50 protein-coding genes and 1 pseudogene (1 of these 51 only partly in view) are annotated in these 57,482 nt (G+C 60.2%); 21 read left to right on the top strand and 30 right to left on the bottom strand.

Annotated features, from left to right (window positions below; all coding sequences use genetic code 11):
• Nucleotides 1–330, top strand: partial view of a lipocalin family protein gene (locus tag IEY47_RS13270; protein ID WP_188983722.1) — the 3' portion only. Its footprint begins 228 nt before the window's first position; 330 of the gene's 558 nt are visible here — the last part of the coding sequence; its start codon lies beyond the left edge, outside the window; its stop codon occupies nt 328–330.
• Between the two features lie 109 nt (nt 331–439).
• Here IEY47_RS13270 and IEY47_RS13265 read toward each other — a convergent pair whose 3' ends face one another.
• The 3 genes from IEY47_RS13265 to IEY47_RS13255 are packed head-to-tail and all read right to left on the bottom strand — an operon-like array spanning nt 440 to nt 2,986.
• Nucleotides 440–889, bottom strand: a complete 450-nt coding sequence (locus IEY47_RS13265) for a DUF2141 domain-containing protein (RefSeq protein WP_188983721.1) — start codon at nt 887–889, stop codon at nt 440–442.
• A gap of 31 nt (nt 890–920) precedes the next feature.
• Nucleotides 921–2,105, bottom strand: coding sequence for an ABC transporter permease (locus IEY47_RS13260; protein WP_229779420.1), 1,185 nt, complete (start codon nt 2,103–2,105; stop codon nt 921–923).
• Nucleotides 2,102–2,986 carry an ABC transporter ATP-binding protein gene (locus IEY47_RS13255; protein WP_188983720.1) on the bottom strand — a complete coding sequence of 295 codons (885 nt, stop codon included), beginning with the start codon at nt 2,984–2,986 and terminating at the stop codon, nt 2,102–2,104. The genes IEY47_RS13260 and IEY47_RS13255 overlap by 4 nt, the downstream gene beginning before the upstream one ends.
• 379 nt (nt 2,987–3,365) lie before the next feature.
• On the opposite strand from IEY47_RS13255, the gene pip reads away from it, so the two are divergent.
• From pip to mdoH, 4 genes and pseudogenes are all read left to right on the top strand, one after another.
• Nucleotides 3,366–4,331: a prolyl aminopeptidase gene (pip, locus tag IEY47_RS13250; protein WP_188983719.1), complete on the top strand. Its 966-nt coding sequence runs from the start codon at nt 3,366–3,368 to the stop codon at nt 4,329–4,331.
• Nucleotides 4,328–4,765, top strand: a complete 438-nt coding sequence (gene dtd, locus IEY47_RS13245; protein WP_188983718.1) for a D-aminoacyl-tRNA deacylase — start codon at nt 4,328–4,330, stop codon at nt 4,763–4,765. Before pip ends, dtd begins: the two co-directional genes overlap by 4 nt.
• A gap of 224 nt (nt 4,766–4,989) precedes the next feature.
• Nucleotides 4,990–6,498 carry a glucan biosynthesis protein G gene (locus IEY47_RS13240; RefSeq protein ID WP_188983751.1) on the top strand — a complete coding sequence of 503 codons (1,509 nt, stop codon included), beginning with the start codon at nt 4,990–4,992 and terminating at the stop codon, nt 6,496–6,498.
• Nucleotides 6,449–8,962 (top strand): annotated as a pseudogene (gene mdoH / locus IEY47_RS13235) (glucans biosynthesis glucosyltransferase MdoH); the annotation flags it as partial. The gene IEY47_RS13240 and the pseudogene mdoH, both read left to right, overlap by 50 nt.
• 451 nt (nt 8,963–9,413) lie before the next feature.
• Here mdoH and IEY47_RS13230 read toward each other — a convergent pair.
• The 9 genes from IEY47_RS13230 to ubiE all read right to left on the bottom strand — a co-directional run bounded on the left by IEY47_RS13230 (nt 9,414) and on the right by ubiE (nt 15,398).
• Nucleotides 9,414–10,121, bottom strand: a complete 708-nt coding sequence (locus tag IEY47_RS13230) for a 16S rRNA (uracil(1498)-N(3))-methyltransferase (protein ID WP_188983716.1) — start codon at nt 10,119–10,121, stop codon at nt 9,414–9,416.
• Nucleotides 10,118–10,906 carry a twin-arginine translocase subunit TatC gene (tatC, locus tag IEY47_RS13225; protein ID WP_188983715.1) on the bottom strand — a complete coding sequence of 263 codons (789 nt, stop codon included), beginning with the start codon at nt 10,904–10,906 and terminating at the stop codon, nt 10,118–10,120. The genes IEY47_RS13230 and tatC overlap by 4 nt, the downstream gene beginning before the upstream one ends.
• The gene (gene tatB / locus IEY47_RS13220) at nt 10,903–11,301 is read right to left on the bottom strand and encodes a Sec-independent protein translocase protein TatB (RefSeq protein ID WP_188983714.1); all 399 of its coding nucleotides are present in this window, start codon (nt 11,299–11,301) and stop codon (nt 10,903–10,905) included. The genes tatC and tatB overlap by 4 nt, the downstream gene beginning before the upstream one ends.
• Before the next feature lie 4 nt (nt 11,302–11,305).
• Entirely contained in the window at nt 11,306–11,557 is a 252-nt protein-coding gene (locus IEY47_RS13215; protein WP_188983713.1) for a twin-arginine translocase TatA/TatE family subunit, read from the bottom strand.
• A gap of 34 nt (nt 11,558–11,591) precedes the next feature.
• Nucleotides 11,592–11,918 carry a phosphoribosyl-ATP diphosphatase gene (locus tag IEY47_RS13210; RefSeq protein WP_188983712.1) on the bottom strand — a complete coding sequence of 109 codons (327 nt, stop codon included), beginning with the start codon at nt 11,916–11,918 and terminating at the stop codon, nt 11,592–11,594.
• Nucleotides 11,911–12,312 carry a phosphoribosyl-AMP cyclohydrolase gene (gene hisI, locus IEY47_RS13205; protein ID WP_188983711.1) on the bottom strand — a complete coding sequence of 134 codons (402 nt, stop codon included), beginning with the start codon at nt 12,310–12,312 and terminating at the stop codon, nt 11,911–11,913. Before hisI ends, IEY47_RS13210 begins: the two co-directional genes overlap by 8 nt.
• A gap of 73 nt (nt 12,313–12,385) precedes the next feature.
• Complete coding sequence (ubiB, locus tag IEY47_RS13200; protein ID WP_188983710.1) at nt 12,386–13,993, bottom strand: ubiquinone biosynthesis regulatory protein kinase UbiB; 1,608 nt, start codon at nt 13,991–13,993, stop codon at nt 12,386–12,388.
• Nucleotides 13,990–14,628 carry a ubiquinone biosynthesis accessory factor UbiJ gene (locus IEY47_RS13195; RefSeq protein ID WP_229779418.1) on the bottom strand — a complete coding sequence of 213 codons (639 nt, stop codon included), beginning with the start codon at nt 14,626–14,628 and terminating at the stop codon, nt 13,990–13,992. The genes ubiB and IEY47_RS13195 overlap by 4 nt, the downstream gene beginning before the upstream one ends.
• Nucleotides 14,628–15,398 carry a bifunctional demethylmenaquinone methyltransferase/2-methoxy-6-polyprenyl-1,4-benzoquinol methylase UbiE gene (gene ubiE / locus IEY47_RS13190; protein WP_188983709.1) on the bottom strand — a complete coding sequence of 257 codons (771 nt, stop codon included), beginning with the start codon at nt 15,396–15,398 and terminating at the stop codon, nt 14,628–14,630. The genes IEY47_RS13195 and ubiE overlap by 1 nt, the downstream gene beginning before the upstream one ends.
• 346 nt (nt 15,399–15,744) lie before the next feature.
• Between ubiE and IEY47_RS13185 the strand changes: the two genes are divergently transcribed.
• Nucleotides 15,745–16,254 carry a phasin family protein gene (locus IEY47_RS13185; RefSeq protein ID WP_188983708.1) on the top strand — a complete coding sequence of 170 codons (510 nt, stop codon included), beginning with the start codon at nt 15,745–15,747 and terminating at the stop codon, nt 16,252–16,254.
• A 24-nt stretch (nt 16,255–16,278) separates the two neighbouring features.
• On the opposite strand, the gene IEY47_RS13180 is transcribed toward IEY47_RS13185, so the two are convergent.
• The 6 genes from IEY47_RS13180 to IEY47_RS13155 form a co-directional block, all read right to left on the bottom strand.
• Complete coding sequence (locus tag IEY47_RS13180) at nt 16,279–16,647, bottom strand: gamma-butyrobetaine hydroxylase family protein (RefSeq protein WP_188983707.1); 369 nt, start codon at nt 16,645–16,647, stop codon at nt 16,279–16,281.
• A gap of 57 nt (nt 16,648–16,704) precedes the next feature.
• Entirely contained in the window at nt 16,705–18,045 is a 1,341-nt protein-coding gene (gene hslU, locus IEY47_RS13175) for an ATP-dependent protease ATPase subunit HslU (protein WP_188983706.1), read from the bottom strand.
• Between the two features lie 26 nt (nt 18,046–18,071).
• Nucleotides 18,072–18,605: an ATP-dependent protease subunit HslV gene (gene hslV, locus IEY47_RS13170; RefSeq protein WP_188983705.1), complete on the bottom strand. Its 534-nt coding sequence runs from the start codon at nt 18,603–18,605 to the stop codon at nt 18,072–18,074.
• 262 nt (nt 18,606–18,867) lie between these two features.
• Complete coding sequence (locus IEY47_RS13165) at nt 18,868–19,527, bottom strand: SPOR domain-containing protein (protein WP_188983704.1); 660 nt, start codon at nt 19,525–19,527, stop codon at nt 18,868–18,870.
• A 12-nt stretch (nt 19,528–19,539) separates the two neighbouring features.
• Nucleotides 19,540–21,279, bottom strand: a complete 1,740-nt coding sequence (gene argS / locus IEY47_RS13160; RefSeq protein ID WP_188983703.1) for an arginine--tRNA ligase — start codon at nt 21,277–21,279, stop codon at nt 19,540–19,542.
• A gap of 75 nt (nt 21,280–21,354) precedes the next feature.
• Nucleotides 21,355–23,589, bottom strand: coding sequence for a primosomal protein N' (locus IEY47_RS13155; protein WP_188983702.1), 2,235 nt, complete (start codon nt 23,587–23,589; stop codon nt 21,355–21,357).
• 220 nt (nt 23,590–23,809) lie between these two features.
• Here IEY47_RS13155 and rpmE point away from each other — a divergent pair, with 220 nt between their 5' ends.
• The 3 genes from rpmE to IEY47_RS13140 all read left to right on the top strand — a co-directional run bounded on the left by rpmE (nt 23,810) and on the right by IEY47_RS13140 (nt 26,390).
• Entirely contained in the window at nt 23,810–24,022 is a 213-nt protein-coding gene (gene rpmE, locus IEY47_RS13150) for a 50S ribosomal protein L31 (protein WP_188983701.1), read from the top strand.
• A 73-nt stretch (nt 24,023–24,095) separates the two neighbouring features.
• Nucleotides 24,096–24,842, top strand: coding sequence for a thermonuclease family protein (locus IEY47_RS13145; RefSeq protein WP_229779416.1), 747 nt, complete (start codon nt 24,096–24,098; stop codon nt 24,840–24,842).
• A gap of 279 nt (nt 24,843–25,121) precedes the next feature.
• Nucleotides 25,122–26,390 (top strand): malic enzyme-like NAD(P)-binding protein, encoded by a 1,269-nt coding sequence (locus IEY47_RS13140; protein ID WP_188983699.1) that lies wholly within the window; start codon nt 25,122–25,124, stop codon nt 26,388–26,390.
• A 590-nt stretch (nt 26,391–26,980) separates the two neighbouring features.
• Here IEY47_RS13140 and IEY47_RS13135 read toward each other — a convergent pair.
• The gene (locus IEY47_RS13135; protein ID WP_188983698.1) at nt 26,981–29,431 is read right to left on the bottom strand and encodes a penicillin-binding protein 1A; all 2,451 of its coding nucleotides are present in this window, start codon (nt 29,429–29,431) and stop codon (nt 26,981–26,983) included.
• Nucleotides 29,432–29,610: 179 nt separating this feature from the next.
• Between IEY47_RS13135 and IEY47_RS13130 the strand changes: the two genes are divergently transcribed.
• The 11 genes from IEY47_RS13130 to hemE all read left to right on the top strand — a co-directional run bounded on the left by IEY47_RS13130 (nt 29,611) and on the right by hemE (nt 45,257).
• On the top strand, nt 29,611–30,675 hold the full coding sequence (locus tag IEY47_RS13130; RefSeq protein WP_188983697.1) for a pilus assembly protein PilM: 1,065 nt from the start codon (nt 29,611–29,613) through the stop codon (nt 30,673–30,675).
• Nucleotides 30,675–31,244: a type 4a pilus biogenesis protein PilN gene (pilN, locus tag IEY47_RS13125; RefSeq protein WP_188983696.1), complete on the top strand. Its 570-nt coding sequence runs from the start codon at nt 30,675–30,677 to the stop codon at nt 31,242–31,244. The genes IEY47_RS13130 and pilN overlap by 1 nt, the downstream gene beginning before the upstream one ends.
• Complete coding sequence (gene pilO, locus IEY47_RS13120) at nt 31,241–31,864, top strand: type 4a pilus biogenesis protein PilO (RefSeq protein ID WP_188983695.1); 624 nt, start codon at nt 31,241–31,243, stop codon at nt 31,862–31,864. The genes pilN and pilO overlap by 4 nt, the downstream gene beginning before the upstream one ends.
• Nucleotides 31,861–32,385 (top strand): type 4a pilus biogenesis lipoprotein PilP, encoded by a 525-nt coding sequence (gene pilP / locus IEY47_RS13115; protein ID WP_188983694.1) that lies wholly within the window; start codon nt 31,861–31,863, stop codon nt 32,383–32,385. The genes pilO and pilP overlap by 4 nt, the downstream gene beginning before the upstream one ends.
• 52 nt (nt 32,386–32,437) lie before the next feature.
• Entirely contained in the window at nt 32,438–34,561 is a 2,124-nt protein-coding gene (locus tag IEY47_RS13110) for a type IV pilus secretin PilQ (protein WP_188983693.1), read from the top strand.
• Between the two features lie 3 nt (nt 34,562–34,564).
• A complete protein-coding gene (gene aroK / locus IEY47_RS13105) occupies nt 34,565–35,083 on the top strand; it encodes a shikimate kinase AroK (RefSeq protein ID WP_188983692.1) in 519 nt (172 codons plus the stop codon).
• A 48-nt stretch (nt 35,084–35,131) separates the two neighbouring features.
• On the top strand, nt 35,132–36,250 hold the full coding sequence (gene aroB, locus IEY47_RS13100) for a 3-dehydroquinate synthase (RefSeq protein ID WP_188983691.1): 1,119 nt from the start codon (nt 35,132–35,134) through the stop codon (nt 36,248–36,250).
• Nucleotides 36,247–37,836: an AAA family ATPase gene (locus IEY47_RS13095; RefSeq protein ID WP_188983690.1), complete on the top strand. Its 1,590-nt coding sequence runs from the start codon at nt 36,247–36,249 to the stop codon at nt 37,834–37,836. Before aroB ends, IEY47_RS13095 begins: the two co-directional genes overlap by 4 nt.
• Before the next feature lie 203 nt (nt 37,837–38,039).
• Entirely contained in the window at nt 38,040–42,488 is a 4,449-nt protein-coding gene (gltB, locus tag IEY47_RS13090) for a glutamate synthase large subunit (RefSeq protein WP_188983689.1), read from the top strand.
• A 108-nt stretch (nt 42,489–42,596) separates the two neighbouring features.
• Nucleotides 42,597–44,015, top strand: coding sequence for a glutamate synthase small subunit GltD family protein (locus tag IEY47_RS13085; protein ID WP_188983688.1), 1,419 nt, complete (start codon nt 42,597–42,599; stop codon nt 44,013–44,015).
• Nucleotides 44,016–44,186: 171 nt separating this feature from the next.
• Entirely contained in the window at nt 44,187–45,257 is a 1,071-nt protein-coding gene (gene hemE / locus IEY47_RS13080) for a uroporphyrinogen decarboxylase (RefSeq protein WP_188983687.1), read from the top strand.
• Between the two features lie 137 nt (nt 45,258–45,394).
• Here the strand turns inward: hemE and IEY47_RS13075 are convergent, their stop codons facing one another.
• A complete protein-coding gene (locus IEY47_RS13075) occupies nt 45,395–46,708 on the bottom strand; it encodes an MFS transporter (protein ID WP_188983686.1) in 1,314 nt (437 codons plus the stop codon).
• A 163-nt stretch (nt 46,709–46,871) separates the two neighbouring features.
• On the opposite strand from IEY47_RS13075, the gene IEY47_RS13070 reads away from it, so the two are divergent.
• A complete protein-coding gene (locus tag IEY47_RS13070) occupies nt 46,872–47,774 on the top strand; it encodes a LysR substrate-binding domain-containing protein (protein WP_188983685.1) in 903 nt (300 codons plus the stop codon).
• Nucleotides 47,775–48,079: 305 nt separating this feature from the next.
• On the opposite strand, the gene IEY47_RS13065 is transcribed toward IEY47_RS13070, so the two are convergent.
• From IEY47_RS13065 to IEY47_RS13020, 10 genes are all read right to left on the bottom strand, one after another.
• Nucleotides 48,080–48,517 (bottom strand): excinuclease, encoded by a 438-nt coding sequence (locus IEY47_RS13065; protein ID WP_188983684.1) that lies wholly within the window; start codon nt 48,515–48,517, stop codon nt 48,080–48,082.
• A gap of 35 nt (nt 48,518–48,552) precedes the next feature.
• A complete protein-coding gene (locus IEY47_RS13060; protein ID WP_188983683.1) occupies nt 48,553–49,785 on the bottom strand; it encodes a beta-ketoacyl-ACP synthase in 1,233 nt (410 codons plus the stop codon).
• On the bottom strand, nt 49,785–50,513 hold the full coding sequence (gene fabG, locus IEY47_RS13055) for a 3-oxoacyl-ACP reductase FabG (protein WP_188983682.1): 729 nt from the start codon (nt 50,511–50,513) through the stop codon (nt 49,785–49,787). The genes IEY47_RS13060 and fabG overlap by 1 nt, the downstream gene beginning before the upstream one ends.
• A 2-nt stretch (nt 50,514–50,515) precedes the next feature.
• Entirely contained in the window at nt 50,516–50,959 is a 444-nt protein-coding gene (locus IEY47_RS13050) for a hotdog family protein (RefSeq protein ID WP_188983681.1), read from the bottom strand.
• Nucleotides 50,956–52,170: a beta-ketoacyl-[acyl-carrier-protein] synthase family protein gene (locus tag IEY47_RS13045; protein ID WP_188983680.1), complete on the bottom strand. Its 1,215-nt coding sequence runs from the start codon at nt 52,168–52,170 to the stop codon at nt 50,956–50,958. Before IEY47_RS13045 ends, IEY47_RS13050 begins: the two co-directional genes overlap by 4 nt.
• Nucleotides 52,167–52,697 carry a DUF3261 domain-containing protein gene (locus tag IEY47_RS13040; RefSeq protein WP_188983679.1) on the bottom strand — a complete coding sequence of 177 codons (531 nt, stop codon included), beginning with the start codon at nt 52,695–52,697 and terminating at the stop codon, nt 52,167–52,169. The genes IEY47_RS13045 and IEY47_RS13040 overlap by 4 nt, the downstream gene beginning before the upstream one ends.
• A gap of 44 nt (nt 52,698–52,741) precedes the next feature.
• Complete coding sequence (locus IEY47_RS13035; RefSeq protein WP_188983678.1) at nt 52,742–53,989, bottom strand: NAD(P)/FAD-dependent oxidoreductase; 1,248 nt, start codon at nt 53,987–53,989, stop codon at nt 52,742–52,744.
• Between the two features lie 81 nt (nt 53,990–54,070).
• Complete coding sequence (locus tag IEY47_RS13030; protein WP_188983677.1) at nt 54,071–56,401, bottom strand: MMPL family transporter; 2,331 nt, start codon at nt 56,399–56,401, stop codon at nt 54,071–54,073.
• Nucleotides 56,385–56,984, bottom strand: a complete 600-nt coding sequence (locus IEY47_RS13025; protein WP_188983676.1) for an outer membrane lipoprotein carrier protein LolA — start codon at nt 56,982–56,984, stop codon at nt 56,385–56,387. Before IEY47_RS13025 ends, IEY47_RS13030 begins: the two co-directional genes overlap by 17 nt.
• The gene (locus IEY47_RS13020; protein ID WP_188983675.1) at nt 56,975–57,406 is read right to left on the bottom strand and encodes an acyl-CoA thioesterase; all 432 of its coding nucleotides are present in this window, start codon (nt 57,404–57,406) and stop codon (nt 56,975–56,977) included. Before IEY47_RS13020 ends, IEY47_RS13025 begins: the two co-directional genes overlap by 10 nt.
• Nucleotides 57,407–57,482: the final 76 nt, after the last annotated feature.

Here is a 57,482-nt window from a genome sequence, read left to right as displayed (position 1 = left end):
CTGGACAAGAAAGGTGAATGGCAGGAAGTCCACGGTACGGCCACGCCGCAGGTCAAAGGCAGCACGGACAAACTCACCGTCACGTTTACCGAAAGCAAATTGCTGAGTGCCCTGGCGCGTGGCGAGTACTGGATCATTTATCTCGACGACGACTATGAAAACGCCGTCGTTGGGGACTCCAGCCTAAGCTACCTGTGGTTGCTGTCCAGGGAGCCGAATGTCGATCAGGATGCGCTCAACAAGATGCTCCTTGCTGCGCGCAAACAAGGCTATGACACGGAAAAGCTGATCTGGCGTACGCCGGACGAGGCGATGCCGAACGCGCGATGATTTATATGGCGGACGATTCGCTGCACGGTCGCCGGTCGCAGGTCGCCGGAGCCCTGCAGTGAGTCGAGCGCGCCGCACGTAAGCGGGGCTGTTTTCCCAGGCAATTAGCTCACTTCGCGGTGACTGGATTTCGCGGTTGGTACAACCGCACGCGTAGCTCCACGTTGCGATCACCGAGTTCGAATGCACAGTCATTGGGATCAGGTTGTCCTCTGAGCAAGGAGGGATTTTGCGAGAACCCTACCGGTTCGCGGGGAAATCCCCGCGGCGAGGTGTCCAGCGAACCGTTGCCATTGAGATCGATGAATAGCTGAACCGCGTAGCGTCCAGGCGCGAGTCCCTCGAACATGGGGTCAGCTTCATCGCTTTCGAGGGTGCGCAGAGGTGTGTTCCAGTCTGGGGCGTCGGCTGCATGAATGGATGCGTAAAGCGTGCCCTTATCGAAGGGCGGATCGGTGGCGATCCGTATGTTGGCCGCCTGCGCGATATTCGACCCGAGCAGCACGGAGAGCAGGCATGCTGCGCGGGTTCGTGTCGTATCCCGTTTCCTGTCTGCCATCACCGAATCCTTCTCAAGACGTTCTCGCGTTTCAGACCTGTGCCACCCACTGCATATCCCGTAGTCGTCGCCGAAACAGCACGATCGCAAAAATGCCAACGATGCAGGCGAACAGCAGTAAGCGCCCGCAGAACGGCGCCACGCTGGTCAGGTCGCCATGGCCGACCAGCAAGGCCCGAAAGGCGTCCAGCGCCCAGCTCATGGGTGAAAGTTCGGCCACATGACGCATGGCGTCCGGCATGACGCTTTTGGGAACCATGATGCCGCCAATGGCGGCCAGGATGATGTTGATGCCCGCGCTCAACAACAACGCTTGCTCGGCGTTCCGGGCCAAAGTTGCGATGGCCAACCCAAGCGTACAGGCCGCCAGCGCAAGCGATATGGCCAGTGCCGCATAGGCGAGAGGGGCGCCCGCCATGCTCAGTCCAGGCAACCCCAGTAGTGGCAGCCCCCAAGTGCCAAGCGCCAGAAACCCTACGAACTGCAGCACGTTAAGACCAAGGTAGGGCGCGAGTTTGCTGAACGCCATGGTGAAGGTATCCAGATCCAAGCAGCGCAGCCGCATCAAGGCGCCGCTTTGCCGTTCGTGCTGAAAGCTGTGGGCCATCGGCAGCATGACGAAGAACATGCCGAAGATGAGCCAGGCGGGAACGCTGTGCTGACTGGCATTGGCCGGCTCGGTAGGCGTGCCGCTGTTGGACAGTTCGCGCTCATCGAGCAGGGTTTGTGTGCGTTGGGCGACATCGTCCAAGCGTTCGGCCAGCGGCTGTTCGGCGGAAAGATCGCCGGTCTCGAGCAGGAAGGCATGCAGGCGCGATTGGGCCAGCCCAGTCTGAATGATGGCGCGAACCCGCTGGCGCGTTACCGTGTCGACAGAGGGCGGGTAGGTCACCTGCACCGTACGGGCGTCCGTGTCCAAAAGCGACTCGCTGAAGTCTGCTGCAAGGTGAACCTGCGTCTTGTCCGGGGTGGCATCTCGTAGGTGCCCTTCGCCCAGTTGCTTGGCGAGCGCCTGTTTGAAAAACGCGGTATCCGTATTAGTTGCTGCGCTGGTAAACGATACGTCGATGGGAGGCAGTTTTTCCTGATTCACCGCCGACAGGGCGAACGCCATCAACACGATGAACAGGGTCGGCATCAATAACAGCGCGCCCAGCGCATGGGGGTCGCGGGACAGCAGCAATACTTCCTTGCGGACCAAGGCCGCGAGGATCACAGCGCACCTCCGCAGAGGTGTAGGTACAACTGCTCCAGGGACGGCTGTCCGAAACGCAGCAGGCTAGGCGGCTCCTGTTGAAGCGCAAGGAAGGCGCAAATTTCCGTCAGTTGCGCGATATCAAGACGTGCGATGCGAACGCCGTGGGGAAGCGGGTCGGCGCTGAGTCCAAGGCGTGCGAGCAATGCCTCCAGGCCGGGCGGCACCGTGTGTGGCCATTCGAGCAGCAGGCTTGGCGTGCCGTCTAGCAGCTGCCGCTTGTTGAGGTCCAGACGAACTTGACCGCTGTCCAGCAGTACGATGCGTTGAGCGACACGCTCGATTTCCTCGAGATAGTGACTGGTGTAGAGCACCGCACAGCCTTCCTTCGGCAATTGCGCAACCGTGTCCAGCAGCCGCTGGCGGGCTTGGGCATCAACGCCGACGGTTGCCTCGTCGAACAAGTAGACCTTGGCAGGTTGAAGCAGGCCAATGGCGAAGTTCAGGCGACGCTGTTGACCACCCGATAACCCGTGTGCCCGGCTGTTCAATAGGGTTCCGAGGGTTGCGGCTTCCAGGCATCGCTCCATGCGCTCACGTCGTTCCTTGCCTTGCAGCCGATACAAGTCCGCAAACAACTCCAGATTTTCCCTGACGCTCAATTGGCCGTAGTAGGCCGGCTGCTGGGGAATGAGACCGGGCCGGCCCTCGATCTGCCAGCGAATATGCCCGACCTGAGGCTGTCGCAGTCCTGCTAACAGAGAAAACAGCGTTGTCTTGCCTGCACCGTTGCTACCTAATAGGCCCAGGCACTCACCGGCACCAATATCGAGATTCACGCCCTCCAGTGCGGGGCGCTCGGCGCCGGGATAGCTGAACGAGACATTACGTAACTCAAGCATCGCGAGACGCCTGGCGCGGCTGGGGATCGCATGTCCGCCTTCTTTGAGCAACGGATGGCAGAAGACAGTTCGGTCGTTGGCAGCGCAATCTGTTCCGGATCATTGGATAGGTGGGCCGATGAAGGTCCGGCAGTGTAGCAGGGCACTACACATATAGAGCGCCCCTAGTATGGTCAGCGCTCCATGGGAGGCGCGACTCTCAGCAATTCGGACTTATCCTGACCCTCGTCAACCAGATCGGGTTCGACGGGCAATCCGGCAGCAGTATGATTTACGACCGGTGGGCTTCTCGGCGCGCGCGCTGTCCAGTACAAAGGTCGTTATGATGCGGCGTAGCAGGCGTGGCGCCTTGCGTACTAATAAGACAGGGGAGCGTTTCATGCTGACCGTTTTTCCGGAGATCAAGCCTTACGCACGGCACGAGCTGGCAGTCGATGAGCCGCACGTGCTTTATGTCGATGAAAGCGGTACGCGGGACGGTCTTCCCGTGCTGTTCGTGCACGGTGGTCCCGGTGGTGGCTGCGACTCGCTGTCACGGCGCTTCTTCGATCCCGCGCTCTACCGGATCGTCACCTTCGACCAGCGTGGCTGCGGACGCTCGCTCCCGCACGCGAGCCTGGAGAAAAACACTACCTGGGACCTGGTCGCCGACATGGAACGCATCCGCGAACATCTGGGCATCGAAAAGTGGGTGCTGTTCGGCGGTTCCTGGGGCTCGACGCTTTCCCTGGCTTACGCACAGACCTATCCCGAGCGTGTTCACGCGCTCATCCTGCGTGGCATCTTTCTTTGTCGACCGCAGGAGTTCCACTGGTTCTACCAGGAAGGGGCGAGCCGTCTGTTTCCTGATTATTGGCAGGATTACGTTGCACCTATCCCCGTGGAAGAGCGGGGCAATCTGATGCAGGCGTTCTACAAACGTCTTACCGGAAGCGATCAGATCGCGCAGATGCATGCCGCGAAAGCATGGTCATGCTGGGAAGGGCGCACGCTTACCCTGCGTCCATCGCCGGAAGTCGTCGAGCGCTTCCACGAGCGCGCGCTCGCTATTGCGCGGATCGAATGCCATTACTTCGTCAATGATGCCTTCCTCGAGCCCGATCAATTACTGCGGGACATGCACAAGATCCAGCATATCCCCGGTGTCATCGTGCACGGTCGCTACGATGTGGTTACCCCCGTGGATAACGCCTGGGCATTGCACAAGGCATGGCCGAATAGCGAGCTGCAGATCATTCGCGAGGCCGGGCACGCGGCATCGGAGCCCTGCATAACCGATGCGTTGGTCCGGGCGACTAGCCAGGTTGCAACCCGTCTATTGGACCTGCCGCCGGAAGAAGCATGAAGGCATTGATCCAGCGGGTGCGGCACGCGCGAGTCGAGGTCGACGGAGAAGTAGTTGGCGCTATCGACGCTGGCTTGTTGGCGTTCATTGGCGTGGAGCGGGAGGACGACCCAAGCCGGGCGGCACGGCTATTGGAACGACTGCTCGGCTATCGGGTGTTCGCTGATGAGAATGGCCGAATGAATCGGTCACTCGCCGATGTCGAGGGCGGCTTGTTATTAGTGTCCCAGTTCACACTTGTGGCTGATACCCAAAGCGGGATGCGGCCCAGCTTCTCGTCGGCGGCCCCTCCTGAGAAGGGCCGCGAGCTGTTCGAACTGATGCTGACGCTCGCGCGGGAACGCCATTCGAATGTTGGCTGTGGGCGGTTTGGCGCGGATATGCAGGTGTCTTTGCTCAACGACGGCCCCGTCACGTTTCTACTCGAGAGCTAGCGTTAAAACTCTACTAGCCAGGCATTAGCGGCTCCGTCTAGCATGTGCGCGCCGGCTTGGATGAGGACCATCAGGGAATCATCGAACCCTTTTTGGGTCGGAACAGGATGCCGGGCTGTGCCCGGCCCTTTTCGATTCGAGTATTTGGGGGAGTTGTGACCTGCAATAGTACTTCGAGACCTGCACCAGGTAAGGCCTCACGCGGCCTTCTGCTGTTCGGCGCAATGGCCGCAGCGTTTCTGGTGTCCGGGCCTTCGGCTGCTTTCAGCCTGGATGACGTAGATGCCAAGGCCAAAGAGCTGTCGGCGAAGGCTTATTCCGCGCCTACTAGTAATCTCCCGACCGCACTGCGGCAAATGAAGTTCGTCGATTACCAGAAAATCCGCTTTCGGGACGACAAAGCGGAATGGATGGATATCAAAACGCCGTTCAAACTCAATTTCTATCACCAGGGTATGCATTACGACACCCCGGTGAGAATCAATGAAGTAACGGCCACGAGCACTCACCGTATTGAATACGATCGCAATCGTTTCGACTTCGCGGACCTGTCTGTCGACGAAGCCGCGACCCGTGATCTGGGGTATGCCGGTTTCCGCGTGCAATACCCGCTCAATGGTAAGGACAAGTCGGACGAAGTGCTGAGCATGCTAGGTGCCAGCTACTTCCGCGTTATTGGTAAGGGGCAGGTCTATGGGTTGTCCGCCCGTGGCTTGGCTATCGATACGGCGGTGTCGTCCGGAGAAGAATTTCCACGGTTCACGGAGTACTGGATCGAACGCCCGAAGCCCGAGGACAAACATCTCGTCATCTATGCGCTGCTTGATTCGCCGCGCGCAACGGGTGCCTATCGCTTCATCTTGCGTATGCGGGACGAAGCCGTGTTGGACGTAAAGGCACGCGTGTACCTCCGTGCGGAAGTCAGCAAGCTCGGTATCGCGCCGCTGACCAGCATGTTCCTGTTCGGTTCGCATCAGCCCTCGTCGCAGGTGAACTATCGCCCGCAGTTGCATGATTCCGAGGGACTTTCCATTCAGGACGGCAATGGCCAATGGCTGTACCGCCCTCTGAACAACCCTCGCCGACTGTCGCTGTCGAGTTATCCGGCGGAAAACCCGAAGGGCTTTGGATTGCTGCAGCGCAGTCGCGCGTTCAGCGATTACGAGGACCTGGATGACCACTACGAGAAGCGTCCGAGTGCCTGGATCGAGCCGCAGGGTGATTGGGGCAAAGGGCGATTCGAATTGGTTGAAATTCCGACACCGGACGAAACCAACGACAATATCGTCGCTTTCTGGGTGCCTGAGAACATGCCCAAGGTGGGTGAGCCGTTCGAGTTCTCCTACCGTACCTATTGGACGATGGATGAAGCGGCGCATCATGACCAAGACGTCGCATGGGTGAAGCAAACGCTTCGCTCGGCGGGCGATGTACGCCAGTCCAACCTAGTGCGTCAGCCAGATGGCAGCACGGCGCTGTTGGTTGATTTCGTTGGTCCGAAGCTGGCCGAACTTCCAGCCGATGCGCCGGTCAGCACCCAGGTTACGACGGACGAAAACACCGAGTTGCTACAGAACGAACTGCGCTACAACGAAGCCACCAAAGGCTGGCGTCTGACGTTGCGAGTCAAGCTCAAGGATCCGACCAAGCCAGTTGTGCTGCGCGCTCACCTGATTCAGGGCGAGGACGTTCTTAGCGAAACATGGAGCTATCAGTTGCCTGCCAATGAATAAATCAGACGATCCCCGCGCGGCGATGGGTGACCAGCCTGGCACTTCGGACGACGCTCAAGCGCGTATCGAATCCCTGGCGGGCGCTCGCCTCACAGACAAAGGTATGCTCGACCGCGACGAAAGCGGTCGGCCTCGCTTGAAGTCGGCCCCGCGCATCAATCGCGGCACCATGGTGCCGGAGCCTTGGATCACCAACGTGTTGGTCCGGGGCTGGCGACGCATCTTTGGGCGCGAACGTCGGCAAGTGGTCAAGAGCAAGAATGAAGTAAAGAAAGAGCGTTGGCGGCAGGTCGGTGCGCGTCGGCGTCTCTGCCTGCTTCTACTCGTATTCGGACAGACCTCGATCGCCACCTACTATATGAAAGGGGTTCTGCCGTATCAGGGCTGGTCGTTCATCGATCTACAGCTGGTCTTTCAGCAGCCGATTCTGGTCAGTGCCGAGCAGGTATTGCCCTATATCGTGCAATTCTCGGTCCTTGCCCTGTTCGCCATCCTTTTCTGTTGGGTGTCGGCCGGTTTCTGGACCGCGCTGATGGGCTTTTGGGAATTGCTGAGCGGGCAAGACAAATACCGTATTTCCGCGGCAAGCTCGGGCGATGAGCCCATCGCGCCTGACGCGAGAACGGCCATTGTCATGCCGATCTGCAATGAGGACGTGTCCCGGGTTTTCGCAGGGCTGCGGGCGACTTATGAGTCGGTCGCGGAGTCCGGTGATCTCGATCGCTTCGACTTTTTCGTACTGAGCGATACCTACGACGCGGATATCGCGGTTGCCGAACAACAGGCGTGGATGGAGTTGTGTCGTGAGACGAACGGTTTCGGCCGTATTCACTATCGGCGTCGGCGTCGCCGCGTAAAACGTAAAAGCGGCAATATCGATGATTTCTGCCGCCGTTGGGGCCCGGACTACCGCTATATGGTCGTGATGGACGCTGATAGCGTGATGACCGGAGAGTGCCTGACCAAGCTCGTGCGCCTGATGGAGGCTCATCCCGATGCCGGGATCATCCAGACCGGGCCGAAAGCGTCCGGTATGGAAACCTTCTATGCGCGCATGCAGCAGTTCGCGACACGCGTTTACGGGCCGCTCTTCACCGCTGGCCTTCACTTCTGGCAGCTGGGGGAGTCCCACTACTGGGGACACAACGCGATCATTCGTGTGAAGCCCTTCATGGAACACTGCGCCCTGGCGCCGTTGCCCGGTAAAGGCTCGTTTGCCGGTGCGATCCTCTCTCACGACTTCGTCGAAGCAGCGCTGATGCGTCGTGCCGGCTGGGGTGTCTGGATCGCCTATGACCTGCCGGGTAGTTATGAAGAATTGCCGCCGAACCTGCTCGATGAGCTGCAACGCGATCGACGCTGGTGCCACGGTAACTTGATGAACTTCCGCCTGTTCCTGGTGAAGGGGATGCATCCCGTGCACCGGGCGGTGTTTCTCACCGGGGTCATGTCGTATTTGTCGGCGCCGCTGTGGTTCCTCTTTCTCGTACTGTCGACCGCATTGTTGGCGGTGCATACGCTGATGGAGCCGCAGTACTTCATGGAACCTCAGCAGCTTTTCCCGATCTGGCCGCAGTGGCATCCGGAAAAAGCAATCGCGTTGTTTTCCACGACGCTGACGCTGTTGTTCCTGCCAAAGCTGCTGAGCATCCTGCTGATCTACGCTAAGGGTGCCAAAGAGTACGGTGGACCCATCAAAGTCACGCTGAGCATGATCATCGAAGTGCTTTGCTCGATGTTGCTAGCGCCGGTGCGGATGTTGTTCCACACGCGCTTCGTCGTCGCTGCCTTTCTTGGCTGGTCGGTGCAATGGAAATCCCCGCAGCGGGAAGATGGCGCGACCTCTTGGGGCGACGCTATCCGGGCTCACGGAGGACAGACGCTTCTGGGTATCGCCTGGGCCGCACTGGTTGGTTGGCTGGACCCGGTGTTCCTCTGGTGGCTTGCCCCCATCGTGGTCGCGTTGATGCTGTCCATTCCCGTGTCTGTCATCACGAGCCGGGTGAGTATCGGGCGTTCGATGCGTTCCTCGAACATCTTCCTGATCCCCGAGGAGTACGACACGCCCAAAGCGTTGATTGCGACTGACGAGTACACGCAGGCTAACCGCGCCGCGCCGCTGGAGGATGGTTTCCTGCGGGCAATCGTAGCCCCTTCGCAAAACGCTCTGGCGGTTGCGATGGCGACCAGTCGGCATAAGACCGTTCCGGCAATCGAGCGGGTGCGGGAGGAGCGAATCAAGTTGGCACTGAGCTCGTCCCCCGACAAGCTCCCAGCGCCGATGCGTCTCAACATGCTGAGTGATCCCGCGATACTGTCGCAGTTGCATACTGCGATCTGGCAAGACAATGTCTCCACGTGGATTGAGCCCTGGCGTAAGCTCAAGCGAAGCGAGGGGCATACGAGCGATGCTGAAACCGGTGCCGTCACGAAAGCACCGACGCTCAATGTTGGTAACGTCTAGCTGAGTCAGTGTGACGAAGAACGCGAAAGCCCACCATTCGGTGGGCTTTTGCGTTTCAAGCAGTACCTCGTTCTCCAGGAAAAACATGACCCTGTTCGCGGGCAAGCGGATCGCGATTGGTAATGGCCGAGCACTATGCATGGCGTAACTCCATCGCGGGCATGGCCCGCTCCCACATAGTGAGGCCCGGAGCCATCTTTCCTTGCATAACCAAAGGTGCAACGCACGAGAATTGCTGCCATACCTTCAGTTTGCTGCGTGACGCCTACAAAAAGCGATCATCGATTGTCTGTAGGGGCGGCTTGCCCGCGAGTGCGATTGATGGGGCCCGTTCGTCGTCGGCATTGCCAAATTTTGGACAACAGGACAAATCCCAGCATCTGGCGATAACGCTGAGAGCGCCGCGTTTAAGGCGGGCAGGGATAGAACGGACCACCGCGTCCGCAATCGTTCAGAAAAGCCGAGCCAGTAACGCGACGACAGCGGTTTCGACACGCAGGATTCGGTCGCCTAGTTGGACGGCTTCAAAGCCCTGATCGCGTAACTTGTCCACTTCGTAGGGAATCCAGCCGCCCTCGGGCCCGATGGCCAAGGTGACAGCACCTTCGACGTACCTTGGGCAGGTAGGCCAATCGCCTGGATGCGCGACGAGGGCGCGTGTTCCTTGCACGAGCGTGGGTAGCTCGTCCTCGACGAAAGGTTTGAAGCGCTTTTGAATCTGAACGCTTGGGAGGCGGGTGTCACGCGCTTGCTCCAGCCCAAGAATCAGCTGTTCGCGAATCGACGTAGGCGTTAGAAATGGCGTCTGCCAGAAGCTTTTCTCGACACGATAGCTGTTCACGAGTATCAGCCGGGCAACGCCCATGCTCGCGACGCTTTGCAGCACACGCCGCAGCATTTTGGGGCGGGGCAGCGCCAGGATTAGCGTGACAGGCAGCTTGGTGGGAGGCGGTGTATCGAGGACAACCTCAAGCTCAGCATAGTCAGCCTCGACATGAAGCAGTGTGCCTCGCCCCATGTCGCCCTCGATCAACCCGACACGAAGCTCATCGCCAGACTCGGCCTGATGAACCTCCTGCATATGGCGCAGGCGCCGGTCTCGCAGGATGACCCGATTCTCAGCGATGAAATCGCTTTCTTCGAGGAGCAGCAGATTCAAGGGCGTACGCTGGGTGGCGAGCTATCGGTCGGCGTTTCCTCGGACGCGTTGCTGCGCTTGCGGACCATGCTGCCCACCAGAACGCCGACTTCGAACAGCAGCCACATGGGTACCGCCAGAAGTGTCTGGGAGAAGATATCGGGCGGCGTGAGAATCATGCCGACCACGAAACAACCCACAATGACGTAGGGCCGAATCTTGCGCAGATAAGCGACATCGACCACGCCAATCCAGACCAGCAAAACCACGGCTACTGGAATTTCGAAGGCCACGCCGAAGGCGAAGAACAGCGTCAGCACGAAGTCGAAGTAGCTGGCGATGTCCGTCATCATCGAAACGCCTTGGGGCGTCACGCTGGCGAAGAAGTGGAACATCAGCGGGAAGACGAAGTAATACGCGAAAGCCATGCCGGCGTAGAACAGCAAGATACTGGAGACCAGTAGCGGAACGGCGATACGCCGCTCGTGGCGGTACAGGCCCGGTGCGAGAAAGCCCCAGATCTGGTGCAGAATGACCGGCATCGATACGAACAGGGCGACGACGAGCGTCATCTTGAACGGGGTCAGGAACGGCGATGCGACATCGGTCGCGATCATCGTTGCCCCTTCTGGCAAGAACTGCCGAAGCGGGGCAGAGACGAAGGTGTAGATGTCCTGGGCGAAATAGAACAGGCAGCCGAATATGATGAATACGGCAAGTACGCAGCGTAATAGGCGCGTGCGAAGTTCGGCCAGGTGTGAGACCAGAGGCATTTCCTGGTCGTCTTCGGGACGGCGGTCACTCATGTTGGCGATTTCGAGTCAGGCTTGGGGGCAGTTTTAAGTTCCGGTTTCACTGCCGCAGGTGCTTCAGTCAAAACGTCTGGCTTAGGTTCAGGGTCGAGTGCCGCCTTCACCGTCTCTGCGGAACTTGCAGGCTCAGTCGGCGCAGGCTTTGTAGGGTGAATATGGTTCTTCATCTCATCCCTGAGGCTCAGCAGCTCCTCGCTCCTGATCTGGCGACGAATCTCGTCCGCGCCGATCTCTCGCTCGACTTCGCTCTTGATACTGTTGAAGCTGCGCTTTAGCCGTCCGATCATGATGCCGGCCGTTCGCGCCGCGCCTGGCAGCTTGTCCGGTCCAAGGACCAGTAGCGCAACGCCACCGACCAGCAGCAGCTCACTGAAACCGATGTCAAACATACGGTCAGTCCTTGCGCGCAGGCTCTTCGACTTTTTGCGCTTGCGCGTCGATGGTGTTGTGCTGGTTCAGCGGCGTTTGCGTCTGGGACTTGGTCGCCTGTTCGTCAGGCTTGGCTTCGTCCTCGTTCATCGCCTTGCGAAAGCCTTTGATGGTTTCGCCGAGATCGGAGCCCACGTTCTTGAGCTTTTTCGTACCGAACACCAGTACGACTACGATCAGAATGACGACCCAGTGTTTCCAATCAAAAATACCCATATCGCGGAATCTCTTTCTCGGTAGCAATTAAAGGTTAGGTGCGGGCGGCTTTTTCGGCGTGGCCAGACAGACCGAAGCGACGCTCCAACTCGTCGAGCACGGCCTGCGGATGCTGGCCGAGGGCGGCAAGCATGACGAGGCTGTGGAACCACAGGTCGGCCGTTTCATAGATGACGTCGCTGCAGTCCCCGGACGTTGCTGCATCTTTCGCCGCCAATATGGTTTCGACCGACTCTTCGCCGACTTTCTCCAGGATCTTATTCAGACCCTTGTGGTACAGGCTGGCCACGTAGGAGCTCTCTGGTGCGGCGCCCTTGCGGGACTCGAGTACTTGCGCCAGTTCGGAGAGGGTATCACTCATGGGAATGCGGCTCGCGGTAGATTGCATGTGGATCTTTCAGAACGGGGTCGACGGTGTGCCAGGTACCCTCGCGATAGACCCGGTAAAAGCAGCTTTCGCGGCCGGTATGGCAGGCAATGCCGCCAAGCTGCTCGACGACGAGCACGATGACATCGGCGTCGCAGTCTAGACGAAGCTCGTGAAGCGTCTGTACATGGCCCGACTCTTCGCCTTTGCGCCATAGTTTGCCGCGCGAGCGTGACCAATAGATGGCGCGGCCTTCAGCAGCGGTCAAAGAAAGTGATTCGCGGTTCATCCACGCCATCATGAGAATGCGTCCGGTGACGTGATCCTGCGCGATGGCAGGCACCAGCCCGTCTTCATTCCATTTGATTTCGTCCAGCCAATCGTTCATTCGCGTACCGCTTTTCTCAAGGGAAGCTCTTTGATGTCCAAGGCGCTAGTGTGCCAGCCCCCAGACCTCGTGGCTATTGACGCACGGTCAAGTAGAAGCCAGCCCCGAGCATCAACCAAGCCGGCCAAGCGGCCAGATCGCTCAACATAGGCGCGGTCATGGCCAGCGCGGCGCCTGCCGCGATCAGAATGGCCCCGAGCGCTCGCAGCGAACGTTCGCTTTTGGGCTTCTTCCAAGGCGCGGGTGGATCTTCCGCATGTGGCGATGACATTCGCTCCAGCAAATCACGCGTCATGCGCGCGAGATGCGGAAGCTGCTCAATCTGGGCGTGCATGTTCTTGACCAATCGGCGCGGGTGAACGCGTTCCTGCATCCAGCGCTCAAGGTAGGGTTTGGCGGTGACCCAAAGATCCAGCTCGGGGTGTAGCTGACGGCCAAGCCCTTCAATGTTCAGCAGGGTTTTCTGCAAGAGGACGAGTTGTGGTTGTACTTCCATATTGAACCGGCGCGCTGTCTGGAAGAGCCGTAACAGCAATACACCGAACGAAATGTCCTTCAGCGGCCGTTCGAAGATGGGCTCGCATACGGTACGGATCGCGGCCTCGAAGTCATTGACCTTGGTTTCCTGCGGCACCCAACCCGAGTCGATATGCAGCTGCGCGACCTTGCGGTAATCGCGTTTGAAAAAGGCGTAGAGGTTACGAGCGAGATAGTCCTGGTCTTCCGGCGATAGGCTACCGACGATCCCGCAGTCAATGGCGATGTACTGCGGGTCCCACGGACGCTGAGTGGCGACGAAGATGTTCCCGGGGTGCATGTCCGCATGAAAGAAGCTGTCACGAAATACTTGGGTGAAGAATATCTCCACTCCGCGCTCCGCCAAAAGACGAAGGTCGGTGCCTTGATCCCGAAGAGCGGCCAGATCAGTGACGGGCACACCGTAGATGCGCTCCATGACCAGCACTTGAGGACGGCATAGATCCCAATACACCTGCGGTACATATAGCAGTGTCGAGTTTTCGAAGTTGCGGCGTAATTGCGACGAATTCGCCGCTTCGCGCAACAGGTCCAGCTCGTCGTAGATCGTGCGCGAGTAATCGTCGACCACCTCGACCAGGCGAAGGCGGCGGGCATCGGCGGAAAGGCGCTCGGCAATTTTCGCCAGTGCGAACAGCCAGGCGATGTCCTGACGAATGATCGGGCGCAGATTGGGACGAATTACCTTAACCACGACTTCCTCGCCGCTGAGCAAACGGGCGGCGTGCACTTGCGCGATCGAGGCGGACGCGAGCGGTTTGGCATCGAAGCGTGCGAAGATTTCCTTTACCGACGCGCCGAGCTCTTCTTCGATCCGCGCTATCGCTTGAGCGGGAGGGAAGGGCGGCACTTTGTCCTGAAGAAACGCGAGCTCCAAGGCAATGTCCGGTGGCAGCAAGTCGCGCCGCGTGGACAGCAATTGGCCGAATTTGATGAAGATCGGGCCGAGGCCCTCGAGTGCCAGGCGCAGGCGTTCACCCCGTGGTGCGACCTTGCGGCTTCGCGGCAGCCAGCGCCAAGGCAGCAGGTAGCTGAACAGACGGCCGTACCAAGGAAGCGGCATGGCCCAGAGCAGATCATCCAGCCGATAGCGGACAAGAATCCACCAAATGCGGAACAGGCGACGTACAGCGAGCAGATTCATGGGGACTCGGGGCGCTCCTGGCGGTTTCGGGCCAGTTGCGCGATGCGAGCGTCGAGCCGGTCCAGTTGCAAAGTAATGTCGTCGATTTCGCAAAAGCGTGCTTCCGCCTCGCGGCGTCCCACCAACGTTCGTGCTTCTTCGGTCAAGTAATCCGCAGCGTCCTGATGCAGGCTGGTCGCCGTGCGTTTCGCCCAGTCGTGCTGACCTCGGGCCACGCGAGCGAGCAGCGCTGTCGCAAGCGGGCCAATCCAGCGGGACAGCTCGTGCTCCCAATCAAGATTCAATTGCTGCGTGATCTCGGACAAAACAAGAAGTGGCCCGCTGTCACCTTCGAGCGATACGCCCCTTTCGTGCAAAACGGCGCTTTTGTCGCTTCTTGTCGCCAGGCGGGCGAGGCTGCCGGCGGGCGCGATCAGTCTGCAGTCAACAAGCGCCTCATGGTTCGCGGCCAAATGCAGGCCATCTTTCGCGGGAAGCAGGTAGATCACGAAAGCGGGTGAGGTGCATTGGATTGCGATCACCTTGCCCTGCAACCCGCCAAGCGCTTCGAGCGCCTTAGGGTCCAGCGCCAACACACGCCGAAGACCGCTCTCAACGCCGGCAAGCAGCGCCTGCAAGACCAGCGATGTTGCCATCAGGGCTTTATTCCCCGGTGCAGGGCGACGATACCGCCCGTCATATTGTGGTAGGTGACGCGATCGAAGCCCGCATCCGCCATCATGCCTTTCAGCGTTTCCTGGTCAGGGTGCATGCGGATTGATTCGGCAAGGTAGCGATAGCTCTCGGCATCGTTGGTGATCAATTTGCCGGCCAGGGGCATGAAACCAAACGAATAGGCATCGTAGATCTTGCCCAGAATGGGATTGCGGGTCTTGGAGAATTCCAGCACCAATAGCCGGCCGCCTGGCTTCAAAACGCGCAGCATGGAGCGCAACGCATCCTCTTTGTGGGTCACATTGCGCAGGCCGAAGGCGATGGTGACGCAGTCAAAATGATTGTCCGGGAAGGGCAGGCATTCGGCATCCGCCTGAACGAACGCGATATTGCCCGACACGCCCCGGTCCATTAGGCGATCGCGGCCCACCTTGAGCATGGAGGCATTAATGTCCGCCAGTACCACCTCGCCGCGCTCGCCCACCAGGCGCGAAAACTGACGTGCCAGATCGCCGGTACCACCAGCGATGTCCAGTACCCGATGTCCGCTTCTGACGCCGGATAGCTCGATAGTGAAGCGCTTCCAGAGGCGGTGCAGCCCGCCGGATAGCACGTCATTCATGACGTCGTATTTGGCAGCAACCGAGTGAAATACCTCTGCTACCCGTTCGGCCTTCTGACTCTCTGGAACATCGCGGTAACCGAAGTGTGTGGTCGGCTCGCTGTCAGGGGTCTTGCGCGGATCGCTCATGGGACTCTCACCTGGGACAAAGGCGGACATTCTAATCGCTGCCTGCCGACTTTGTCTTGACGCCGCATGCTCCGGATGTGGCGTGTCGGTCGTGGCTTCACCGCTCATGCCGATCCGAAAAGGCGGCAGCGACATCGAACCCAAGTACCGAATTATCGGACCTAGGACAGGTCTGCTGCTATGTATGAACTCAGGTTCTCGCCGCAGGCGGCTGCAAGTGAAAATGCTCGGGCCATCGAGTTTGGGGTGCCGTGTCTCTTCAGCTCTCAGCCGTTGAGGAGCATAGCGACCTGGCTTGAGCGAGCAGCCTTACGCCTCATGCGAGGCCTTTTCCGGAGGAATTGAAATGTCCGAGAGAAATGAAACTGGCCGTGACGGGGGCTGGATGGGCGAACTGGAGCGCTATTCCCGGCAGATCAGGCTTGCGGGATTGGGTGCTTACTCTCGATTCAGCAAGGACGGCGCTAAATTGTTCGACAGCCTGGTGCAAGACGGCGAGGAGGCGGAGCAAGCGCGCCAGCAGGGCCGGCAAGCCGAAGGGCAGGGCGGTGAGGCCGCGAGCGCACATGCCCGGGATCGTTTCGAACGTGCCCGTGAGCGCGCGGCGGGCAAGTGGAGCGAGCTTGAGGAGATATTCGATCGCCGCCTGGGTAGCACGCTAGATCGTCTCGGCGTACCCACGCGGAGCGAGATTCAAGGCTTGAAGGATCGAATCGATGCGTTGAACGCGCGGATCGACAAGCTGGAAGGCGTACCAACCGGGGCAGAGCCTCACATTGTCGACCCTAGCGCGCCGGATGCCTCGGTGACGACCAGCGAGACCATTATTCTTCCTGATGAAAACCCGCCGCGTTGATCCAGGGCAAACTGTCAGGCCGTGTCACAGCAGCTTGACGACCGAGACGTCGGGGTCGCGGCTCCGCCCGGCGTCTCTCAGCTCATCCAGGTAGTCTTGCCACAGTTCATCCTTGCGCGTTGCGAGCTGATACAGATAGTCCCAGCTGTAGAGGCCACTGTCGTGCCCGTCGTCGAAGATCAGCTTCAATGCGTAATTGCCCGCAGGCTCGAGCGCACTAAGTCCGACGTTCTGTTTTCCGTACTGAAGGATGGGGTTGCCATGCCCCTGCACTTCGGCCGACGGCGAGTGGACACGCAGGAACTCAGCGGTTAGCAAATGGCGCTCTTCGCCGTAAACCAGCTCGAGCGTTCGCGAAGCTTTGTGCAGCTTGATCGAAGAAGGAATACGCATGATCCGTCCAGATGAAGGGCCGCGGATCGCAGATGGATCACGCGGCCAAGAAGACCTTTAAAGAATATAGCGCGACAGGTCTTCGTCCTGGGCCAGTTCGCCAAGGTGGGTGTTCACGTACTCGGCGTCGATCTTGAGCACTTCGCCACTTTGCTGGCCCGCCAGATCGGATGCGCTGTACGACACCTCTTCGAGCAACCGCTCCAGCAGCGTGTGCAAGCGACGTGCACCGATGTTCTCGGTCTTCTCGTTGACCTGGAAGGCGATCTCCGCCAAGCGCTTGATGCCGTCGTTCGCAAACTCGATCTCGAGCCCTTCGGTCTTCAGCAGGGCACAGTATTGTTCCGTCAGCGAGGCGTGTGGCTCGGCCAGGATGCGTTCGAAGTCTTCCGGCGTGAGGGCTTTCAGCTCTACGCGGATGGGCAGACGGCCCTGAAGTTCAGGCACGAGATCACTAGGCTTCGACAAATGGAAGGCGCCAGACGCGATGAACAGGATGTGGTCCGTCTTCACCATGCCGAGTTTGGTGTTCACCGTGCAGCCTTCGATCAATGGGAGCAGGTCCCGCTGGACGCCTTCGCGGGAAACGTCCGCGCCACCCGCGTTGGCGCGCTTGGCAACCTTGTCGATCTCATCGATGAAGACGATACCGTGCTGCTCGACCGCTTCTAGGGCGCGGCTCTTGAGTTCTTCTTCGTTGACGAGGCGTGCAGCTTCTTCGTCGCGGATCAGCTTCATCGCATCCTTGACCTTGAGTTTGCGCGACTTCTGCTTGCCTTTCCCCATGTTGGCGAACAAGTTTTGCAGCTGGCTGGTCATCTCTTCCATGCCAGGTGGGGCCATGATCTCTACACCTGCTGGTGTTTCGGCGACCTCGATGTCGATTTCCTTGTCATCCAGCTGGCCCTCACGCAGGCGCTTGCGGAACAGCTGCCGAGTGTTGGAGTCCTGACTGGGCGCCGCGTCCTCGTTGAAACCGGCGCGGGCAGGTGGGAGCAACGCATCGAGGATGCGCTCTTCGGCCGCGTCTTCTGCGCGGTGACGGACTTTTACGATTTCTTGTTCGCGCAGCATTTTGACCGCTGCGTCCGCCAGATCCCGGATGATCGATTCGACGTCGCGCCCAACGTAGCCCACTTCAGTGAACTTGGTGGCTTCGACTTTGAGGAACGGCGCGTTGGCGAGTTTCGCCAGGCGTCGCGCAATTTCCGTCTTGCCGACGCCGGTAGGGCCGATCATCAGGATGTTCTTAGGGGTGACTTCCTGGCGCAGTTCTGCCGGCAGTTGCATGCGCCGCCAGCGGTTACGCAGGGCGATGGCGACGGCGCGCTTGGCGTCGTCCTGGCCGATGATGTGGCGGTTGAGTTCGTGAACGATCTCGCGTGGGGTCATGGACATTCGTCTGTCTCCGGAGAGGGCGCCGCTTATACCGCGGAGTCCTGCTCCTCGATGGTCAGGTTCTGATTGGTGAAGACGCAGATGGAGCCAGCGATGTTCAGGGCTGTTTCCGCTACTTCTCGGGCGCTCAGGGCATCGTTGTGCTGCAGCAATGCAAGCGCAGCGGCTTGGGCGTATCCGCCGCCGGATCCCATGGCGATCAGGCCATGTTCGGGCTCCACGACGTCGCCGTTGCCGGTAATGATGAGAGAGGCGTCTTTGTTCGCGACTGCGAGCATCGCCTCGAGTCGGCTTAGCGAGCGATCGGTACGCCAGTCTTTCGCGAGCTCGACGGCGGCCCGAATAAGGTGCCCTTGGTGTTTTTCCAGTTGGCCTTCGAAACGCTCGAAAAGCGTGAAGGCGTCGGCGGTGGCGCCAGCGAAGCCGGCCAGAACCTGACCGTGGTAAAGGCGCCGCACCTTCTTGGCGTTGCCTTTCATGACGGTATTTCCCAGGGAAACCTGGCCGTCACCGCCCATGACGACTTTGCCGTGGCGGCGGACTGAGACGATGGTGGTCAAAGGAATCTCTCCACGCTATGAGGGCAAAAAGCTACCCGATGTCGAGGGAGATGGGGGCGGGGTGTGCGGGGTTCAACCCTGGGGGAAAAGTGGGGTGGAAGAAGCTGACTGCCGATGCAAATTCGAATCAACGAGGACGGCCTTTGTAGGAGCCCACTTGTGGGCGATCCAAACTTGCAATGACGGCGCCTTAACGTCGCACAAAGCGATCGCCCACAAGCTGACCGCAGCCCGGTGGGCTCCTACAGAGAGCGGATAGGGACTAGCCGCTCTTACGCTGTTGTAACAACAGGTTATTGAAGCCGTGCCCTTTGAGTTCCTTTTGCGCTGCGTCGAGCTGGCCGCGTTCGGCGAAAGGACCGACCAAGACGCGGTGCCAGGTTTCATCGCGCACAGTGCCTGATTCCACTCGCACTTGTTGGCCAAGCAGGATGATCTGCGCGCGCACGCTTTCGGCATCGTCCTTGCGGCGGAACGAGCCGGCCTGCAGGAAGAACTGTGTCGTCGTGGCGGCTTTGGCCACCGTGGGTGGAGGGGGGGGCACTTGCCCGCTAAGCGCTGCCTGCGCCCGCGCCTCGTCGATCTTGGCGGCTTCCTCTGGCGTCACCGGTTTTGGCGGCGTCACTGCGGGCTGCTGCGGGACCGCTTCCGGTGGCACGATAACTTCAGACTCTGGCAGCAGCGTATAAAAGTCGTACTTCGGTTTCGTTGCTTCGGGTGCCGTTTCTTTTTTCGCAACCTTCTCTTCCGGGCTTGGCCGCTTGATGTCGTCCCGGCCGGGCTCGAGATTGAAAAGGAACGTAAAAAATCCGCCGACCACGAGCCCGCATGCCAACCACATCCAGCCCGGAACGGTAGAGTTCTTCTTCGATGCGGTGGTGCGGCTCGCGCCTCGTTTCGCGGGAGCTTTTCTCTTCGCCATGCTGGTAGTCCGTTACATCCTTTCCAAAGGTTCCAAGCCGAGCAGTTCCATGCCCTGCTTCAGCGTGCGACCGGTCAGCGCCGCCAGGCGGAGGCGACTGTGACGAACGTCCTTGTCCTCTGCGGAGATGACCGGGCAATGCTCGTAAAAGCTCGAGAACAGACCCGCCACGTCGTAGAGATAGGTGCACAGCAGGTGTGGGACCCCTTTGTCTGCGACGTTGTTCAGCACTTCCCCGAATTGGGCAAGCTTCGCGGCAAGCGCGCGCTCCTGTTCGGCAACTGGATTGATGCGGCCTTCGATCTCTTCGACACCCTGGCCAAGTTTGCGGAAGATGCTCGCGACGCGGGTGTACGCATAGAGCAGATAGGGCGCGGTATTGCCTTCGAAGCTGAGCATTTGTTCGAAGTTGAAGCTGTAGTCGCTGGTGCGGTGCTTGGACAGGTCTGCGTATTTCACCGCGCCGATGCCGACCGAATGGGCGATCTGCCGCAGTTCCTGCTCGTCCAGCTCCGGGTTCTTGCCTTTTACTAGCGTATAGGCACGCTGCTCTGCTTCGTTCAGCAAGTCGATCAACTTGACCGTGCCGCCATCGCGGGTCTTGAACGGACGACCGTCCGGGCCGTTCATGGTGCCAAAACCCATGTGCTCGAGTTTCATACCCTCGTGCACGAAGCCGGCGCGTCGCGCGACCGCGAACACCATCTGGAAATGCAGCGCCTGGCGTTGATCGACGAAGTACAGCGAGCGATCCGCTTTCAACGCGCGGCTGCGGTATCGCATCGCGGCGAGGTCGGTCGTCGAATAGAGGTAACCGCCACCGGCCTTCTGCACGATCACGGGCAGGGGATTACCCTCGGCATTCTTGAACTCATCGAGGAAGACGCACTGCGCACCCTCGCTTTCACTCAGCAAATGTTGCTTACGGAGATCGGCGACGACATCCGCGAGGTCGTCGTTGTACGCGCTTTCGCCTTTCACATCCTTACGGCTGAGGCGGACGTTCAAGCGGTCGTAGACTTCCTGGCAATGGCTCAGCGAAATCTCGTTGAAGCGCGTCCAGAGGCGTAGGCATTCTGCATCGCCGGCCTGCAGTTTCACCACTAGGCTGCGGGCGTGGTCGGCAAAGTCTTCGGATTCGTCGAAGCGTTGCTTGGCGGCACGGTAGAAGGTTTCCAGGTCCGCGAGCTCGCTCTCGGCGGCGGCTGGCTGCTCTTGAAGGTAGGCCAGCAGCATGCCGAACTGAGTGCCCCAGTCGCCGACGTGGTTCTGGCGGATCACGTTGTCGCCCAAGTATTCGAGCACCCGCGCCACCGCGTCGCCAATGATGGTCGAGCGCAGGTGGCCGACATGCATTTCCTTGGCGAGGTTGGGGGACGACAGGTCCACAACGACCGTTTCTTTGGGAGATGCCTTGGTTACGGCCAGCTTTTCGTCGCCTAAGGCTGCTTCCAATCGCTCGGCGAGCGCGTCATCGTTTTGGAAGAAGTTCAGAAAGCCAGGCCCTGCGATTTCGACCTTCTTCACACGGGTCTCGGCTGGAAGGGCGTCGACCAAGCGGGTGGCGAGATCGCGCGGCTTCATGCCCGCGGGCTTGGCCAGCATAAGTGCGATATTGCTGGCGAAGTCGCCATGGCTGCGGTCCTTGCAGTTTTCGACCTGGATCGTCGGGCTGACGCCTTCGGGCAGGACGCCTTCGCCAATGAGATGGTCGAGGGCTTGCTGGATCAGGTGGCGAATATCTTCTTTCATTGCAGGGCTACGGCAGCGGGCTTGAGCCGGGCATTATCCGCACCTGTGCCCGATGGCTCAAGCGGACTGCGCGGGTCAGTAAAGGTCGATCGGATCAACGTCCAGCGACCAGCGAACCGTTCGACTGCCGGGCAGCTGGTCCAGCAACGGCGCCCAGCGCCCCATAAGCTTGTGCAGGGTGCTGCGTGCGGAGCCTTGCATTAGCAGCTGGGCGCGGTAGCGGCCAGCCCGTCGCTCCATGGGCGCGGGGACCGGGCCGAGGAGCTCAAGGCCTTCGAAGCCGTACTCTGCTTGTAGCTGCTCGGCCTCGTCGCACGCCGCTTGCAGAAAGGCTTCAGCTTGCCCTGGTTTGTGGGCCTCCGCCCGCAAGAGGGCAAGGTGCGCAAACGGTGGCAGGCCCGCGGCGCGGCGTTCGGACAACGCCTGTTCGGCGAAGGCGAAATAGCCTTGCTCGGTCAGTTGTACCAGCAGTGGATGGTCTGCAAGGTGCGTCTGAATGATGACCTTGCCTGGCTCTTCCGCGCGGCCTGCACGGCCCGCCACCTGAACGATCATCTGCGCCATACGCTCGCTGGCCCGGAAATCGGCGGAGAACAGGCCGCCGTCGGCATCGAGGATCGCCACCAGCGTCACGCGGGGAAAGTGGTGCCCTTTGGCGAGCATCTGCGTCCCGACCAGCACGCAGGGTTCGCCCTTGTTGACCGTCGCGAACAATTTATCCATGGCGCCCTTACGCGCGGTGCTGTCACGGTCGATGCGCAGTATCGGGAAGTTGGGGAAGAGGGTTTCCAGGCGTTCTTCCGCACGTTCGGTGCCCGCACCGACTGGCCTCAGGTCGACGTGTTCGCATTTCGGGCAGGCGTGCGGTCTTGTTTCCGCATGCCCGCAGTGGTGGCAACGCAGCTCATTGCTGCGCTGGTGCAGCGTCATCCGGGCATCGCAGCGCGGGCACTGGCTGGTCCAGCCGCAGTCATGGCAAAGCAGCGTAGGCGCGAAGCCACGCCGGTTGAGAAACACCAGCACCTGCTGACCCGCTTCGAGCGTTTGTGCCATGGCTTGTTGGAGCGGCATCGAGATGCCGGCATCCAGTGGTCGGCTTTTGATATCAAGGCGAAGATAGCGCGGAGGTTTTGCGTTGCCTGCGCGTTGCGTAAGGCGCAGCAGGGCGTAGCGGCCTGCGTAGGCGTTGTGCAGGCTTTCTAGCGACGGCGTTGCCGAGCCAAGCAGCACCGGTACGTTTTCCATGCGTGCGCGCACTACGGCAAGATCGCGAGCGTGATAGCGCAAGCCTTCCTGCTGTTTATAGGAGCTGTCGTGTTCTTCGTCCACGATGATGATGCCCGGCCTCTTCAAGGGCGTGAACAGCGCCGATCGGGTGCCGATCACGATGTCGGCCTCGCCGTCGCGCGCCGCGAGCCAGGCGTCGAGGCGGTCGCGGTCATTGACGTTGGAGTGCAGCAGGGCAATTCGCGCGTTGAAACGTCTGGCGAACCGTTCGTGGGTCTGTGGGCCTAGATTGATTTCTGGAATGAGCACCAGCGCCTGTTTGCCGGCCTCCAGCGTTTCGCGGATGAGCTGAAGGTAGACTTCCGTCTTGCCGCTGCCGGTCACGCCGGCCAGTAGAAAGGCACTGAAATCACCGAAACTTGCCCGTATGGCTTCCGTCGCGGAGCGTTGCTCGGGATTCAGCGGAAGCTCAGGTTGTGCCAGCCAGGTTCCGTGGCGTTCCAGTGGCTTGCTGCGGCGTACCTGTTGATATACGAGCCCCTTCTGACGCAGTTGCTCCAGGCTGTCGCGGTTGAGTTGAAGCTTGCTCAACAGTTCATGGGAAACGCCGTGCGAATGCTGAAGCAGCGCCTTGAGGGTCTCGCGCTGACGCGGGGCGCGCGCGAGCCGTGCATCCTCGACGCTGGCGTTTTCGCTGACGTGCCAATAACGCTCCTGGCGCGCCTCGGCAGGTTCGCCCTGGCGTAGCAGCGTGGGCAGTGCCCAGCTCAAGGTGTCACCAAGGCTGTGCTGGTAATACTGAGCTGTCCATAAGCTCAGTTGAAAAAGCGCTGCCGGCAGTGGCGATGATCGGTCCAGCAGCTCGGTCGCTCGCTTGAGCTTATCTGGCGGGACATCGGTTCGATCGGCGGTCTCTACCAAGACACCGACCACTTCGCGCCGACCGAACGGGACGCGAAGGCGTGCGCCGGGTTGCAGAGTCGATAGGCTAACGCCTGCGGGTGGGGCGTAATCGAACAGGCGACGCAAAGGAGACGGCAAGGCCAGGCGCAAGATAGGCGTACGGGAGTCTGGCAACTTCATTTCTCCAGGCGTCAAGGTGGGGTGCTGAGGGGCCGTCGCGAATGCCGAGTCTACCGGCTGCCCAAAAGGTTGTCCGGTCCGGATTCGGGCAGATGCCATCTGTCGCGGACATTCCGCTGCGCTTGCATCAAGGGGGTGCTCTGGTATAGTCGCCGCCTGTTTCCGTGCGGTACCTGACATAGGGTTGGGTGGCGGCACGCATGACATAGAGGGCATAGCCATGAAAGAGAATACTCATCCGAATTACGTAGCGATCGACGCCACTTGCAGCTGTGGCAACGTCATCCAGACGCGTTCCACGCTGGGCAAACCGCTGAGCTTGGACGTCTGCTCCGAATGCCACCCGTTCTACACCGGCAAGCAGAAAGTGCTTGATGCGGGTGGTCGTATCGATCGCTTCAAGCAGCGTTTTGGCGTTTTCGGTTCCAAGTAATCGTCACGCTGAGACAGGCCTAATGTGCTGTCGAACGTTGTTGAAAAAAGCGCCTTTTTCGGGCGCTTTTTTTATGGCGGCTGTTTTGGCGTTGCCCGCATTCGCGGCTTGCCCGGCGCCGGACCGCAGTACCGAAGCGCGTGTCGCGCGCATCGTCGATGGCGACACGGTGCGCCTGGTGGATGGCCGCAGCGTTCGGTTGATTGGCATCGATACCCCTGAAATGGGCCGAAAAGGGCGAACGGACGAGCCATTCGCGGTGGCCGCTCGGGACCGGCTCGCGGTGCTGGTGACGGCGAATGGTGGGCGCGTGTCGCTGGTTTATGGCGCTGAGCGCCAGGACCGATATGGTCGGGTGCTCGCCCATCTCTATGACCAAAAAGGGCGCAATCTCGAGGAGATTTTGTTAAGTGAGGGGTTCGGGCGAATGGTGGCCATCGCACCGAACACGGCGTTGACGACCTGTCACCTTGCCGCAGAGCAGGTGGCTCGTAAGACCAAAGCTGGGCTTTGGCGGGATCAACAGGTCATTTCGCCTTCGGCGATCAGTCGCGGGGGCTTTGCTCTGGTGAAGGGGCAGGTAACCCGTTTTGATCGCAATGGCGGCGGCGTCTGGCTCGAAATGGGCGGCGAATTGGTTTTGAACGTACCGCGCGAATCCATCGACCGCTTTGGCGTGAAGTCATTGGCGGAGATGAAAGGCAAAACGATCGAAGTACGTGGCTGGGTGGTGGATCGTTCACGAAGCGGTGTCCGCAAGGGGCAGGCTCGTTGGATGCTGCGGCTGACTGACCCGGGAATGATCGTCGTGCTCGATTGAGCATGCGCTAGCACGTCCATGAGCCCGGGACATGTCTTAGCGTTCGAGCATCGTCACATAGTGATCTACCACTGCGGCGAGCCGCAGTGGTGCCTATGCAGAGGCGTTGCTTGTAGCGTCAGAGTCAGGGGCGTATCCTCGGCGGTCCTGTTACGTACCGGCTAGGGTCGATCACTGCGATCTGCGCTCTGTTCGCGGCTAAGTTCTCGCGGCGGCGCGGTTCGTCATACATCGGGACACGCCCCGGCTCCTCAAAACCAAGAACAGCGGAATGCTCCCATGTCTGACCTCAAAACTGCTGCGCTCGAATATCACGCCAACCCGCGGCCAGGGAAACTCAGCGTCGAGCTGACCAAGCCCACTGCCACGGCACGCGACCTGTCTCTGGCCTACAGCCCAGGCGTTGCCGAGCCGGTGCGTGAAATCGCTCGTGATCCAGAACTCGCCTACCGTTACACCGCCAAGGGCAACCTCGTCGCGGTAATCTCCGACGGTTCGGCGATTCTCGGCCTGGGTGATCTGGGGCCTTTGGCGTCGAAGCCTGTTATGGAAGGCAAGGGAGTTCTGTTCAAGCGCTTCGCCGGCATCGATGTATTCGACATCGAAGTCGACGCGGAAAGCCCGCAGGCGTTCATCGATACCGTCAAGCGGATCTCCATCACGTTCGGCGGCATCAATCTCGAAGACATCAAGGCGCCGGAATGCTTCGAGATCGAGCGTACGCTGATCGAGCAATGCGACATTCCGGTTTTCCATGATGACCAGCACGGTACGGCGATCGTTACTGCCGCCGGCATGCTGAACGCGTTGGAAATCGCCGGCAAAACGCTGGAGTCGGCCAAGATCGTTTGCCTCGGCGCAGGTGCTGCTGCGATCTCCTGCATGAAGCTTCTGATCAGCATGGGTGCGCGCGTCGAAAACATCTTCATGATCGACCGCAAGGGTGTCATCCACTCCGGGCGCGACGATCTGAATCAGTACAAAGCGGTCTTCGCGACCGAAACGGAAAAGCGCACGTTGTCCGACGCCCTCGACGGCGCCGATGTGTTCGTCGGGCTGTCCGGTCCGAACCTGTTGAGCCCAGAAGATCTCAAGCGCATGGCGGCCAACCCGATCGTGTTCGCCTGCTCCAACCCTGATCCGGAGATCAAGCCGGAACTGGCGCACCAGACACGCGATGACGTCATCATGGCGACTGGGCGTTCCGACTACCCGAATCAGGTCAACAACGTTCTCGGCTTCCCGTTCATCTTCCGCGGTGCGCTCGATGTGCGGGCTACGCGTATCAATGAGGAGATGAAAATCGCTGCAGCTCAGGCGCTTCGTGAACTCGCCAAATTGCCGGTTCCACAGGAAGTGTGCGACGCCTATGGCGGTATCTCGCTGGCATTCGGCCGTGAATACATCATTCCGAAGCCGATGGATGCGCGCTTGATCAATGTCATCTGCGATGCGGTGGCAAAGGCAGCTATCGAATCGGGTGTAGCCACCCTTCCTTATCCGGCGAATTACCCGTTGAACTCGGTCGACGACGTATTCGGTCGCTAAGCGAGTACCGCGTTGTACGCGTGATGCGCTTAGCGCGAACGCGATGATGGAAAGTAGCCTGCGGCGATGCACCGACCACCGCTAGTGGAACGGTTGAGGTAGCCAGGCAATCAAGGCCTGAGTTCGGTATTCGCCGGACTCAGGCTTTTTTGTGGTTTATTCACGGGATGCAAGGAAAGACAGATATGTAGGTTGATTGCCTGCGTAGTGGCGTGATTCACCATTCATCACGCGTCCCCAGTGATCGGGTCGCCTGCTGTAAACGGTGGCAGCCCTTCGGGATTCCACCCCGCAGCCGGGCGATCGAAGTTGTCAGGGCGCTATGGAAGGGTCTGTCGGTTCCTAATCGCCCATAAATGGGCTGCTACGATGGAGCCCGCTCTGCCCGATCCCTGTAGGAGCCCATTTATAGGCGATCTAGGATCAGGCAGTACGAGACGTTCGGTTTATCCCTGTCGCCCGGAAACCAACCGTCGTATGTCGGTTTCTACAGAGGCCCTATCTTTCCCCTGAAAACGCTCGGCCACGAGAAAGCCCCGCTGTAACGACGCGGGGCTTTACGTAGGTGGCGCTTTTCGATGCGATTCGGGTTAGAACAAGTTCATTGGCGCTGCTTCGTCGTCCGCGGGAAGCGGGCTGGAAGGCGCGTTATAACCAGGTTCTACTTCATTCATCGGCGGCGGCGTGTCTTCGCTCTTGAACAGTTCGAAGTAGGCATCGGGCGTTCCAGGTGGTGCTGCGCGCCCGCTACGTGGGTCGACACGCAGGCTGATAATGCCGTCCGGCTCAGGTGCAAGATAGGCTGGCTTGTCCTTCAGCGCTGCTCCCATGTAGCTCATCCAGATCGGTAGCGCGACTGTGCCGCCGAACTCATGACGGCCCAGGCTTTCAGGCTGATCAAAACCACTCCAGACCGTCGTGACATAGTTGCCGTTGAAGCCGGAGAACCAGCTGTCCTTCGAATCATTGGTCGTACCGGTTTTGCCAGCCAGGTCGGTCCGCTCCAGCGCCATGGCGCGTCGTCCGGTGCCTCGCTTGATCACGTCCTGCAGCATGCTCGTCATGATGTAGGCCGTGCGCGGATCGACCACCTGCTCTGCGACCTTAGGTGCTTCATCGTTGGCGGCTTCCTGCTCGTCTCCGGTGATCAACGGCTCCTCTGGCGCGGCGGGAAGCGGCTTCGCCACGGCTTCGACATGGCGTTCATCATCCACTGGTACCCGCGGCGGATTTGCGACGAACAGCGTATCGCCATCCCTATTCTCGATGCGCTCGATAAGGTACGGCGCGACCTTGTACCCGTTGTTAGCGAATACACTCCAGCCGGTGGCGATTTCCATCGGGGTCAGTTCAGCGGTGCCGAGGGCGAGGGAGAGGTTGCGCGGCAGCTGATTGCGGTCGAAGCCAAAGCGCGTCACGTAATCGAGCGCATAATCGATGCCGACCGACTGCAGAACGCGAATTGAGACAAGGTTGCGCGACTTATATAGCGCTTCCCGGAGGCGAATCGGCCCGAGGAACGTATTGTTGTCATTCTTGGGTCGCCAGGCTTCTTGCATGCCTGATTCCTGGAACACGATGGGCGCGTCGTTCACCAGACTTGCAGCCGTATAGCCGCGATCGAGCGCTGCGCTGTAGAGGAATGGTTTGAAGCTCGAGCCAGGCTGGCGTTTGGCTTGAATGGCACGGTTGTAGTTGCTCTGGTCGAACGCAAAGCCGCCAATCAGTGCTCGGATCGCGCCGTTTGCGGGGTCCAGAGAAACCAGTGCGCTTTGCGCCGCGGGAATCTGGGCGAAGGTATAGCCGCCTTCAGCTTGAGGTTGGACGCGGATGAGGTCGCCGACTTTGGCAACGTCTGCCGGGCCGCTTGGGCGTGGGCCAAGACTGTCGGTACCCAGGAATCGTCGTGCCCACTGCATGCTTTCCCACGATACGGCCTGCTCACTGCCATCGCGCAGGAGAACCAAGAGGCCGCTCTTTTCTACTTGGGTGACAATGGCCGGCTCTAGTCCGCCAATGCTGGCGAATTTCGTCAGTTCCTCCTTCCATTCGTCATGCGACTGGCCAGGAAATTGTTTGGCAGGGCCGCGGTAGCCGTGGCGCCTGTCGTACTCGATAAGACCGCTTCGTACGGCGGTGTTTGCCGCGTTTTGCAGATCGCTTGGTACGGTTACGCGCACGCGGAAGCCTTCGGTATAGGCCTCGCTGCCATAGCGCCCCACCATCTCCGCACGCGCCATCTCTGCAACATAAGGCGCGTAGAGTTCGGGCGATTGGTAGTGGTAGCTGGCGCCAACTGGTTCGTTGATTGCCGCCTTGTAGCGTGCTTCGTCGATGCGGCCGAGTTGGCGCATGCGCCCAAGGATCCAGTCACGTCTAGCTTTGCTGCGCTCGGGGTTTACCAGCGGGTTGTAGCGAGAAGGCGCTTTGGGAAGCCCGGCAATCATTGCAAGTTGAGCTAGGCTCAAGTCACGGATGGATTTGCCGTAATAGACCTGGGCCGCCGCCTCGATGCCGTAAGCGCGATGGCCGAGATAAATTTTGTTGACGTAAAGCTCGAGGATCTCGTCCTTGGTGAGTTCGCGCTCGATCTGCAGCGCTAGGAGGATTTCCGTCGCTTTACGGGAAAAGCTACGTTCGCTGGAAAGGAAGAAGTTTTTCGCCACCTGCATGGTGATCGTGCTGCCGCCTGTTTGAATTTCGCCGGTCTTGAGCAATTCCGACGTTGCGCGCAGGAGGCTGGTGGGGTCCACGCCATGGTGGTGATTAAAATTATCGTCCTCGGCGGCAAGCAGGGCACTGATGAAATCCGGCGGAATGTCGGCAAAAGCGACAGGAGACCGGCGCATCTCACCATACTCGGCGATGAGCTTGTCATCCTGGCTGTAGATGCGCAGAGGAATTTGAAGCCGCATCTCGCGGAGTGATTCCACTGAAGGTAGGCCTGGGCTCAGGTACAGGTAGGCACCACTGAAACACAGCAACAGGCCGCAAACCGCGGCGATCAGGGACCACATGACAAACTTCAGAACACGCATCAAGGGTATCGGATTCCACGTTTAGAGAGCGGGCTCGCACTTGCTTATTCAACAAAGCGAAAAGCGGTTCACATTATAGGCGCTTTTTTTGCAAGCAGCCCGTTTGCGCTCCTTTATGGAGTGCTATCTAATGCGGCCCTCACAAGGACCGCCATGAGTATTGGATACACAGGGATTTAATCGTGCTAGGGCTCATAAAGAAAAAGGCGAATACGTTGCTGGGGCTGGATATTAGTTCGACCTCAGTGAAGCTGATTGAGCTCAGCCGCTCTGGCGGGCGCTACCGGGTCGAGGCGTATGCCGTCGAGCCGTTGCCAGCCAATGCGGTCGTTGAGAAGAACATCGCCGAAATGGAGGGTGTCGGCAACGCATTGACGCGAGTGCTGGCGAAGGCAAAAGCCAGCAATCGGTCCGCCGCTGTCGCCGTGGCTGGGTCTGCGGTCATTACCAAAACAATCGAAATGGATGCGGGTCTTTCCGACGACGAAATGGAAACCCAGCTCAAGATCGAAGCGGACCAATACATCCCTTATCCGTTGGAAGAAGTCGCCATCGACTTCGAGGTCCAAGGCCCTACCGCGCGGTCTTCCGAGCGTGTTGAAGTCCTGCTCGCCGCGTGCAGAAAGGAAAACGTCGAGGTTCGTGAGGCTGCGCTGGCCTTGGCCGGGCTGAACGCTCGAGTAGTCGACGTCGAAGCCTATGCGCTCGAGCGCGCCTATGAGTTGCTCGCTCCGCAATTGGAAGGCGACGCCAATCGGATGACGGTTGCCATCGTCGATGTTGGCGCCACGATGACGACGTTGAGTGTTTTGCATAACGGTCGAACCATTTACATGCGTGAGCAGTTGTTCGGTGGGCGCCAGCTCACCGAGGAAATCCAGCGGCGTTACGGGTTATCCAACGAGGAAGCCGGTCTCGCCAAGAAGCAAGGAGGGCTGCCAGACGACTACGACAGTGAAGTACTGACTCCGTTCAAGGATGCCGTCGTCCAGCAGGTTTCCCGATCGCTTCAGTTCTTCTTCGCTGCCGGCCAATTCAACGACGTCGACTGCATCGTGCTCGCGGGTGGTACCGCGTCAATAGGTGGCCTGGATCGTCTGATACAGCAAAAAATTGGCACCACGACTGTCGTCGCCAATCCTTTTCTGGGCATGTCTCTAAGCAGCAAGGTCAATGCCGCCGCCCTGGCCAGTGACGCACCTGCGCTGATGATTGCGTGTGGTCTGGCAATGAGGAGTTTCGACTAATGGCAAGAATTAACCTGCTGCCTTGGCGTGAGCAGCGGAGGGAGGAGCGCAAGAAGCACTTCCTCGCCGCGCTTGGGGCTGTCCTCCTCCTCGCGTTGGGGCTGATATTCGCTGGCGATCAGTACTTCTCCACCGCTATCGAACAGCAGAACGCGCGTAACGACTTTTTAGGGCGTGAAATTGCCGTGCTGGATTCGCGAATCAAGGAGATCAGCGAATTGAAGCAGCGGCGCCAGCAGCTCTTGGAACGGATGAAGATCATCCAGGACTTGCAGGGCAACCGCCCCATCATCGGCCGTGTCTTCGACCAATTGGTACGTACTTTGCCTGATGGTGTTTATTTCACGGATCTCAAGATGACTGGCAAGAACATCGCGATCATCGGAGCTGCCGAGTCGAACAGCCGGGTATCCAATCTTATGCGTAACCTCGATGCGTCCGATTGGCTCACCGCGCCTAACCTTACCGAAGTCAAAGCGGTTACCGCGGGCGCGGTGGATCAGGCCAACGTTTTCCAGCTGACCGTGCAGCAAACGCAGCCTGGCACTGATGCGGAGTCTTCCCAATGAGCCTCGCAGATGCGCTGGAAAGCCTGAAAAAAGTCGATCTCGCGGACCTCGATGTCAATAACCTCGGCTCCTGGCCGCCGGTCGTCAAGGTCATCACCGCAATACTGTTGCTAATCGTAGTGCTGGTGCTGGGCTATAACTTCTACTTGAAAGACATGGAAGTTCAGCTCGATAGCGCCGTCGCGCAAGAGGAAACGCTGAAGGGTCAATTTTCGACCAAGGCTTTCCAAGCGGCAAACCTCGAAGCGTACAAAGCGCAGATGCAGGAGATGGAAACGTCTTTCGGCGAGTTGCTGCGCCAGCTCCCAAGCGACACCGAGGTGCCTGGCCTGCTCGAGGACATTACCCAGACTGGCCTGGGCAGTGGATTGGAGTTCGAGGAAATTAGGTTGCTACCGGAAGCGGCCAAGCAGTTCTACGTCGAGCTTCCGATACAGATCGTGGTGGTGGGCAGTTATCACGATCTCGCGACGTTCGTGAGCGGAGTTTCCAGCCTGCCGCGTATCGTCACGCTGCACGACTTCGCGATAAAGCCCGTCGAGGGAGAGGGTTCCTCCAAACTGCGGATGAGCATCCTGGCCAAGACCTACCGGTACAACGATGAAGGATTGAGCAAATGAAGGTCGGTAGTCTTACGCTGATCGTAGTCAGCGCACTGCTCTTCGGATGCGATGGATCGCGCGATTTTTCCGACCTTCAGGCCTATATGGACCAGGTACGCGCCAAGCCTAAGGGCTCGATAGAACCATTGCCGAAGTTCCAGCCCTACGAAGCGTTCACCTACAGCGCTGCGTCGATGCGTAACCCATTCCAGCCGCCGGTGAAGATCGATTTGGCCAATCGCCAAAAGGGTAGCCAGCGGGTCAAGCCCGATGAAAACCGGGCGAAGCAATTCCTCGAGGGCTTCAACATCGAAGTGTTCGAAATGGTCGGTACGCTTTCCGATACCAAGGGCGTGTTCGCGCTGGTACGCGGGGCGGGAGGCGTTCACCGCGTCAAGGTTGGTGATTATCTAGGCCGCAACGATGGGCGGATCGTTTCCATCAATGAGGGGCAGATCGATGTCGTCGAGATCGTTCCAGATGGGGACGGCGGATGGCTGGAGCGCCCACGAAGCATTTCGCTGAAGGAACGCACCTGAGCGTACAGGACGTATGAACATGAATGATCGATCTGCACGATGGAATTTTAAGATGAAGAGCCTATCGTTGGGTGCGAGCCTTACACTCGCTGCGTTGCTCGTACCTGGGATCACCTGGGCTGCCTCGTTGCAAACGCTCGATGCCGCGTCGTTACCCGGAGACAGGGTCGAGCTCAAACTCAGCTTCGATGAGCCTGTGGCGGTGCCAAAGGGCTATACCATCGAGCAGCCGGCACGTATTGCCCTGGACCTACCGGGGGTAACCAATCAGCTGGGTAGCAAGAATCGCGAATTGGGAATGGGCAACGCGCGCAGCGTAACCGTGGTGGAAACCAAGGACCGCGCCCGTCTTATTGTCAACCTGACGACGATCGCGCCTTACAGCACGCGCGTGGAAGGCAACAACCTTTATGTGTTGATTGGCGACGCCACCGCAGCTGCGGCGCCGGCACTGGCCAATCGCCCAGCGCCGGCGCCGGTGATCGCGCCGACGGCTCCAAATGCGCCGGCGACCGCCCCTAGTCAGGCTCCGCGTCCATACCAGGCTGTGGGGAAGACACTGCGTAATGTCGATTTTCAGCGCGGTCAGCAAGGCGAAGGGAATGTCGTCATCGACCTTTCCGGCGCGGGCGTAACGCCTGATATCCAGGAGCAAGGCGGGCGCATCAGTCTGCGTTTCGCCGGCACTCAGGTTCCGGATACGCTGAAGGTTCGCTTCGACGTCAAGGATTTCGCGACGCCTGTTCAGTTCGTCAGTGTGACCCAGGACGGCGCCGATGCGCGGATCGTCATCGAACCTAGCGGTAACTACGATTACTTGGCTTATCAGGCCGATAACCGACTGACGTTGAGCGTGAAGCCGCTGACGCGGGAAGAAGTCGACCGTCAGCAAGCCGATCGCTTCGTTTATTCCGGGGAGAAATTGTCCCTCAATTTCCAAGATATCGACGTTCGTTCCGTGCTCCAGTTGATCGCCGATTTCACTAACTTGAACTTGGTCGCGAGCGATACGGTGCAGGGCAGCATTACGCTGCGCTTGCAAAACGTACCCTGGGACCAGGCGCTGGACCTGGTCCTGAAAACCAAGGGCCTCGCCAAGCGGCAGGTGGGTAACGTGCTCCTGGTCGCGCCAGCCGAAGAGATTGCGGCGCGCGAACGTCAGGAACTCGAGGCGCAGAAGCAGATTTCTGAGTTGGCACCCTTGCGCCGTGAGCTGATCCAGGTGAATTACGCCAAAGCGGCCGATATCGCGAAGCTGTTTCAGTCGGTGACGGCCAGCGATGCGGGCGGTACTGCGGATGTTCGTGGCTCAGTCACCGTCGATGAACGCACCAACAGCATCATTGCCTATCAAACCCAGGACAAGCTCGATGAGCTGCGCCGCATCGTCAGCCAGCTCGATATTCCGGTGCGTCAGGTCATGATCGAAGCGCGCATCGTCGAAGCGAACGTTGGCTATGAGAAGAGCCTTGGTGTCCGCTGGGGCGGTACTCAAACCTTCGCTAACGGCCGTGGCGCTTTCTACGGTAATGACGATCAGGGCGATGAAGGCGGCAACACCGGCGATGACATTGGTCCGAACGTACCGTTCGTGGATCTCGGCGTCTCCGGTCGTACGTCCGGTTTCGGGATCGGTTATGTCACCGATCACCTGTTGCTCGATCTCGAGCTGACAGCGATGGAGGCCAGCGGTAACGGTGAAGTCGTTTCCCAACCAAAGGTCGTCACTTCGGATAAGGAAACCGCGAAGATCCTCAAGGGCTCGGAAATTCCTTATCAGGAATCCAGTTCGAGCGGCGCGACGTCTGTGACCTTCGTGGAAGCTGCACTCGCCCTCGAGGTCACTCCGCAGATCACCCCGGACAACCGCATCATCATGGAGGTGAAGGTCACCAAGGATGCGCCGGACTTCTCGCGCCTGGTCCAAGACACGCCTACCATCGACAAGAACGAGGTCAACGCCAAGGTGCTGGTCGCGGACGGCGAAACGATCGTAATCGGTGGTGTGTTCTCCAACACGCAAACCAAGTCGGTGGACAAGGTGCCGTTCCTGGGCGACCTGCCTTATATGGGGCGCCTGTTCCGTCGCGACGTGATACAAGACAACAAATCGGAATTGCTGATTTTCCTGACCCCCCGTATCGTCAACGGCCAGGCAGCCACCGTGAGTCGCTAGTACGTGCGTAATTTGTTCTTGGTAGGGCCGATGGGGGCTGGAAAAAGCACCATCGGCCGCATGTTGGCGAAAGAGTTACGGCTGCCGTTCAAAGACTCCGACAAGGAGATCGAGGAACGCACCGGTGCGAATATTCCATGGATTTTCGACGTGGAAGGTGAGGCCGGGTTTCGCGAGCGAGAACATTGCGTGATCACTGAGCTCGCGGCCTCCGACGGCGTGGTGGTGGCGACGGGTGGTGGCGCGGTGTTGCGGGAGGATAACCGTGCCGCACTGAGTCGTGGCGGGTCCGTCATTTACCTGCACGCCACGGTGGATCAGCAGGTCCACAGAACATCGCGGGATCGCAATCGTCCATTGTTGCGCTCACCCAACCCGCGGCAAATCCTGACCGACCTCATGGCTATCCGCGATCCGCTGTACCGGCAGATCGCGGATATCATCATCGAGACTGACGAGCGTCCGCCACGTCAAGTTGTGCAGGAGATCATGGATCGACTACGCGCCCTTTCCCCCCGTTAAAGCCAGCGCCGAAACGCGTTATCCTAGGGCCCTTGTTTCGGGGGCTACATGCAAACACTTCAGGTTGATCTCGGGGAGCGCAGCTACCCCATCCATATCGGGGCGAACCTTTTGGACCGCCCGGATCTGCTCGTACCGCACCTGGTAGGGCGCCAGGTGGCAATCGTGACGAACGAAACCGTTGCGCCTCTTTATCTCGACCGTTTGCATCGCTCGCTGGAGGGGCGACAGGTTCAGCCAATCGTGCTTCCCGATGGCGAGTCTTTCAAAAATTGGGAGACGCTGCAGTCCATCTTCGATGCAATGCTGAGCAATCGCCATGACCGTAAAACCACAGTCATAGCCCTTGGCGGGGGTGTGGTGGGTGATATGGCAGGCTTTGCGGCAGCTTGTTATCAGCGCGGAGTCAATTTCGTCCAGGTGCCGACCACGTTGCTGTCCCAGGTGGATTCCTCTGTTGGAGGAAAAACGGGAATCAACCATCCGCTCGGTAAAAACATGGTAGGTGCCTTCTACCAGCCGAGTCTCGTTCTGATCGATACGTCGACACTGAAGACATTGCCGCGCCGCGAGCTGTCTGCGGGGTTGGCAGAAGTCATCAAATACGGCCTTATCTGCGATGAGCCTTTTCTTGCGTGGCTCGAAGATAATGTGGAGGCCCTGCTGGCATTGGACGACGCATCGCTTACCTATGCCATCGAGCGATCATGTGCCGCAAAAGCGAAGGTGGTCGGTGCCGATGAGCGCGAAACCGGCATTCGTGCCACGCTGAATCTTGGGCATACCTTCGGCCATGCGATCGAAACGCACATGGGCTATGGCGTTTGGTTGCACGGTGAAGCTGTAGGCGCAGGCATGGTCATGGCCCTCGAGATGTCACGCTTGTTGGGCGCGATAAGCACTGCGCAGCGCGACCGTGCAATACGGCTCATTGCCCGGGGCGGTTTGCCCGTCGTTCCCCCGGAGGCGATGACGCCGGACGATTTCCTGGCCCACATGGCCGTCGACAAGAAAGTGTTGGATGGGCGCCTTCGCCTGGTGCTGTTGAAAACATTGGGTGAAGCAATCGTCACCGATGAATACCCCAAGGCGCTTCTTGAAGCGACACTGACCGCGAATTACCACGATATTGCCGAAGAGGCCGGTATCAACCGAGAGTCGAAATGAGCACTTTGCACGCGGAAGAAGCATTCCTCGATCACTACCAATTCAGCCATGACCCGTTTGCCCCCAGGGTTCCGGGTTTCAAATTCTTTCCCGCACAGCGCAAGCCGGTGCTGGGGCAGCTCCATCACCTGGCGCGTTATAGCCAGTTGCTGCTCGTGGTCACGGGTCCGCTCGGCAGTGGCAAGTCACTGTTGCGTCAGGCATTGGTCGCCAGCACTAATAAGCAAGTTGTGCACAGCGTCGTGGTATCGGCGCGCGGAGCAGGGGACGCGGATGGCGTTCTCCGGCAGGTCGCCCAGGGCATGGAGTCATCGCGCCCGGAAGTAAGGGATCTGCTCGATCACGTCAATCAGCGGGCGCTATCGGGGCAAGAGACCTACATCTTGGTCGACGACGCCGAGCAGCTGGAAGATTCCGCGCTGGAGGCGTTGTACGGCCTGGCCGCGGGAACCGAAGAGAGTCGTGCTCATGTCTTTCTGTTCGGCGAGCCTTCCATCGTGTCGCGCCTCGACGCGTTGAGCGGCGGGCAGGAGCGACATCACGTGATCGAATTGCAGCCTTATGAGCTTGCTGAAACCAGTGAATACCTGGCCCAGCGCCTGGAGGGTGCTGGAGCGGGGCTCGACGTATTCTCTGAGGAACATATCGCGGATATTCACCAGCAGTCGCGTGGATGGCCAGGTGTTATCAATCAAGTAGCGCGGGATGCGCTGATCGATGCAATGCTCGCCGAGCGCGGAAGCGACAAGGTTGCTGGGTTGCCTTTCCGGATGCCGAAAAAGCATGTCGTGGCCGCTGGCGTGGTGGTCCTCGCGATTGCCGCGGCGTGGCTGATGCGAAGCGGCCCGTCGGAAACATCGGCACCTGATACTGCGGCCACTCCATCGACCAACGAAGGCGCCGCAGCGCCAAGTGCGTCCCCCGACGGGAATGGCCAGCCGTTACAATTGCCGTTGAACGCGGAGTCGGAACCGGTCGTCCGTCAGCCGCTCGCGGAGGCTGCTGGCCCTGAAGAGCGCGACAATGGTATCGGCGAGATGCTTGCGCCGCCTACGGGTGGCATGCCGTCTGCGCAACGGCCGCCCGTCGTGGACACGTCGGCATCTTCATCGCGTGCCGCTGAAACGCAAGCGCAAGCGCCGCGTCCGGCAGCGCCATCGTCCCAGCCCGCGACTCAGGCTGAAAAGCCCGTTGCTGCGGAGCAGCAGGCCGCACCTCGGCAGGCACCTGCGCAAGCCGCCAATGCGCCGAAGCCAGCCGAACAGCCTGCTCCGAAGAGCGAAGCTGCTGGTTCAGGAAATGCTGCTTGGTACCAGGGAGTTGCAGGATCGCGCTACACATTGCAAATACTGGGAACGCGCTCAGAAGAAAGCGCGAGGGCATTCGTCGCACAGAATGGCGCTGACTACCGTTATTTCCGCAAAATGCTGGAAGGCAAGCCGTTCTACGTAGTCACCTACGGTTCGTTTGCGGACCGCGATGCCGCTCAGGCAGCGCTCAAGTCCTTGCCGGCCAAGGTGCAGTCCGGTAAGCCCTGGCCCAAGACGTTTTCGAGCATCCAGCAGGAAATGGCCCAGGCGCATTAGCAAACCGTTCGTAGTATTTCTTTCATTCTTGCGACATTGGCGTTCAAGTCGTCGTCATAAAAATTTGTGACGGCCTTGGCGCCTATGTACAATGGCCTCCCTTTGCCTGTTCAAAACGTGATTAATAGCGTTTTTTGTCAGGTAAGTGGTTGATCCATTTGAATTATCGCCTTCGCAGAAAGGCCGCTTGGTGAGAGTTTTCTATGAAAGCAGGTCTGTACCATCCTGAAGAGTTCAAGGACAACTGCGGCTTTGGCCTGATTGCCCATATGGAAGGCAAGGCGAGCCATCATCTTTTGCAGACTGCCATTGAAGCGTTGACCTGCATGACCCACCGGGGTGGCATCAACGCTGACGGGAAAACGGGCGACGGCTGCGGGCTGTTGATCCAGAAACCCGATCTGTTCCTACGCGCCATGGCGCAAGAAACGTTTGAGGCTGAGTTGCCGGCCATGTACGCCGTCGGCATGGTGTTCCTCAACCAGGACGCCGCCAAAGCCGAAGCGGCTCGCGAAAACATGAACCGCGAAATCCTTGCCGCGGGCCTGCAATTGATCGGCTGGCGCCAGGTGCCCATCGATCCGACCGTTCTAGGTACGCTTGCCAAGGATCGTTTGCCGCGTATCGAGCAGGTCTTCATTGGCGGCGAAGGCTTCGATGAACAGGCGTTCACCGTGAAGCTGTTCAGTGCGCGGCGTCGCTCGTCTGTGGCGAACCAAGACGACACCGAACACTACATTTGCAGCTTTTCGCACAAAACCATCATTTACAAAGGTCTGATGATGCCGGCCGATCTGGCCGCCTTCTATCCCGACCTTGGTGACGAGCGCCTGCAAACCTCGATTTGCGTGTTTCACCAGCGTTTCTCCACCAATACGCTGCCGCGCTGGCCGTTGGCCCAGCCGTTCCGGCTGCTCGCGCACAATGGCGAGATCAATACCATCACGGGTAACCGCAACTGGGCGCAGGCGCGGCGGCCGAAATTCGCCAACGAGCAGATTCCTGATCTCGATGACTTGGGGCCGCTGGTCAATCGCGTCGGCTCCGACTCATCGAGCATGGACAACATGCTCGAGCTTCTCGTGACGGGCGGTGTCGACTTGTTCCGTGGCGTGCGGATGATCATTCCGCCTGCCTGGCAGAACGTTGAGACCATGGACGCCGACCTGCGCGCGTTCTACGAGTACAACTCCATGCACATGGAGCCGTGGGATGGCCCAGCCGGTGTTGTGCTGACCGACGGGCGCTATGCGGTATGCCTGCTGGACCGCAACGGTTTGCGTCCAGCGCGCTGGGTGACCACCACCAATGGCTACATCACGCTCGCATCGGAAATCGGCGTATGGAGCTATCAGCCGGAGGACGTGATTGCGAAGGGCCGAGTCGGTCCCGGCCAGATTCTCGCTGTCGACACCGAAACCGGGCAAGTTCTGCATACCGACGATATCGACAACCGCCTGAAGTCGCGCCACCCCTACAAGCAATGGCTGCGCAAGAATGCCCTGCGTATCCAGGCGACGTTGGAAGACCATGACCATGGCTCGGCTTTCTACGAGGCCGACCGTCTCAAGCAATACATGAAGATGTTCCAGGTCACGTTCGAAGAGCGTGATCAGGTGCTGCGCCCGCTTGCCGAGCAAGGCCAGGAAGCGGTTGGTTCCATGGGCGACGACACCCCAATGGCTGTCCTGTCCAAGCGCATCCGTTCGCCGTACGACTACTTCCGCCAGCAGTTCGCGCAGGTCACCAACCCGCCGATCGATCCGCTACGTGAAGCGATCGTCATGTCGCTCGAGACCTGCCTTGGCGCCGAGCGCAATGTGTTCGAGGAAGGGCCGGACCACGCGAACCGAGCCATCCTGACGTCACCGATCATCTCGCCAGCCAAATGGCGGACGATCATGACACTGGAGCGTCCGGGCTTCGATCGTCAGGTCATCGACCTGAACTACGACGAATCCGTTGGGTTGGAAGCGGCGATTCGCAATATTGCTGAGCAGGCCGAAGAAGCCGTCCGCGCCGGGCGCGCGCTACTCGTTTTGAGCGACCGCAATATCGCGCCAGGTAAGTTACCTGCCCACGCGGCATTGGCTGTCGGCGCCGTGCACCACCACCTGGTGGAAAAGGGCCTGCGGACCGACTGCAACATCCTGGTCGAGACCGCTACCGCGCGTGATCCTCATCACTTCGCGGTCCTGCTGGGCTTCGGTGCCACAGCGGTTTACCCGTTCTTGGCGTACGAAGTGCTTGGCGACCTCATCCGTACCGGCGAAGTGCTCGGCGACCTATACGAGGTGTTCAAGTACTACCGCAAAGGCATCTCGAAAGGATTGCTCAAGATCCTGTCGAAGATGGGTATTTCGACCGTCGCGTCCTACCGCGGCGCCCAGCTGTTCGAAGCGGTCGGCTTGTCCGACGAGATCGTCGATGCCTGCTTCCGCGGAGTTGCCAGCCGCATCAAGGGCGCCCGTTTTAGCGATCTTGAGGTCGAGCAGAAACTGCTCGCCAACGAGGCCTGGAGCAACCGCAAGCCGCTACAGCCTGGCGGTCTGCTGAAGTTCGTCTACGGCGGCGAATATCACGCCTACAACCCAGATGTCGTGGCCAGTTTGCAGGTCGCGGTGCAGCAGGGCAGCTACGAGAAATTCAAGGAATACACGGCCCTGGTGGACAGCCGTCCGGTCGCGATGATCCGTGACCTGCTAAAGGTCAAGGTCTCGGACCAGCCGTTGCCACTGGAAGAGATCGAGCCGCTGGAGTCGATCTTCAAGCGTTTCGATGCGGCTGGAATTTCCCTCGGCGCGCTGTCTCCCGAAGCGCACGAGGCGTTGGCCGAGGCCATGAACCGGCTGGGCGGTCGCTCGAACTCCGGCGAAGGCGGTGAAGATCCCGCGCGTTATGGGACCGTTCGAACCTCCAAGATCAAGCAGGTTGCAACGGGCCGCTTCGGTGTGACGCCAGAGTATTTGGTCAATGCCGAGGTGTTGCAGATCAAAGTGGCCCAAGGCGCGAAACCCGGTGAGGGTGGCCAGCTGCCCGGTGGCAAGGTCAACGGGCTGATCGCCAAACTGCGTTATGCGGTGCCCGGGGTGACCCTGATCTCGCCACCACCGCACCACGATATCTACTCGATCGAAGACCTTGCCCAGCTTATCTTCGATCTCAAGCAGGTGAACCCGAAGGCGCTGGTTTCGGTGAAGCTCGTGTCCGAGCCAGGTGTGGGGACAGTTGCGGCGGGCGTTGCTAAGGCCTATGCGGATCTGATCACCATTTCCGGTTATGACGGTGGTACGGGCGCGTCGCCTGTTACCTCGATCAAATACGCGGGATCGCCCTGGGAGCTCGGTCTTGCCGAAGCGCACCAGACCCTGCGTGGTAACGATCTGCGCGGCAAAGTCCGGGTGCAGACCGACGGTGGCCTCAAGACCGGTCTGGATGTCATCAAGGCCGCCATTCTCGGGGCAGAAAGCTTCGGTTTCGGCACGGCGCCAATGGTCGCGCTGGGCTGCAAGTACCTACGCATCTGCCACCTGAACAATTGCGCGACGGGTGTCGCTACGCAGAACGACAAGCTGCGCAAGGATCACTTCATCGGCACCGTGGATATGGTGGTGAATTTCTTCACCTTCGTTGCCGAAGAAACGCGCGAATGGTTGGCTCGCCTGGGTGTACGTAGTCTGGCTGAGCTCATTGGGCGGACCGATCTGCTCGAACGGTTGCCTGGCGAGACTGAAAAGCAGCGGCACCTGGATCTCACGCCACTGCTGGGCAGCGATCACATCCCGGCAGACAAGCCGCAGTACTGCCAAGTCGAGAAGAACCCGCCTTTCGACCAAGGACTGCTGGCCGAGAAGATGGTCGAAATGTCGCTGTCGGCGATCGCTGAAAAACGCGGTGGTGAATACGCGCTCGATATCTGCAACTGCGACCGCTCCATCGGCGCACGTATCTCCGGCGAAATTGCGCGTGTGCATGGCAACCAGGGCATGAAGGACGCGCCCGTCGTCTTCCGCTTCAAGGGCACGGCGGGCCAAAGCTTCGGTGTGTGGAACGCCGGTGGCCTACATCTGCACCTGGAAGGCGATGCCAACGACTACGTCGGCAAAGGCATGACTGGCGGCAAGCTGGTGATTACCCCACCGAAGGGCAGTGTGTTCAAAAGCCAGGAGTCGGCGATCATCGGCAATACCTGTCTGTACGGCGCAACGGGCGGCAAGCTCTTCGCGGCGGGTACGGCGGGTGAGCGCTTCGGGGTGCGTAACTCGGGTGCCCATGCTGTGGTCGAGGGCACGGGCGATCACTGCTGCGAATACATGACTGGCGGCTTCATCTGCGTATTGGGCAAGACCGGCTACAACTTCGGTTCCGGCATGACCGGCGGTTTCGCCTATGTGCTCGACATGGATAACACCTTCGTCGACAAGGTGAACCACGAGTTGGTCGAGATTCAACGCATCAACAGCGAGGCCATGGAGGCCTACCGTAGCCACCTGCAGTCGGTGCTCGCGGAATATGTTCGCGAAACCGGTAGCGAGTGGGGCGCGAATCTGCACGAGAATCTGGACGACTACCTGCGCCGGTTCTGGCTGGTCAAGCCCAAGGCAGCGAGCTTGAAGACGTTGCTGTCTTCGACCCGCGCGAACCCGCAATAATTAGCTGCATCGACGTGCACCGCCCATGCATGAGCGTGGACGGTGCACGTCTGGCACCGTGATGACCGTGCGGCGTGAAGATAGCCGCTGCCGTTAGAGGTTTTTGAAATGACCGAACGTCTCAACAACGACTTCCAGTTCATCGAGGTCGGGCGCAAGGATCCGAAAAAGAAGCTGCTTCGTCAGCGCAAGCGTGACTTCGTTGAAATCTACGACGCCTTCAAACCGGCGCAGGCTTCCGAGCAGGCACACCGGTGCCTGGGCTGCGGCAACCCGTATTGCGAGTGGAAGTGCCCAGTGCACAACTTCATTCCCAACTGGCTCAAGCTCGTGTCCGAAGGCAACATCCTCGCCGCAGCTGAGCTCTCCCATCAGACCAACACCTTGCCTGAAGTCTGCGGTCGCGTTTGCCCGCAGGACCGTCTGTGTGAAGGCGCTTGCACCCTGAACGACGGATTCGGCGCCGTGACCATTGGGTCGGTCGAGAAGTACATCACCGACACGGCGTTTGCCATGGGGTGGCGGCCAGACATGTCGAAGGTCGTACCCAACGGCAAGCGCGTCGCCATCATCGGCGCGGGCCCAGCTGGCCTCGGCTGCGCCGATGTCCTGGTACGCAGCGGCGTGACACCTGTCGTCTTCGACCGTAACCCGGAAATCGGTGGACTGCTGACGTTCGGTATCCCCGAGTTCAAGCTGGAGAAGTCGGTTCTTAGCCGCCGCCGTGAAGTGTTCACCGGCATGGGCATCGAGTTCCGCCTGAACACCGAAGTTGGCAAGGATGTGACCTTGCAGCAGCTGCTGGACGAATACGACGCCGTGTTCATGGGGATGGGCACCTACACCTACATGAAAGGTGGTTTCCCGGGCGAAGACCTGCCGGGCGTCCATGACGCGTTGGATTTCCTCATCGCCAACGTCAACCGTAACCTCGGCTTTGAAAAGACGCCCGAAGATTTCGTCGATATGAAGGGCAAACGGGTCGTGGTGCTTGGTGGGGGCGACACCGCCATGGACTGCAACCGTACGTCCATCCGCCAGGGCGCCAAGGCCGTCACCTGCGCCTACCGCCGCGACGAAGCGAATATGCCGGGCTCGCGCAAGGAAGTGAAAAACGCCAAGGAGGAGGGTGTGAAGTTCCTCTTCAACCGCCAGCCCATCGCCATCGTGGGCGAGGACAAGGTGGAAGGCGTGAAAGTGGTAGAGACGCGACTCGGCGAGCCTGACGCCCGTGGCCGCCGCAGCCCCGAGCCGATCCCAGGTTCCGAGGAAATCATTCCTGCGGAAGCAGTACTGATCGCCTTTGGTTTCCGCCCAAGCCCTGAGCCATGGTTCGAGGAATTCGGTATCGAGATGGACAGCCAGGGCCGCGTTGTGGCGCCCGGCATCGGCCAGTACAAGCACCAGACCAGCAACCCGAAGATCTTCGCAGGTGGCGATATGGTGCGCGGCTCTGACCTCGTGGTCACGGCGATTTTCGAGGGCCGTACCGCGGCGGAAGGCATTCTCGATTACCTTGAGGTCTAACGAAACGCTGCGCATTTCTGATTGGAACAGGCCCGGCGCGTGCGCCGGGCCTGTTCATTTTTGGATCGGTCAAATCGTCGCAGCCGACCCAAAGGCAGCGCTGCGCGATGTCTTTTGCCGTGACGTTTGCGACAATGCCGTCACATTTTTGCCCTGGGGCTTACCGCGCTCATGACTGCCTTGAAGAATGACCGTTTCCTTCGTGCCCTGCTCAAGCAGCCAGTGGATGTCACGCCGGTGTGGATGATGCGCCAGGCTGGGCGCTACCTGCCTGAGTACCGCGCGAGTCGCGCCAAGGCCGGGGACTTCATGAGTCTGATGCAGAGTCCGGAATTCGCCTGTGAGGTGACCCTACAACCGTTGGATCGGTATCCGCTGGATGCAGCCATTCTGTTTTCGGACATCCTGACCATTCCGGATGCCATGGGGCAGGGGCTTTATTTCGAGACAGGCGAAGGGCCGCGTTTTCGTAAGGTCATCGAGACAGCGGCGGACGTTGCCGCACTGCCGGTCACGGACCCGGACGCTGACCTGGGGTATGTAATGGACGCAGTTCGGACCATTCGCAGTGCGCTGAATGGTCGGGTTCCGCTGATCGGTTTTGCCGGTAGCCCGTGGACGTTGGCAACCTACATGGTCGAGGGCGGTACCTCGAAGGATTTTCGCAAGATCAAGGCCATGATGTACGACCAGCCCGAAGTGATGCATGCATTGCTGGACAAGCTGGCGCAGTCGGTAACGGCCTACCTCAATGGGCAAATCCGCAACGGTGCCCAGGCGGTGCAAATCTTCGATACATGGGGCGGCAACCTGTCCTCGGTGGCCTATCTCGAATTTTCGTTGGCGTACATGAAGCGCATCGTCGATGGCCTGATCCGTGAGCACGACGGGCGCCCGGTACCGGTCATCCTGTTCACCAAGAACGGCGGGCTGTGGCTGGAGTCGATGGCGGGCACCGGTGCGGATGCCTTGGGTTTGGATTGGACCTGCGACATTGGCGATGCCCGCCGGCGCGTAGGGGATCGCGTCGCGCTGCAAGGCAATATGGACCCGAGCGCCCTATATGCCCGACCGGAAATGATCCGTCGGGAGGTGGCGCGCATTCTCGAATCCTACGGTCACGGCGAGGGGCACGTATTCAACCTGGGCCACGGCATCACCCCACAGGTCGATCCAGCGAACGCGGGTGCGTTCATCGAGGCTGTCCACGAGTTGTCAGCCCAGTACCACACCACTGCGTAAACGTGATTCCCTTTCAGGAGGCTGTAGGGGCGACGGGGCGGCCATCCGCTTCAGTCGCCTTGATGCAGGTCAGAGCCGGCTAACGTCAGGCGACTAAAGCGGATCGCCGCCCGGTCGCCCCGACAGAGAGCCTCGGCTCATGCCTGCTGTAGGCGTAAACCGGCGCGTTGAAGCGGCGGCACGCGGGCAAGGTGTAGCGCGATCAGGATGGATACGCTCAGCAGGCTTGCGATGAACACGCCCACGCCAGTCCAGCCATACAGATGCCAGAACACCCCGCCCAAGGTACCCGCAACGCTCGACCCCACGTAGTAACTGAATAGGTAAAGCGACGATGCCTGGGCCTTGGCGACCGGCGCGCGTTTGCCAATCCAGCTGCTGGCGGTGGAATGTGCGCCGAAGAAACCGAAAGTGAACATCAGCAGGCCCGGCAGTACCAGCCAGAGGCTTTCGAACAGCGTCAAGATCAAGCCGGACGCCATGAGTACGATGACCGCCCAGAACACCCGCCCGCGGCCCATACGATCCGCCAGCGATCCGATGAACGCCGAGCTGTAGATACCGGAGAGATAGACCACAGAGATGAGTCCTACCCAGGCCTGGCTCATGTGATAGGGCGCCTCGAGTAGCCGATAGCCGATGTAGTTGAACATCGTCACGAACGCGCCCATCAGCAGCAGGGCTTCAAGGAACAACCAGGGCAGACCGCGATCGCGAAAGTGCAGGGTGAATCCGTTGACCAAATTGGTCGCGTTGAAGCGCCGTGGCTGGAAATGCCGCGACTCGGGCAGAATTCTCCAAAACACCACCGCAGCGGCGAGGGAAACCAGGCCCAGCACGGCCAAAGCGACTCGCCAGGATACGAAATCCACTAGAACGCCCGTCACCAGGCGCCCGCCCATCCCTCCTATGGCATTGCCACTGATGTAGAGCCCCATCGACAGCCCAATGAATTTTGGGTGTATCTCCTCGCTGAGATACGTCATGCCAACGGCGGCGAGCCCACTAAGCGACAAGCCGATCAAGGCACGAAAGAACAGTAGCGCGTACCAGTTACTCGTCACCGCGCAGGCCAGTGTGCATAGCGCAGCGGCAAACAGGGATACGACCATGATGGGCTTGCGGCCAATGGCATCGGAGATCGGCCCGGTGATCAGCAAGCCGATGGCGAGCATGGCGGTGGAGATGGAGAGCACCAGGCTGCTGCTCGCGGCGTCTAGACCAAAGGCCTGGGAGAAAATCGGCATCAACGGTTGCACGCAATACAGCAGCGCAAAGGTGGCAAAGCCCCCGGCGAACAGCGCCAGCGACGTGCGCATAAATTGCGGCGTGCCTTTTTCGATGAAGCTTTCGGTGCTTTCCACGGCTTCCGACACGTCGTGCGCGGCGGCCACTGCGGTTTCGGTCAGTGCGATCTGTTCGGGTGACTGCTGGACCCGGGGATTACTCACGGCTAGGCCTCTCTGGACAATAGAAAACCGCGCACCGTTACAAGCGAAGTGTCTCGCTGCAGGCGCGTGGTGTTATGTATTGGAATGTGTCAAGAATACGAGTCACCGTTTAGGATTTCCAATATATTAATCGTCCTGATTAATAGGTATGGCGACTTAAACGATGGAGCTTAGACACCTTCGCTATTTCATTGCGGTCGCGGAAGAATTGCACTTTGGCCGCGCAGCAGAGCGGCTGAACATTTCTCAACCGCCGTTGAGCCAGCAGATTCAACTGCTCGAAGCGGACTTAGGGGTACGGCTGCTGGAGCGCACTAAACGCAGGGTGGCCCTTACCCAGGCGGGGCAGCTATACCTGGAACAGGCGCGCCTCGCGCTCCAGCAGGTAGACAAGGCCGCAGAGGTGGCTCGGCGGGCGCAGCGCGGCGAGGTGGGCGCGTTACGCATGGGGTTCACCCCTTCTGCACCCTTTACTACGGTGATTCCCCGCAGCCTCCTTGCCTTTCGTCGTGCCTATCCAATGGTGCATTTGGACCTGGAGGAAATGAACAGCCGTAGTGTCGTGGAGGCCCTGCTCGCGGACAAGGCAGAAGTCGGTGTGATCCGTCCCATCGACCTGCCTGCCCAGATCACGGCACTACCGCTTTTCCATGAACCGCTGGTTGCCGTGCTCAACGCCGATCACCCCTTGGGCCATGAGGGCGATGCGCCGCTTTCGTTGTCGGCGCTTGCCAACGAAGCATTCGTGTTTTTCCCCCGTGGCTTCGGAACTGGTCTGTTCGATCAGCTGATGACGCTCGCAGGGCAGGCGGGATTTACGCCGAAAATCTCGCAGGAAGTTGGGGATTCGCTGACCATCATTGGTCTAGTCGCGGCCGGTTTGGGTGTGTCCGTCCTGCCGGCTTCGTATCGCTGTATTGCGATCGAGAATGTCGTCTATCGGCCACTGACCGATCCCGGCGCGGTAACCTCGGTGCTGCTGGTACGGCGCGCCGCCGATGCATCGCCGGTGGTGAGCGCGTTCGTCGATATCGTTTCGGAAGAGGCCAAACGGCAGCGGGCTTAGCCTTGGATCAAAAGGTGCTCCAGAGACTCACGCTTTGCGGGCCGAGCTGGCAGCGCAGTCTTTCTTGATTTGTGGGAGCGGGCCATGCCCGCGAAGCGGACTCAAGCCCACTACCGTTTTGCCTGCATAGCTCCCTTCGCGGGCATGGCCCGCTCCCACAGGAGGAAAGCCTAGCGCGTAGGATGGAATCCCGAAGGGCTTCCACCGTTTACCGGGGGCGGGGAACCGGATCACTGGCGACGACGCGGTGAACGGTGGATTACGCGACTGCGTCGCTAATCCACCCTACAAACGCAGCCCTGGGCTTAGCGAACCTTCGCCAACTTGGCTTTCAGCGCGACGCCCGCGATGATTGCGCCGGCGTGACACTCGTAGGTCTTCGCATCACGGCGTTCGTTCTTCTTGTAGTAGCTGGTGATGTCGACCACTGCGTTGGCGCCTGCGGCCTTCGCGGCGTCCTGCAGCTTGATCAGCGCGGACTGCAGCACCCAACGGCAGGCCTCTTCGTCACTCTTGTTGAAGGCATTGGTCTTCTGGTTCGTGGTGATCTGGGAGTTGACGATCTGCGCGCCCTTGGGCGTGCTTGCCAGGTAGAACTTGACCGACCCATCCAAACGACCGGCTTGAAGAGCTTCGTTGACGACCTCGTCGAATGGCAGATAGTGCGTGGTATCGCGCGCCTGGCTCACCGCCGGGACGAGGCAAAGGAGCACGCCTGCAAGCGTCCATTTCTTGATGTTCATTGATGTTTCCTTATCGAACGTTGGATGGAAGAGTTTCAAGGCCAGCGGCGGAAGATCAGCGAGGTATTGATCCCGCCAAAGGCAAAGTTATTGTTCATCACGTACTCATGCTGCATCTGGCGTGGTGCGTCGACGATATAGTCGAGCGCGCTGCAGCGGGGATCGAGGTGCGTCAGATTCAGGGTATGGATGTAACGGTCACGATTCATCATCTCGATGCTGAACCAGGATTCCAAAGCGCCACAAGCGCCCAGCGTGTGCCCTAGGAAGCTCTTCTGCGAGCTGATCGGCATGCGCGAACCGAACAACTCGGCCGTCGCCTGCGTTTCCGCGATATCCCCCTGCTCTGTCGCCGTGCCGTGGCCGTTCACATACCCGATCGACTCTGCTGACAGGCCGGCATCGTCGAGGGCCAACTGCATGGCTTGGCGCATGGTGGTGTGTTCGGGCTTGGTAGCGTGTTGCCCGTCGGCGTTGCTGCCAAAGCCAATCAGCTCGGCGTGGATGCGGGCACCGCGGGCTTGCGCGTGCTCCAGGGACTCGAGCACAAGCATGCCGGCACCTTCACCGATCACCAGTCCGTCGCGCGCCGCATCGTAGGGCCGTGGGGACAATTGTGGGGTCTCGTTCTTGAGGCTGGTGGCATAGAGCGCGTCGAACACCATCGCCTCCGTGGGGCAGAGTTCCTCGGCGCCGCCCGCGAGCATCATGGGCAAACGCCCGAACTTGATGGCCTCGTACGCATAACCAATCCCTTGGCTGCCGCTGGTGCAGGCGCTGGAGGTCGGGATCACCCGACCTTTCAGTCGGAAGAAGATGCTGATATTGGCCGCGGTGGTGTGCGGCATCATGCGGATATAGGAATTGGCGTTCAGACCGTCGGCGACGGAGTTGAGCAGCATGTTGCCGAAGGCTTTGATTTCTTCGGTGCTACCGGTGGACGAGCCACAGGCGACGCCCATACGGCCATCTGCAATGCTTGGGTCATCCAGCAAACCGGCATCGGCCAGGGCGCGCTCCGCCGCTGCGACGGAGAGCTTGGAAACTCGACCCATGCTGCGCAATTGCTTGCGCGTCCAATGCCGAGGTGTCTCGAAATGATCGACAGGGCCACCGAGGCGCGTATTGAGTTCGGTGAAACGGTCCCATTCATCCATGCGGCGGATACCGCTCCGGCTGGCCGTGAAATTGGCCTCGATGGTCGGCCAGTCGGCACCGAGCGAAGTGACGCCCGCCATACCGGTGACGACGACGCGATGAAGAGGCATCAGCACAGGCCTCCGTTGACGGCCAGCACCTGGCGGGTGATGTAGCCGGCTTCTTCGGACATGAGGAAGTTGACGGCGCCTGCGACTTCTTCGGCGGTGCCCATGCGCTGCGCTGGAATCATCTTGAGCATGTCTTCCACGGGGAGATCTTCGTGCAGCATCTCGGTCTCGATCAGACCGGGGGCAACGCAGTTCACGGTAATACGGCGTTTGCCGAGTTCCACCGCCAGTGCCTTGGCCGCGCCGATGACGCCGGCCTTGGAGGCGCTGTAGTTCACCTGGCCGCGATTGCCGATCATGCCCGACACCGAGGTGATGCAGACGATGCGACCCGGCTGGCGCCGGCGCACCATCGGCATGGTCAGCGGGTGCAGCACATTGTAGAAACCATCGAGGTTGGTGCGCAGGACCAGATCCCAGTCATCGTCGCTAAGCGCGGGAAATGCGCCGTCGCGGGTCAGGCCCGCGTTGCAGACGACGCCGTAGTAGGCACCGTGAGTGTCGACATCCTGCTCTAGCGTCGCGCGGCATGAGGCTCGGTCACTGATGTCGAATTGCAGAACACGGGCCTTGCGCCCCAACGCTTCGATCGCTTCGCGAACGGCATCCGCCTCGTCACGTCGCGATCGGCAATGCAGCACGATGTCGTAGCCACTCTGTGCAAGACGTAGAGCGATCGCGCGGCCAATGCCGCGGCTCGAGCCGGTGACCAATACGGTTTCGGTCATCGTTATTCTTCCTGTAGATAGTCGCCCGTATCCGGCGGGCAAAAAACGTTCAACCGGGCCTCGGCCTGGATGTCGGGGCCGGTCAAGACACATTCGAATACACCCATGCCGTTCTCATCCTGAAGCGAGGCGCGGGCATGGATATGCAATTCCGTACCGGGCGGAAACTGCTCCACATTGCAGCGGTACTGCCGCGTCCCCAGCAGAAACCCCATCGTCACCGGTTGGCCGCCGCGGCGTGCGTGAAAGCCTGCATAAGCCCCAATGCTCTGGGCCATGAGTTCGATCCCGCACCAGGCCGGTATGCTGCCGTCGGGCCCACTCAGCAGGCTGTCGGGGCGAACGATGAGCCGTGTATGAACGGTTTCGTCGTCGCAGGCGATCAGTTCATCCAGCAGCACCATGTCGGCGGAGTGGGGAATGAGGTCGGCGATCGGCCAATTCATGGCGTGTCTCCCAGGATCAGACTCAGATTGCTGCCGCCGAATGCAAAGGAGTTGCTCATCAGATAACGCGGTGCAATGTCTTCGAGCCGGTCTTCCGGCGTAACGAGGTTCAGGGTCGCCAAGTCCGGGTCCGCTTCGCCGTCCCAACGATGCGGAGGAAGGCAGCCGTGAGGGTTGTGCTCGCTCAGCAACAACCAGCAGAAGGCAGCTTCGAGCGCACCTGCAGCGCCCAGTGTATGGCCGGTCATGGGTTTCGTGGATGAGCACGGCGTGCCGGTGTCGAACACGGCGTGCACGGCGAGGCTTTCCATCGCGTCGTTGTGGCGCGTCGCCGTGCCGTGCAGGTTCAGATAGCCGATTTCGCCTGGCGCGAGGCGCGCGTCCGTCAGCGCCTTGCGCATGGCATCGATCGCGCCCAGGCCGTCGGGATGAGGCGCGGAAATATGGTGCGCATCCGAGCTGGCGCCGACGCCAAGTATTGCGATCGGCGCTGTCGCACTTCCAGTTCGCCGGCAGAGTGCATCGCGGGTCATGAGAAACACGGCAGCCGCTTCGCCGATGTTGATACCGTCGCGGTTTCGCGAAAACGGATTGCACGGGCGATCGGAAACGGCTTCCAGTGCGGCGAAGCCCCTCACCGTCAACGCGCACAGCGAATCCACCCCACCGCACAACACGGCGTCACACATGCCTTGGCGGATGAGCCTGCGGGCGCTTTGCATGGCGCGACCGCTGGAGGTGCAGGCGGTGGAGATCACGTAGCGTGGCCCGGTGATATCCAGCGCTTCGGCGAGGAACGCTGCGGGTGCGGACAACTCCTGCTGGGCGTAGTGGTAGTCCGGCGGAAACTGTCCTGCGGTCAGGTATTCACGGATGCCCGCTGTGGCTTCGTCGATGCCTGTCGTGCTGGTGCCGAGCACGATCCCGATGCGATGGCGACCGTACTTCACGATGGCTTCATTCAGCGATTCGAAGACTTCCTGCGCCGCGGTCCACAGCAATTGATTGTTGCGGGTATCGAAACCAGGCGATGTGGAGGGAAGCGAGACCAGCGGGGTCGCCACCTCGGCCACTGATACCGTTCGCCCCGCGATCCAATTGTTGGTCGGGCGAACGCCGGAGTCATCCCCCGCGAGCAGCGCCTGCGCAACATCCGCCTGGCCGCGCCCCAGCGCGCAGACGACGCCCAGCGCGTCGAGATACGCCGTCACGGCTGAGAGGCTTCCGCGTTCTCGATGGGCACGATGTGATAGCGCGCATCCCCGGCGATGCGAAGGTCAAAGTCATCCTCCTGGCTGTAGAGCGCCTGCCAGTGGGCCTTTCCATCGCGATAAAGCGTGCGGCGGTTTTCCGTGACTCGCCAGTCATCGTTCGGATAGGCCTCCGAGAGTTCGGCTTCGTCCGTCAAGGCGAACAGCAGTGCCGCGAACAGCTGCCGGGCTTCCGGGTTGGGCGGCAATAACCCGTCGCGCTTCCACTCGCCGCCGGCCAGCACCTGGCGTGCAATGGGCGCGCCCAGTGGATCGAACAGGGAAAAGCGGAGCGCGTCCCCTTCCTGCTGGATGACCAGCAGTGAGTCGTCCTCTGTGCCTTGGTGCACGCGTTCGATGCGCAGTTGCTGTGGCAGCGAAAGATCCGGCGTGGATACTGGCATGGTGGGGCGCCCGGCGCAGGCTGTCAGGATGACCAGCAGGGACAGACTCAGCAGGGACAAACAGAAACGGCGTACTGCGCGCATAGGGTTCAAGGCTCTCGAAGGGACAATGCCCATAAAACGATAGGTCAAGCCCGCGTGCTGGCACAAAGCTCGGCCAGGACGCGTAAGCGGCGTTTGGGTTCGGCGACATAGGGATTCTTCGTATCCCATGCGTAGCCGGCGAGGATAGCGCTGATCATCCGGCGGATATCGTCGGTTGCGTTTTCGTAATAGATGACGTCTTGGAAACTCCCGTCGTACCAACCCTCGACGTAGGCGCGGAAGGTGTCGACACCGCGCTTCAGCGGCACCGCGAATTCGCCTTCCCAGTCAACGATTTCGCCTGATAGCTGACGGTGAAGCACGTCGGCGGCCAGGCTCGATGAGCGCATCGCGATGGTCACGCCGGACGAGAATACCGGATCGAGGAACTCCGCGGCATTGCCCAGTAATGCGAAGCCGGGACCGTGCAGCCGTTTAACGTTCGCGGAATAGCCGCCAAGCGTGCGCGCCGGCGTGTCCCATACCGCGTTCTTCAACACGCTCGACAGGCTGGGCGTTTCATCGATGAAGCTCTTCAGGCACTCGGTCAAGTCTTCTGGCCGCCCCTCGAAGCGCTCAGCTGCCGCCACGACACCTTGGGACAGCCGTCCGTCACTGAACGGAATGCTCCAGAACCAGACATCGCGCATTCGAGGATGCGTCGTGATGAGAATCTTCTCGCGATCGAAGTCGTTCGCGTCGATACGATCTTCAACGTGAGTGAACACCGCTTGGCGTACCGGGAAGCCGGACGGCGCCTCCAGATCCAGCAGGCGCGGCAGCACCCGCCCGTAGCCGCTGGCGTCTAACACGAACGCGGCGTCGACGACATAGCGGCTGCCGTCGTGGCGGCGCACCGAAAGGCGCGGGCGGTCGCCAGCCATGTCGGCCGCGATGATCTCCTCCTCATACCGTATCTCGACGCCCTGGCGCTCTGCTTCGTCGGCGAGGATCTGGTCGAAGCGCGCACGTTGAACCTGAAACGTCCAGCCCGCACTGGGGGTGAACGTCTCGCGGAAGTCGAAATGCGTGCGCTTTTCACCCCAGGCGAACGCTGCGCCATTCTTGGCCTGAAAGCCTTCGGCTCGCACCACATCGAGCATGCCGGCCTCTTCGAGAAAGTCGACACAATGCGAGAGCAAACTCTCGCCGATGGAAAAGCGGGGAAAACGCTGACGCTCCAGAATCAATACATCGTGGCCGTTTCGCTTGAGCAGCGCGGATGCGAGCGCTCCCGCCGGGCCCGCGCCAATGACCACGACTTCGCGAGATTGCATTTCAGGCGGGACCATATGACCTCCAATTGTTTAGGGTAGGGCCGCACCAGACCCCCACCAGGGAAACCGTTTTCATCGTTGGCAAGGCCAAAGCGCTCATAGGGCTCGCTTTTGCGTCTCTGCCGCCCAAGGCGCCAGCAGGAAATTGAAGATGAGCCCTAACGTGACCGTGATGCCGAAACTGCTCACGGCCGGTGTGTCCGATAGCGCCAGCAAACCAAACGACAACCAGGTGGTAATGGCGGAAAGCAGGGTGCCCAGAAGGCTTACCGGCAGGCCGCCAACACGTTCGCGCAGGAGGATGGCGTAATCCACGCCGATCGCGGTCACCAGCAGCAGCCCGAACAGACCGAACAAGGTCAGTGGCATACCCAGCCAGCCAAGGCACGCGAGGCTGCACAGTGCCGCAAGCAATGAGATGGCAACGATTCGCGCGGCGCCCTTGGGCCCGAAGGGGCGGCACAGCAAGCCGAATATCAGTGCGCAGGCCAGGAGCTTCAGTACAGCGGCGCTGCGTTGAGTGTCGCTGAACATTCCGTTGAGTTCGGCCAAGCGATCCACTGCCTGGATGCCCTCATGCGTCTTGGCGAGGTCTGCAAGACGGCTGGAATCAGTGAGCCCTTGTACGCTGATGATTGCCGCTACGCCGTTGTCGTCATGGCCCAGCCAGAGGGGGCGCCAGGGCTCTCCCAGAGGGCCGGCCAGCGCCGCATCGACCGTGACACTTGGCAGCTTCTCGATCTTTTCTGCCTCTGCTTCCAGCGCGCGAGGATCGACGCCCAGCCCCTGAAAAGGGGCTGACGCTGCGAGCAGTTCCGGCAGCGCGCTACGGACTGCGTCTTGGGCGGGAGCGGGTGCGACGAGCTGATCCAGCGACAGATAGGCGGTCATCACACCGTCTCCGACGAGCCTGTCCAGCGCGGGCCGAAGCCCCGCAAGACGTGTCAGTAACTCGGTTTCGTCCGCTGCAGTGACCAGCAGAAACTGGCTCGTCGGCTGAAAGCCGGTCACTTGAGCGACCTGAATGGCTTCAGCCTGCAGAGCGGGTGAGCGACTGATCCATTGGCGGATGTCGTCGTGCAGGCTCAGGCGTGACGCACCCAATGCGCAGAACGCCAGCAGCCCGATCAACAGAAGAGGCGTCCCCACCCGTCCTACGAACGCCACGTGCCAAGCGAGCAACCGCTCGGCCCAGCGCAGCGGTGGTGACCAGGGCTCGATCGGCTCGCGACCGATCAGCGCGGGCAGCAAGAACAGTGTGGCAAGGTAGGCACCGATCAGGCCCGCCGCCGAAAACGCGGCAACCTGCGTCAGCGCCGGCAGCGGTGTGAAGGCGAGCGCCAGGTAGCCGATCACGTTGGTGATGAGGCCCAGCGTCAGCCCTGGCCAGGTCAGACGGAGCGCGTGGCGAAGGTTCCAGGGCCGCAGTGCCCAGCTCTTCGACAGGACATGGAGCGGGTAGTCCACCGCGACACCGATCAGGCTTGCGCCCAGGACGAGCGTCAAGACATGGATAGTGCCGTACAGCGCCACGCAGGTCGTGATGCCGGTGAGCAAGCCGATAACGACGGGAACCACCGCAAGAAGCATTCGAAGCCTGCGAAAAAGCGCCCACAGCAGGGCGATGGTCGCGACGCCTGACAAACCTCCGATCAGGCTGATTTCACGGCGAGCCTGCTCCGCGCCTCCGGCGGCGTAGAGCAAGCCGCTGGCCGCGATCGCCTGGCCGCCACGCTTGCGCACCTCGGTGCGAGCTTGTTCGACGTCAGCAGCAACCTTTGCCGGCAAGTCGCCATCGAACGCGCTGCCTTGCGTCTGCGCTCGCAAGACCATCCAGCTTTGGCCATCGTGCTCTGCGATCAGGCTGCCATCCAGATCGGCGGTGACGTTGCCGGGACGAGGGAGGGATTGCTGCGCGCGAGTGGCAAAGCCGAACCAGTCCTGTTCTGGCGGAACGATGCTCACCCCGACTGGATCGAGAAGGGTGCCCACGCGTTCTTCGACAAAACGCGCGGGGGCCGATTGTATGAGCGCGCGGTCCGTAGGGCTTAGCAGCGCCAAGCGTCCATCGAGGAGTTGGCGGCGCACGGCGGGCAGGTCGGTCTCCAGGTTCCACTGGACCGTGGCAAAGCGGGCTGAATGTGCCCAGGCCTGGCCGATATCCGCAGCGAGTGCTTTAGCGATGGCCGAGTCTTCGTGGCGGATCAGCAGAACCACGTCACGGTTGACCGCTGCTTGCATACGCGCTTCCGCCCGCGCCGCCAGCGGCGTGGTACTGCTGTGAGGCAGCAATTGCAGCAGGTCGGTCGACACGGGTGCGCCAGCGCGCCATTGCCACCCGGCCAGTGCCAGCAGCGCAAGCAGCGCCGCGAGGCATGCCGCGAACGGCCAGCGCTGGCGCCGCGCCGCTTCAACGTTCGAAGTCATGCCGCTCCTGGGCTGTCAGTTGGCTATCCGGTTGGCCATCGATCAGGCGCAAGATGGTGCGGTCACCTTGCGTTTCGTCCAGCTCGATACGTTCGACGCGGCTGCTGCCGTGCAGGGTTATCGCTCGGAAAATCTGCTTGAGCAGCGTGGATTTTGGGGTCAGGACCAGTTGCCATTCGGCATCGGTACCGCTTAGTTGCAACTCGAAATCGCGTGACAACCGCGCGTGGTCCGCGCTCAGCAATGCCAGCGAGAGCTGATTTTGCCGGCCGCTGGCACCGTTGGGTTGCGTCGGCTGCCAGCTATCGTCGGTGCGCCGTTCGATGCCGTCAGGGGTGATGCGGTAGACCTGTTGCAGCGGACTTTCCAGCGCCCACAGCAATCCCTGGTCGCGTGCCAGCACGTAATGGCCGCGGCTGGTGAGGGGCTTGGCGAGCGCCCGCAGGTGTTTTTCCTGGATGAACGCGCCGCGGATGACGGCAGGCTCGCGCAGGCGTTCGGTCAGCTGCGTGAGCTCCAGTGCCTGGGCAAGCGTGGCAGGGCCGAGCAGGAGCATGGCGATCAGCAGCCGAATCACGCGCATGTCAGGGCTCGCTCCACGGCATCGGTAAAGACGGTGGGGGACGCCAACTGCATTTCCCGGCTGGCGATTTCCACTGCGACCTGCACGCTACTGCCACGGGTCATGCGTTCACCGGTGCACGCGTCCGCTATCAGGTAGTGAATTTTTAGCCGGTTTTCCCATTCGATGAGGTCGGCCCGCACGACGAGCCGCTGGCCGAAGACGGCGCCCCGTATATAGCGCAGTTGAAGGTCGATCACCGGCCAGGCATAGCCTGATTCGCGCATCTGCAGATAGTTGTGTCCGAGCGTATCCAGCAGTGCGCAGCGTCCGATTTCCAGGTACTTCACATAGTGGCCGTGCCACACGACGTCCATCGAGTCGACATCGAAAAACGGCACGACGATCTCAACTTCAGCATGCAATACACCGGTGCTACGCATGGTGGGCGTCCTTGTGGAGCGGGATGAGGTGAATGAGCGGTTCGTGGACAAGCCCGCTTCTACAGGCTGTGAAGTG

This window comes from Pseudomonas matsuisoli, assembly GCF_014647635.1.
Lineage (GTDB): Bacteria > Pseudomonadota > Gammaproteobacteria > Pseudomonadales > Pseudomonadaceae > Pseudomonas_P > Pseudomonas_P matsuisoli.
The sequence above is the reverse complement of the archived record's forward strand: the minus strand, read 5'-3'. Positions and strand labels throughout refer to the sequence as shown.

What these genes read in the sequence shown, in the direction of transcription:
- fabG (WP_188983682.1), bottom strand. Translation starts at nt 50,513, where the DNA reads ATGACCGAAACCGTATTGGTCACCGGCTCGAGCCGCGGCATTGGCCGC.
- pip (WP_188983719.1), top strand. Translation starts at nt 3,366, where the DNA reads ATGCTGACCGTTTTTCCGGAGATCAAGCCTTACGCACGGCACGAGCTG.
- IEY47_RS13145 (WP_229779416.1), top strand. Translation starts at nt 24,096, where the DNA reads ATGGCGGCTGTTTTGGCGTTGCCCGCATTCGCGGCTTGCCCGGCGCCG.
- IEY47_RS13180 (WP_188983707.1), bottom strand. Translation starts at nt 16,647, where the DNA reads ATGCGTATTCCTTCTTCGATCAAGCTGCACAAAGCTTCGCGAACGCTC.
- pilO (WP_188983695.1), top strand. Translation starts at nt 31,241, where the DNA reads ATGAGCCTCGCAGATGCGCTGGAAAGCCTGAAAAAAGTCGATCTCGCG.
- rpmE (WP_188983701.1), top strand. Translation starts at nt 23,810, where the DNA reads ATGAAAGAGAATACTCATCCGAATTACGTAGCGATCGACGCCACTTGC.
- IEY47_RS13050 (WP_188983681.1), bottom strand. Translation starts at nt 50,959, where the DNA reads ATGAATTGGCCGATCGCCGACCTCATTCCCCACTCCGCCGACATGGTG.
- IEY47_RS13215 (WP_188983713.1), bottom strand. Translation starts at nt 11,557, where the DNA reads ATGGGTATTTTTGATTGGAAACACTGGGTCGTCATTCTGATCGTAGTC.
- IEY47_RS13025 (WP_188983676.1), bottom strand. Translation starts at nt 56,984, where the DNA reads ATGCGCGTGATTCGGCTGCTGATCGCCATGCTCCTGCTCGGCCCTGCC.
- IEY47_RS13030 (WP_188983677.1), bottom strand. Translation starts at nt 56,401, where the DNA reads ATGACTTCGAACGTTGAAGCGGCGCGGCGCCAGCGCTGGCCGTTCGCG.
- hisI (WP_188983711.1), bottom strand. Translation starts at nt 12,312, where the DNA reads ATGAACGATTGGCTGGACGAAATCAAATGGAATGAAGACGGGCTGGTG.
- hemE (WP_188983687.1), top strand. Translation starts at nt 44,187, where the DNA reads ATGACTGCCTTGAAGAATGACCGTTTCCTTCGTGCCCTGCTCAAGCAG.
- IEY47_RS13110 (WP_188983693.1), top strand. Translation starts at nt 32,438, where the DNA reads ATGAAGAGCCTATCGTTGGGTGCGAGCCTTACACTCGCTGCGTTGCTC.
- pilN (WP_188983696.1), top strand. Translation starts at nt 30,675, where the DNA reads ATGGCAAGAATTAACCTGCTGCCTTGGCGTGAGCAGCGGAGGGAGGAG.
- tatC (WP_188983715.1), bottom strand. Translation starts at nt 10,906, where the DNA reads ATGAGTGACCGCCGTCCCGAAGACGACCAGGAAATGCCTCTGGTCTCA.
- IEY47_RS13060 (WP_188983683.1), bottom strand. Translation starts at nt 49,785, where the DNA reads ATGCCTCTTCATCGCGTCGTCGTCACCGGTATGGCGGGCGTCACTTCG.
- IEY47_RS13185 (WP_188983708.1), top strand. Translation starts at nt 15,745, where the DNA reads ATGTCCGAGAGAAATGAAACTGGCCGTGACGGGGGCTGGATGGGCGAA.
- ubiB (WP_188983710.1), bottom strand. Translation starts at nt 13,993, where the DNA reads ATGAATCTGCTCGCTGTACGTCGCCTGTTCCGCATTTGGTGGATTCTT.
- gltB (WP_188983689.1), top strand. Translation starts at nt 38,040, where the DNA reads ATGAAAGCAGGTCTGTACCATCCTGAAGAGTTCAAGGACAACTGCGGC.
- IEY47_RS13240 (WP_188983751.1), top strand. Translation starts at nt 4,990, where the DNA reads ATGGCCGCAGCGTTTCTGGTGTCCGGGCCTTCGGCTGCTTTCAGCCTG.
- IEY47_RS13095 (WP_188983690.1), top strand. Translation starts at nt 36,247, where the DNA reads ATGAGCACTTTGCACGCGGAAGAAGCATTCCTCGATCACTACCAATTC.
- pilP (WP_188983694.1), top strand. Translation starts at nt 31,861, where the DNA reads ATGAAGGTCGGTAGTCTTACGCTGATCGTAGTCAGCGCACTGCTCTTC.
- IEY47_RS13035 (WP_188983678.1), bottom strand. Translation starts at nt 53,989, where the DNA reads ATGGTCCCGCCTGAAATGCAATCTCGCGAAGTCGTGGTCATTGGCGCG.
- IEY47_RS13195 (WP_229779418.1), bottom strand. Translation starts at nt 14,628, where the DNA reads ATGGCAACATCGCTGGTCTTGCAGGCGCTGCTTGCCGGCGTTGAGAGC.
- IEY47_RS13070 (WP_188983685.1), top strand. Translation starts at nt 46,872, where the DNA reads ATGGAGCTTAGACACCTTCGCTATTTCATTGCGGTCGCGGAAGAATTG.
- argS (WP_188983703.1), bottom strand. Translation starts at nt 21,279, where the DNA reads ATGAAAGAAGATATTCGCCACCTGATCCAGCAAGCCCTCGACCATCTC.
- IEY47_RS13155 (WP_188983702.1), bottom strand. Translation starts at nt 23,589, where the DNA reads ATGAAGTTGCCAGACTCCCGTACGCCTATCTTGCGCCTGGCCTTGCCG.
- aroB (WP_188983691.1), top strand. Translation starts at nt 35,132, where the DNA reads ATGCAAACACTTCAGGTTGATCTCGGGGAGCGCAGCTACCCCATCCAT.
- IEY47_RS13210 (WP_188983712.1), bottom strand. Translation starts at nt 11,918, where the DNA reads ATGAGTGATACCCTCTCCGAACTGGCGCAAGTACTCGAGTCCCGCAAG.
- IEY47_RS13140 (WP_188983699.1), top strand. Translation starts at nt 25,122, where the DNA reads ATGTCTGACCTCAAAACTGCTGCGCTCGAATATCACGCCAACCCGCGG.
- hslU (WP_188983706.1), bottom strand. Translation starts at nt 18,045, where the DNA reads ATGTCCATGACCCCACGCGAGATCGTTCACGAACTCAACCGCCACATC.
- IEY47_RS13085 (WP_188983688.1), top strand. Translation starts at nt 42,597, where the DNA reads ATGACCGAACGTCTCAACAACGACTTCCAGTTCATCGAGGTCGGGCGC.
- IEY47_RS13040 (WP_188983679.1), bottom strand. Translation starts at nt 52,697, where the DNA reads ATGCGCGCAGTACGCCGTTTCTGTTTGTCCCTGCTGAGTCTGTCCCTG.
- IEY47_RS13020 (WP_188983675.1), bottom strand. Translation starts at nt 57,406, where the DNA reads ATGCGTAGCACCGGTGTATTGCATGCTGAAGTTGAGATCGTCGTGCCG.
- ubiE (WP_188983709.1), bottom strand. Translation starts at nt 15,398, where the DNA reads ATGAGCGATCCGCGCAAGACCCCTGACAGCGAGCCGACCACACACTTC.
- tatB (WP_188983714.1), bottom strand. Translation starts at nt 11,301, where the DNA reads ATGTTTGACATCGGTTTCAGTGAGCTGCTGCTGGTCGGTGGCGTTGCG.
- IEY47_RS13255 (WP_188983720.1), bottom strand. Translation starts at nt 2,986, where the DNA reads ATGCTTGAGTTACGTAATGTCTCGTTCAGCTATCCCGGCGCCGAGCGC.
- IEY47_RS13265 (WP_188983721.1), bottom strand. Translation starts at nt 889, where the DNA reads ATGGCAGACAGGAAACGGGATACGACACGAACCCGCGCAGCATGCCTG.
- dtd (WP_188983718.1), top strand. Translation starts at nt 4,328, where the DNA reads ATGAAGGCATTGATCCAGCGGGTGCGGCACGCGCGAGTCGAGGTCGAC.
- IEY47_RS13065 (WP_188983684.1), bottom strand. Translation starts at nt 48,517, where the DNA reads ATGAACATCAAGAAATGGACGCTTGCAGGCGTGCTCCTTTGCCTCGTC.
- IEY47_RS13165 (WP_188983704.1), bottom strand. Translation starts at nt 19,527, where the DNA reads ATGGCGAAGAGAAAAGCTCCCGCGAAACGAGGCGCGAGCCGCACCACC.